Annotated in this window: 33 protein-coding genes (1 of these 33 running past the window's edge); 26 read left to right on the top strand and 7 right to left on the bottom strand. The window is 72.5% G+C overall.

All coding sequences use genetic code 11. From position 1 onward, the window contains the following. A partial coding sequence (locus ACH4S9_RS22260; protein ID WP_398373646.1) for an SDR family NAD(P)-dependent oxidoreductase occupies positions 1 to 7,197 on the bottom strand: 7,197 nt, incomplete at its 3' end. Between the two features lie 58 nt (positions 7,198 to 7,255). Further along, positions 7,256 to 10,024: a LuxR C-terminal-related transcriptional regulator gene (locus ACH4S9_RS22255; RefSeq protein WP_398373645.1), complete on the bottom strand. Its 2,769-nt coding sequence runs from the start codon at positions 10,022 to 10,024 to the stop codon at positions 7,256 to 7,258. Positions 10,025 to 10,265: 241 nt separating this feature from the next. Between ACH4S9_RS22255 and ACH4S9_RS22250 the strand changes: the two genes are divergently transcribed. The 14 genes from ACH4S9_RS22250 to ACH4S9_RS22185 all read left to right on the top strand — a co-directional run bounded on the left by ACH4S9_RS22250 (position 10,266) and on the right by ACH4S9_RS22185 (position 37,999). Continuing rightward, positions 10,266 to 20,453 (top strand): SDR family NAD(P)-dependent oxidoreductase, encoded by a 10,188-nt coding sequence (locus ACH4S9_RS22250; RefSeq protein ID WP_398373644.1) that lies wholly within the window; start codon positions 10,266 to 10,268, stop codon positions 20,451 to 20,453. Between the two features lie 68 nt (positions 20,454 to 20,521). Continuing rightward, positions 20,522 to 21,859 (top strand): cytochrome P450, encoded by a 1,338-nt coding sequence (locus tag ACH4S9_RS22245; protein ID WP_398373643.1) that lies wholly within the window; start codon positions 20,522 to 20,524, stop codon positions 21,857 to 21,859. A gap of 4 nt (positions 21,860 to 21,863) precedes the next feature. Beyond that, on the top strand, positions 21,864 to 23,234 hold the full coding sequence (locus ACH4S9_RS22240) for a cytochrome P450 (protein ID WP_398373642.1): 1,371 nt from the start codon (positions 21,864 to 21,866) through the stop codon (positions 23,232 to 23,234). Positions 23,235 to 23,335: 101 nt separating this feature from the next. Next, positions 23,336 to 25,825, top strand: a complete 2,490-nt coding sequence (locus ACH4S9_RS22235) for a SpoIIE family protein phosphatase (protein ID WP_398373641.1) — start codon at positions 23,336 to 23,338, stop codon at positions 25,823 to 25,825. 264 nt (positions 25,826 to 26,089) lie between these two features. Next, entirely contained in the window at positions 26,090 to 27,577 is a 1,488-nt protein-coding gene (locus ACH4S9_RS22230) for an aldehyde dehydrogenase (RefSeq protein WP_361185639.1), read from the top strand. Between the two features lie 77 nt (positions 27,578 to 27,654). Beyond that, positions 27,655 to 29,058, top strand: coding sequence for an MFS transporter (locus tag ACH4S9_RS22225; RefSeq protein ID WP_398373640.1), 1,404 nt, complete (start codon positions 27,655 to 27,657; stop codon positions 29,056 to 29,058). After that, positions 29,055 to 30,245 carry an FAD-dependent monooxygenase gene (locus ACH4S9_RS22220; protein WP_385346008.1) on the top strand — a complete coding sequence of 397 codons (1,191 nt, stop codon included), beginning with the start codon at positions 29,055 to 29,057 and terminating at the stop codon, positions 30,243 to 30,245. Before ACH4S9_RS22225 ends, ACH4S9_RS22220 begins: the two co-directional genes overlap by 4 nt. Positions 30,246 to 30,292: 47 nt before the next feature. Then, positions 30,293 to 30,763: a hypothetical protein gene (locus tag ACH4S9_RS22215; protein ID WP_398373639.1), complete on the top strand. Its 471-nt coding sequence runs from the start codon at positions 30,293 to 30,295 to the stop codon at positions 30,761 to 30,763. Further along, entirely contained in the window at positions 30,760 to 31,734 is a 975-nt protein-coding gene (locus ACH4S9_RS22210) for an amidohydrolase family protein (RefSeq protein ID WP_385346004.1), read from the top strand. The genes ACH4S9_RS22215 and ACH4S9_RS22210 overlap by 4 nt, the downstream gene beginning before the upstream one ends. A gap of 40 nt (positions 31,735 to 31,774) precedes the next feature. Next, positions 31,775 to 33,136 (top strand): MFS transporter, encoded by a 1,362-nt coding sequence (locus ACH4S9_RS22205; RefSeq protein ID WP_385346002.1) that lies wholly within the window; start codon positions 31,775 to 31,777, stop codon positions 33,134 to 33,136. 13 nt (positions 33,137 to 33,149) lie between these two features. Then, on the top strand, positions 33,150 to 33,854 hold the full coding sequence (locus ACH4S9_RS22200; protein ID WP_398373638.1) for a VOC family protein: 705 nt from the start codon (positions 33,150 to 33,152) through the stop codon (positions 33,852 to 33,854). A 141-nt stretch (positions 33,855 to 33,995) separates the two neighbouring features. Next, positions 33,996 to 34,841 carry an SAM-dependent methyltransferase gene (locus ACH4S9_RS22195; RefSeq protein ID WP_398373637.1) on the top strand — a complete coding sequence of 282 codons (846 nt, stop codon included), beginning with the start codon at positions 33,996 to 33,998 and terminating at the stop codon, positions 34,839 to 34,841. Positions 34,842 to 35,012: 171 nt separating this feature from the next. Beyond that, positions 35,013 to 36,656 (top strand): hypothetical protein, encoded by a 1,644-nt coding sequence (locus tag ACH4S9_RS22190; RefSeq protein ID WP_398373636.1) that lies wholly within the window; start codon positions 35,013 to 35,015, stop codon positions 36,654 to 36,656. Between the two features lie 182 nt (positions 36,657 to 36,838). Then, positions 36,839 to 37,999 (top strand): alkaline phosphatase PhoX, encoded by a 1,161-nt coding sequence (locus ACH4S9_RS22185; protein WP_398373635.1) that lies wholly within the window; start codon positions 36,839 to 36,841, stop codon positions 37,997 to 37,999. Here ACH4S9_RS22185 and ACH4S9_RS22180 read toward each other — a convergent pair. Continuing rightward, positions 37,965 to 40,583: a cation-translocating P-type ATPase gene (locus ACH4S9_RS22180; RefSeq protein WP_398373634.1), complete on the bottom strand. Its 2,619-nt coding sequence runs from the start codon at positions 40,581 to 40,583 to the stop codon at positions 37,965 to 37,967. The two genes, ACH4S9_RS22185 and ACH4S9_RS22180, sit on opposite strands and share 35 nt — an antisense overlap. A gap of 211 nt (positions 40,584 to 40,794) precedes the next feature. Between ACH4S9_RS22180 and ACH4S9_RS22175 the strand changes: the two genes are divergently transcribed. Continuing rightward, the gene (locus ACH4S9_RS22175) at positions 40,795 to 43,212 is read left to right on the top strand and encodes a glycoside hydrolase family 65 protein (protein ID WP_398373633.1); all 2,418 of its coding nucleotides are present in this window, start codon (positions 40,795 to 40,797) and stop codon (positions 43,210 to 43,212) included. A gap of 307 nt (positions 43,213 to 43,519) precedes the next feature. After that, positions 43,520 to 44,512 (top strand): helix-turn-helix domain-containing protein, encoded by a 993-nt coding sequence (locus ACH4S9_RS22170; protein WP_398373632.1) that lies wholly within the window; start codon positions 43,520 to 43,522, stop codon positions 44,510 to 44,512. 20 nt (positions 44,513 to 44,532) lie between these two features. On the opposite strand, the gene ACH4S9_RS22165 is transcribed toward ACH4S9_RS22170, so the two are convergent. Next, positions 44,533 to 45,330 carry a helix-turn-helix domain-containing protein gene (locus ACH4S9_RS22165; protein WP_385345986.1) on the bottom strand — a complete coding sequence of 266 codons (798 nt, stop codon included), beginning with the start codon at positions 45,328 to 45,330 and terminating at the stop codon, positions 44,533 to 44,535. Positions 45,331 to 45,400: 70 nt separating this feature from the next. Between ACH4S9_RS22165 and ACH4S9_RS22160 the strand changes: the two genes are divergently transcribed. From ACH4S9_RS22160 to ACH4S9_RS22145, 4 genes are all read left to right on the top strand, one after another. Continuing rightward, positions 45,401 to 46,213, top strand: coding sequence for a phytanoyl-CoA dioxygenase family protein (locus ACH4S9_RS22160; RefSeq protein WP_398373631.1), 813 nt, complete (start codon positions 45,401 to 45,403; stop codon positions 46,211 to 46,213). A 56-nt stretch (positions 46,214 to 46,269) separates the two neighbouring features. After that, positions 46,270 to 46,530: a hypothetical protein gene (locus tag ACH4S9_RS22155; RefSeq protein WP_398373659.1), complete on the top strand. Its 261-nt coding sequence runs from the start codon at positions 46,270 to 46,272 to the stop codon at positions 46,528 to 46,530. Between the two features lie 97 nt (positions 46,531 to 46,627). Continuing rightward, positions 46,628 to 46,975, top strand: coding sequence for a DUF1330 domain-containing protein (locus ACH4S9_RS22150; protein ID WP_385345982.1), 348 nt, complete (start codon positions 46,628 to 46,630; stop codon positions 46,973 to 46,975). Between the two features lie 88 nt (positions 46,976 to 47,063). Then, the gene (locus ACH4S9_RS22145; protein ID WP_398373630.1) at positions 47,064 to 48,035 is read left to right on the top strand and encodes a phosphotransferase family protein; all 972 of its coding nucleotides are present in this window, start codon (positions 47,064 to 47,066) and stop codon (positions 48,033 to 48,035) included. A 16-nt stretch (positions 48,036 to 48,051) separates the two neighbouring features. Here ACH4S9_RS22145 and ACH4S9_RS22140 read toward each other — a convergent pair whose 3' ends face one another. Beyond that, entirely contained in the window at positions 48,052 to 48,999 is a 948-nt protein-coding gene (locus ACH4S9_RS22140) for a helix-turn-helix domain-containing protein (protein ID WP_311728659.1), read from the bottom strand. Positions 49,000 to 49,275: 276 nt separating this feature from the next. Between ACH4S9_RS22140 and ACH4S9_RS22135 the strand changes: the two genes are divergently transcribed. After that, positions 49,276 to 49,686, top strand: coding sequence for a DUF6010 family protein (locus tag ACH4S9_RS22135; protein ID WP_311728660.1), 411 nt, complete (start codon positions 49,276 to 49,278; stop codon positions 49,684 to 49,686). A 27-nt stretch (positions 49,687 to 49,713) separates the two neighbouring features. Beyond that, positions 49,714 to 50,037, top strand: coding sequence for a hypothetical protein (locus ACH4S9_RS22130; protein WP_361185604.1), 324 nt, complete (start codon positions 49,714 to 49,716; stop codon positions 50,035 to 50,037). 47 nt (positions 50,038 to 50,084) lie between these two features. Here ACH4S9_RS22130 and ACH4S9_RS22125 read toward each other — a convergent pair whose 3' ends face one another. Together ACH4S9_RS22125 and ACH4S9_RS22120 are read right to left on the bottom strand one after the other, a co-directional pair. Beyond that, a complete protein-coding gene (locus tag ACH4S9_RS22125; RefSeq protein WP_361185601.1) occupies positions 50,085 to 51,203 on the bottom strand; it encodes a mechanosensitive ion channel family protein in 1,119 nt (372 codons plus the stop codon). A 269-nt stretch (positions 51,204 to 51,472) separates the two neighbouring features. Further along, complete coding sequence (locus tag ACH4S9_RS22120; RefSeq protein ID WP_311728663.1) at positions 51,473 to 52,249, bottom strand: CDP-alcohol phosphatidyltransferase family protein; 777 nt, start codon at positions 52,247 to 52,249, stop codon at positions 51,473 to 51,475. 133 nt (positions 52,250 to 52,382) lie between these two features. Between ACH4S9_RS22120 and ACH4S9_RS22115 the strand changes: the two genes are divergently transcribed. From ACH4S9_RS22115 to ACH4S9_RS22100, 4 genes are all read left to right on the top strand, one after another. After that, a complete protein-coding gene (locus tag ACH4S9_RS22115) occupies positions 52,383 to 53,384 on the top strand; it encodes a zinc-binding alcohol dehydrogenase (protein ID WP_398373629.1) in 1,002 nt (333 codons plus the stop codon). A gap of 81 nt (positions 53,385 to 53,465) precedes the next feature. Continuing rightward, complete coding sequence (locus tag ACH4S9_RS22110; protein ID WP_311728665.1) at positions 53,466 to 53,864, top strand: 6-carboxytetrahydropterin synthase; 399 nt, start codon at positions 53,466 to 53,468, stop codon at positions 53,862 to 53,864. A gap of 11 nt (positions 53,865 to 53,875) precedes the next feature. Beyond that, complete coding sequence (locus ACH4S9_RS22105) at positions 53,876 to 54,997, top strand: glycosyltransferase family 4 protein (protein WP_311728666.1); 1,122 nt, start codon at positions 53,876 to 53,878, stop codon at positions 54,995 to 54,997. Continuing rightward, positions 54,994 to 55,581 carry the 5' portion of a class I SAM-dependent methyltransferase gene (locus ACH4S9_RS22100; protein WP_398373628.1) on the top strand. It continues 267 nt past the right edge of the window, so the window shows 588 of its 855 coding nt (coding positions 1–588); it begins with the start codon at positions 54,994 to 54,996; its stop codon lies off the right edge, out of view. Before ACH4S9_RS22105 ends, ACH4S9_RS22100 begins: the two co-directional genes overlap by 4 nt.

The raw sequence follows: 55,581 nt of genomic DNA, 5'->3' as shown, positions 1-55,581 counted from the left end.
CCCCACACCCTCAGCCCACCCCGTACCATCCGCCCCAGCCCCATACGCCTTGCACCGCCCATCCACCGACAACCCACGCTGCCGCGCGAACTCCACGAAGGCTCCGGGTGTCGCCATCACGGTGACCCCACCCGCCAGCGCCATGGAGCATTCCCCCGCCCGCAGCGCCTGGCAGGCCAGGTGCAGGGCCACCAGAGACGACGAACACGCCGTGTCCACCGACACCGCGGGTCCTTCCAGGCCGAAGGTGTACGCGACGCGCCCTGACGCGACGCTGCCGGAGTTTCCGGTGAGGACATAGCCCTCGACCTCGGCCACCGTGTCGTGTAGCCGGGGGCCGTAGTCCGTCGGCATCACACCGGCGAACACTCCGGTCCGGCTCCGCCGCACCGACGTGGGGTCGATTCCGGCGTGCTCGAAAGTTTCCCAGGAAGCCTCCAGCAGCAGCCGCTGCTGCGGGTCCATCGCCAGCGCCTCACGCGGGCCGATCCCGAAGAATCCGGCGTCGAACTTCCCTGCGTCGTGGAGGAAACCCCCGTGTCGGGTGTATGTGGTGCCCGGCCGGCTCTGGTCGTAGGGGGCGTAGAGGCGGTCCAGGTCCCAGCCGCGGTCGGTGGGGAATCCGCTCATGGCGTCGGTGCCGGAGGCGACGAGGTCCCAGAGTTGCTCGGGGGTGCGGACGCCGCCCGGGTAGCGACAGGCCATACCGATGATGGCGATGGGCTCATCCGCCCCAGTCGCCACCCCCGCTCCCGCCCCGGCCCCGGACGCGGTGGGGGTGGGCGACAGGGTGACCGTATCGGCGGCGCCCAGGAGGCCCTCCCCCAGGTGCTGGGCGAGGGCAGCAGGCGTGGGGTGATCGAAGACGAGGGTGGCGGGGAGCCGCAGTCCGGTCGCGTCCTTGAGGCGGTTGCGGAGTTCCACGGCGGTGAGGGAGTCGAAGCCGACGTCGCGGAAGGTCGCGTCGGGGGCGATGGCGTCGGGGCTCGGGTGGCCGAGGACCGTGGCGGCGTGGCCGCGGACGAGGGTGATCAGCACCTCGTTCTGTCCGGCAGGGTCGAGCCCGGAGAGCCGGGCTCGCAGGGAGGAGCTGCCGTCGGGAGTGGCGGGGCCCGGCCGGTGGCCGGTGGGCCGTACCAGGCTCCGGAACAGGGGCGGCGGAGTGGTGCCGCGTAGCGCCCTGGTGTCGATCCGGGCCGGGAGGAGCAGCGGTGGGCCACCGGCGAGAGCGGTGTCGAACAGCGCCAGGGCCTCGTCCGTGGCCAGTGGCCGGAGGCCGGAGCGGGCCATGCGGGTGTGGTCGGTCCGGTCGAGGTGGCCGGTCATTCCGCTGGCCTCCTCCCACAGCCCCCAGGCCAGGGACACCGCCGGGAGCCCCGCCGCCCGCCGCTGGTGGGCGAGCGCATCGAGAAAGGCGTTGGCCGCCGCGTAGTTGCCCTGCCCCGGCGAACCCAGAACTCCCGCGGCGGACGAGAAGAGCACGAACGCTGCCAGGTCCAGATGACGCGTCAGCTCGTGCAGATGCCGGGCGGCATCGACCTTGGCGGCCAGAACGGTGTCGAGGTGGCGAGGGGTGAGGGAGCCGATGGTGGCATCGTCGAGTGTGCCCGCGGCATGGATGACGGCGGTCAACGGGTGCTCGGCGGGCAGCTGCCCGAGCAGTTCGGCGAGCGCGGCTCGGTCGGCCGCGTCGCAGGCGGCGACGGTCGCCTGTGCGCCCAACTCCTCAAGTTCTGCGATGAGTTCTGACACGCCCGGCGCGTCGAGGCCGCGGCGGCTGATCAGCAGCAGATTCCGGGCCCGGCCGGTGGCGGCCAGGTGGCGGGCGAGTGCGGCGCCGAGGGTGCCGGTGCCTCCGGTGATGAGGACGGTGCCGTCAGGATCGGCGGTGCGAGGCAGGGTGAGCACGTTCTTTCCGATGGCGCGCCCCTGCTGGAGATGGCGGAAGGCGTCCCTGGCCTGCCGGATGTCCCAGCAGGTGAGCGGCAGTGGGGTCAGCACGCCCTCGTCGAACAGCCGCAGCACGGTCCGCAGGATCTCCCCGACGCGCTCGGTCCCGGCCTCCATCAGGTCGTACGCCCGGTAGGTGACGCCGGGGTGCGCCCGCGCCACTTCCTCCGGGTCGCGGATGTCGGTCTTGCCCATCTCCAGGAACCGGCCGCCGTCGTCGGTCAGCAGACGCAGCGAGGCGTCGACGTACTCCTGGGCCAGGGAGTTGAGGACGACGTCGAAACTCCGCTCGCCGAACCGGTCGGCGAACTGGTCCGCGAAGTCCAGGGTGCGGGACGAGGCGATGCGTTCTCGGGGAATGCCCTGGGTGTGAAGGGTGTCCCATTTGCCGGGGCTCGCCGTGGCGTACACCTCGGCGCCCAGATGGCGGGCCAGTTGGACGGCGGCCATTCCCACCCCGCCCGCCGCGGCGTGTACCAGCACCGACTCCCCCGGGCGCAGTTGCGCCAGGTCCACCAGCCCGTAGTAGGCGGTGGCGAAGACGACGGGGACGGCGGCGGCCTGCGCGAAGGACCAGTGGTCGGGGAAGCGGGTCACGGTGGCCCGTTCGGCGACCGCGATCGGGCCGAACGCGTCGGCGAACACACCCATCACCCGGTCTCCGGGCGCGAGGTCGGCCACCTCAGGACCGACCTCGAGCACCACCCCCGCGCCTTCGCTGCCCAGCCCCCGCTGTCCGGGGACCATTCCCAGGGCCACCAGGACGTCGCGGAAGTTCAGCCCGGCGGCGCGTACCGCGATCCGTAGCTGGCGCGGGCCCAGCGGGGCGGTGTCTGCGGAGGACGCCACCGGCACCAGCCCTTGGAGCGTGCCGGTCTCGGCGCAGTCCAGGCGCCAGCCGCCGCTCTGTGGCGGCACGAGGAGAGCGTCCGTCTGGGTGTCGGCTCGCACCAGCCGGGCCACGTGCAGGCGGCCGGCCCGGATGGCCACCTGTGGTTCGCCCAACGCTGCCGCGCGCGGCAGCGCGGCCCACGATTCCTCAGCCGGGTCCAGGTCCATCAGGAGGATGCGGTCGGGTTCCTCGGCCTGGGCGGATCGCACCAGTCCGCAGACCGCAGCGGCGGCGGGGTCGTCGACACGGTCTGTCTGCGGTGCGGTGGCCACCGCACCGCAGGTGACGAGGGCCAGTCGAGTGTCGGCCAGCCGCGCTTCGCCGAGTCGGCCCTGGAGCAGTTCGAGCGCTTGTCGGGTGCGGGTGTGAACGTCGGCGATCGTCGTGTCGTCGGGCCCGGCAGCCGCCGGGGGGCAGCTCACGAACACCAGGTCCGGCGGCGGGTCGCCCGCGTCCAGGGCCGCCGTCAGTGCGGCGAGGTCCGGGTATCGCCGCACGGGCCCGTCGGCCGCCGCCTCCAGCGCGACCGCCCATCCGGGGGTGGTGTCGCCCAGCACGGCGCATCGTCCGAGGGCCACCGTGGACGGCTCGGGCGCGACGGGCCATTCCAGGATGTGGAGAGCGTCGCGCAGCCGGCCGCCGAGGGCCCGTAGGTTCTCCGGCGCCACCGGCCGGAGAACCAGCGACTCGGCCGAGGCCACCGGGGCGCCCGTCTCGTCGGCCACGTCGACTGCCACCTCGTCCGGCCCCAGCGGCCGCAGCCGTACGCGCAGCGCTGAGGTGCCCGCGGTGTGTACGCGGACCCCGCGCCAGGCGAACGGCAGCCGACCCTGGTCGGATGCGTCGTCCTCCCGTTCCCGGCCGCCGTCGAGGGCCGGTCGGCCGCCGTCGAGGGCCAGGGCGTGCAGCGCTGCGTCGAACAGGGCGGGGTGGAGGCCGAAACGGGGCGCGTCGGCGACATGGTCGGGGAGCCGTACCTCGGCGTAGGTCTCCTCGCCGTGCCGCCAGGCGGCGCGCAGCCCCTGGAAGGCCGGGCCGTAGGCGAAGTCGGCGGCGGCCATCCGGTCGTACAGGCCGTCGAGGTCCAGGGGTTGGGCGCCCGGCGGGGGCCAGGCCGCCGGAATGGGGTCGGCGCCGTTGTCTTCCCCGTCCACGGCGAGTGTGCCGGTGGCGTGCCGTGTCCACGCGACCTCGCCGGCCGTGTGCTGTGCGGGGTCGTCGTCGCGCTGTGCGTAGACGCTCAGTTCGCGGCGGCCGGTGTCGTCCGCCGCGCCGACGGCCACTTGGAATGCCACGCCGCCGCTCTCGGGGAGGATGAGCGGGGTGTGCAGGGTGAGCTCCTCCAGTCTGGGGCAGCCGAGGCGTTCGCCGACGTGCGTGGCCAGCTCCACGAACGCGGTGCCCGGGAGGAGGACGGCGCCGGCGACGGCGTGGTCGGCGAGCCAGGGGTGGGTGTGCGGGGAGAGCCGTCCGGTGAGCAGATGTCCGTCGCCCTCGGCGAGCCCGACCGCCGCGCCGAGCAGTGGGTGTCCGGCCGGGGACAGCCCCGCGGCCGTGACGTCCCCGGCCGTCGTGGGGGCGTCCAGCCAGTAGCGGCGGCGCTGGAAGGCGTAGGTGGGCAACTCGACCTGGTGTGGCGCGGCGGCCTGTGCCCGGTAGTGGCGGTCCCAGGCGACGGGCAGGCCGTGGGTGTGGGCGAGGGCCAGCGAGGTCAGGATGCGGCGGGCGTCGTCCTCGCCGCGGCGCAGGGATCCTACGACGGTGGCCGGGGCGCCGCCGGCCTCGGTGGTGTCCTGGATGGCTGGGGTGAGGGTGGGGTGCGGGCCGGCCTCGATGTAGGTGCGGTACTCGGCGGCGCCGAGGGCCTGGACCGCTTCGGCGAACCGTACGGGCCGGCGCAGATTGCGGTACCAGTACCGGGCGTCGAGGCCGCTGGTGTCGGCCCACTGGTTGTCGACGGTGGAGTAGAAGGGGATGTCGGCGGCCCGGGGGGTGATCCCCCCAAGGGCGCTCAGCAGTTCCTTCTCCACGGCTTCGACGTGCGGGCAGTGGGAGGCGTAGTCGACCGGGATCCGCTTCGCGTCGACTCCCTGGTCCCGGTAGTGTTCCAGCGCCTCCGCCAGGGTTTCCGCGTCGCCGGAGATCACGGTGGCGGTGGGGGCGTTCACGGCGGCAACCCACAGCCGGTCCGGCCACGCCGTCCGCAGCACCTCGCCGACCTGGTCCGGTGGCAGTGGTACGGAGGCCATGCCGCCTTTGCCGCGCAGGGTCTGCAGGGCCCGGCTGCGCAGGGCGACGACCTTGGCCGCGTCGTCCAGGGTCAGCGCGCCGCAGACGTGGGCGGCGGCGATCTCGCCCTGGGAGTGGCCGAGTACGGCGTCCGGTTCGATGCCGTACGAGCGCCACAGCCCGGCCAGCGACACCATCACGGAGAACAGCACCGGCTGAACGACATCGGCCCGCTCCCACACCGGGTCCTCGGGGTCCCGGCGCAGGACGTCCAGCGGCGAACATTCGGCATAGGGTGCCAGCGCCGCCTCGCACGCCGCCATCCGGTCGGCGAAGACGGTCGAGGTTTCCAGCAGTCGCAGCCCCATGCCGGCCCACTGGCCGCCCTGTCCCGGGAAGACGAACACCACGCCCGCGCCGGTCGCGGCCGCGGCCACGCCCCGCACGGTCGCGCTGTCGTCCGGCTCGCCCCCGGCCAGGGCGTCCAGCCCGCGCAGCAGGGTTTCCCGGTCGGCGCCGAGGACGACGGCGCGATGTGCGAGGTCGGACCGGCCGGACACCAGGGTGTGTCCGACGTCGGCGAGGTTCAGCCGCTCGTCGGCCGCCACGAAGCGGCGCAGTTCGGCCGCTTGGGCGCGCAGCGCCTCGGCCGTGGCGCCCGACACGGGCCAGGGCAGCGGCCCCGTCACGGCATGGCCGGGCGCGTCGGGCGGCTCGGGTCCGTCGCCGGTTTCCGGGTGGGGCGCCGCTTCGAGGATGATGTGGGCGTTGGTGCCGCTCACCCCGAAGGAGGACACTCCGGTGCGGCGGGGCCGGTCGTGGTCCGGCCAGGCGATGGGCTCCTTCAGCAGCCGCACCGCGCCCGAGTCCCAGTCGATGTGCGGCGACGGCTCGTCCGCGTGCAGCGTGCGCGGCAGCGTCCCGCGCCGCATGGCCATCACCATCTTGATGACCCCGCCCACGCCGGCGGCCGCCTGTGCGTGGCCGAGGTTGGACTTCATCGAGCCGAGCCACAGCGGCCGGTCCCCGGGCCGCCCCTGGCCGTAGGTCGCCAGCAGGGCCTGCGCCTCGATCGGATCGCCGAGCCTGGTGCCCGTGCCGTGTCCCTCGACCGCGTCGATCTCGGACGCGGACAGCCCGGCGCTCGCCAGCGCCTGCCGGATGACGCGCTGCTGTGCGGGGCCGTTGGGGGCGGTGAGGCCGTTGCTCGCGCCGTCCTGGTTGACGGCGCTGCCCCGTACCACCGCAAGTACCCGGTGGCCGAGCCGCCTGGCGTCGGAGAGCCGCTCCACCAGGAGCATCCCGGCGCCTTCGGCCCAGCCGGTGCCGTCCGCCCCGGCCCCGTACGCCTTGCAGCGGCCGTCGGCCGCCAGGGCGCGCTGCCGGGAGTACTCGACGAACAGGCTGGGGGTGGACATCACCGTCACGCCGCCCGCCAGGGCGAGGGTGCACTCGCCCGCCCGCAGCGCCTGGCAGGCCAGGTGCAGGGCGACCAGTGAGGAGGAGCAGGCGGTGTCCACGGTGACGGCCGGGCCTTCGAGTCCGAGGGTGTAGGCGACCCGGCCCGACGCCACGCCGCCGCCGCTGCCGTTGCCGACGTAGCCCTCGAACCCTTCGGGGACGGTGTGCAGCCGGGAGCCGTAGTCGTGGTACATCACGCCCGCGAAAACCCCGGTCCGGCTGCCGCGCGCCGAAGCCGGGTCGATCCCGGCCCGCTCGAACGCCTCCCAGGAGATCTCCAGCAGCAGCCGCTGCTGGGGGTCCATCGCCAGCGCCTCGCGCGGGCTGATGCCGAAGAAGCCCGGGTCGAACTCGCCCGCGTGGTAAAGGAAACCGCCGTGTCGGGTGTAGGAGGTGCCGGCCCGGTCGGGGTCGGGGTCGTAGAGCCGCTCCACGTCCCAGCCGCGGTCGTCGGGGAAGGTGCCGATGGCATCCCGGCCGTCGGCCACCAGCCCCCACAGGTCCTCCGCCGAGGCCACCCCGCCGGGATAGCGGCAGGCCATGCCGATGATGGCGATGGGCTCCCGCGCGGCCGTGGTGAGTCTGTGGATCTGTTCCTTCAGCCGCTCATTGGCTTTGAGAGAGGCCCGGAGCGCCTCGATCACCTTGTCGGGGGCAGCGGCCATCGGCATCTCCAACCTGCGGACTTCCGTGGATTCACGGACGGTGTGTTCGAACGGCTCGTCAGAACGAGGACAGCTCTTTGTGGTTTGTCGCCCGTGTCCCCACCGGGCCGATCAGGCTCTTCGGCAGTTGCTGGCGACGGCTGATGCGCAGCTTGCGGTAAACACGCGTCAGATGCTGCTCGACCGTGCTCATCGTCACGCACAGCCGTAGTGCGATCTCGCGGTTCGAGTTGCCGTTCGCGGCGAGGATGGCCACGCGCATCTCCGACTCGCTGAGTCCCGCTCCCTGGTCGCGGCCGGGCGGGTCCGGCCGGTCCCCGCCGCACATCGCCTGCCGGGGCAGAATGCTGTCGCACAGCGCCTTGGCACCGCACTCCTCGGCCATCCGCCACGCCCTGCGCCTCACGTTGTTGGCCCGGACCGACTCGCCGACACTCTGGTAGGCGGCACCCAGGTCGGCGAGCGCCCGGGCGAGTTCGAGCCGGTCCCCGCACTGCTGGAGCACCTCGACGGCCTGGGTGAGCAGGTGCGGGCGCTCCGGCGCGGCGGCGACCCGGGCCCGGAGCCGCAGCGAGACGCCCCGGGTGTGCGGGTCGCTCCACAGGCGGGCGCAGGACAGCTGTTCCGTGATCATCCGCGCCGCCCCGGGGCGCTCGCCGAGCCGCAGGAACGCCTGGGCGGCGTCGGTGCGCCAGGGCAGCAGGGCGGGGTGGTCCAGGCCCCAGCACTGTGCCATACGGCCGACGGCCAGGAAGTCGCGGAGCGCGGCGCGGGTGTGGTCGGTGGCCAGATGGTAGTGGCCGCGGGCGCGGAGGTACGCCAGGCCGTACACGCTCTGGAACAGCGCGGCCGGCACCGGGTGGTGCAGCACGCGGGCCGCGTCGTGGTAACGGCCCATGGCGGTGTACGCGTGGAGCCGGGAGGCGAGCGGACCTCCGACGAGGACGCTGCCGCCGCGGCCGGGCAGGCAGGCCAGGGCCTGCCGGGCGCGCTCCTCGGCGTCCGGCAGGGCCCCCTTGCGCAGGGCGATCTCGGCGAGGATGGCGAGGAACTCCGCCTCCCAGCCCGGCGAGCGCCGGGTCGTGGCCTCCTTCAGCAGCCGGTGGCACCACTCGTCGGCCTCGGCCGTCCGGCCGGCCCGCAGCAGGGTCCGTACGGCGTTGGCCACCACCGCCAGCGTGCCGTCCAGCAGCGGGCAGGCGCGCAGCCGCCGTTCGGCCTCGTCGGCGGCGGCCTCGCTGGTGCCGGGGCCGGGGATGCCCCAGATGGCGGCGGCCGTGCCGGCGCCGGGGGTCTCGTCCCAGGGCTCGCGGGGGGCGGCCGCGTCGGGCGCGGGCTGCGGCCGGTTCTCCTCGGGCTCGACGGGCCAGGGGCAGGGGTGCACCACCGACGGCCGCGCCGGGTCGGGATCCGGCCCTGGACCGCTGTGCGGGTGGCCGGCCGCCTCCAGCCGGGCCCGCGCCCGGCTCGCCTCCTCCAGTCGGCCGAAACCGATCAGCAGCCGTACGAGCGGGGCCGTGTCGCCGTCCGCCAGTGCGCCGGTGTGCAGGTCGGCGAGCGTCTCGCCGACGTGGTGCTCGGCGGCGGAGGGGTTGACCCGCCAGAGGGCGGCGGCGAGTGCGATCCGGGTCGCGGCCCGCTGGGGCGGTTCCTGGCAGGCGCGGCAGGCGAGATCCAGATAGCGGATCGCCGCGGGCGCGTCGTCGTCCACCAGGGCCTCGGCGGCGGCGTCGCGCAGTACGGCGACCGCCCAGGCGGGGGCCGTGGGTTGGGCGGCGAGCAGATGCTCGCCGACCTCGGTGGCCCGGGCACCCTGGTCGTGCAGCAACAGGGCGCTGCGCTCGTGCAGCAGCCGCCGGTCGTCGGCGTCCAGGTGGTCGAGTGCGGCCGCGGTGACGACCGGGTGCCGGTAGCGGTGTCCGTCCGTCAACCCGCTCAGTTCCAGGACCTGGAGGGCGCGGGCCACCGCGGCCGTGTCCAGTCCCGGCAACCGGCTCAGCAGGGCGGGGGTGGCGGAGGGGCCGAGCACGGCGAGCGCCCCGGCGACGTCCCGGGTGGGCGTGCCGGTGCGGGCCAGACAGGCCGCCACCGCCTGGTGGAACGGTCCCCCGGCGGTGGGCCGCGGGCCCCGGCCGCCGGTGTCCGGCGCCGCCCACCGGTCCTGGAGCAGGGCCCGCAGCAACAGCGGATTGCCGCCGGTCATGGCGTAGCACTCGGCGCCGCGGCGGCCATCCGCCTGCTGGTCGCCGAGGGTGCCGAGGGTCCCGACCAGCCTGGTCACGCCTTCGGGGCTGAGCGGGTCCAGCGTGATGCGCCGGAAGCCGGGGTGGCGCAGCAGTTCGGTGCCGAGCAGCGGGTCGCCGCCCCGGTCGTACGGGCCCTCCGTGCCGATCAGCAGGATCCTGGCCGAGCGGGCGTGGTGTGCGAGATGCAGCAGCTGCCGCAGCGATGGCTGGTCCGCGTGGTGCAGATCGTCGACCGCGATCACCACCGGCGCGGATATGGAGAGCGCACGCAGCGGCTCCGTGGCGTCGGCCGCGTCCTGTGCCGTTGCGAGCCGCAGCCGTTCGCGGGTCCGGTCCGGCAGCGCCGGGTGCCCGGCCAGCCGCCGTACGAGCCCGAGAGGAGTGGCGCGGTCGTCGGGCAGACCGGGGACGTCGAGGACAACGGCACCGGATTCGGCCGCGATCCCGAGGAATCGCTTCAGGAATTCGCTCTTGCCGCACCCTGGCCCGCCCTCGGCGATCAACAGCCGGAATGCGCCTGCCGCACACTCATGAAGCGTCGCCTCTGCCAGGGCTGTGTGCGCGCTCCGTTCAATGAGCATGGCCCTCCAGGACTCATGTCACATCTCATGACTACTTCCGGACCGCAGTGTGTTCCGGCGCGCTCGAGTCTCGGCGGAGTCACCCTCGCGCGGCGGCGGAGCCCCGCCCGCCGCGCTCCGACGGCCTCGCGGGCAGCGCCCGGCCTTCCCGGCCAGGGGCGGTTAGGGGGTTCTACGGCGCCGTGGGCCTCCTTAAGGTCCCAGTGCCCGCTCACCTCGTCCTCGCCTCCCAGGGAGTTCTATGACCGGCGGACATCCCGGCAGCCAGGAAGGCGAGCCGATCGCGATCGTGGGGTACGCGTGCCGACTGCCGAAGTCGCCCGATCCCGAGAGCTTCTGGCGACTGCTCCGCGACGGCGAGGACGCCGTCACATGGCTGCCGTGCGATCGTCGGACCCTCTTCGCGGAACCCGGAGAACAGCAGTCGAGGGCTCCCCGCCGGGGTGCCTTCCTTCACGGCATCGACCACTTCGACTCATCCTTCTTCGGAATGGCCCCGCAGGACGCCGCGGCCATGGATCCTCAGCGGCGCCTGGCGCTGGAGCTGGGCTGGGAGGCCCTGGAAGACGCCGGGGTGGTGATCGACCGCGTCAAGAACGGCGAGACCGGAGTGTTCCTCGGCGCGGCGCGCGAGGACTACGCCGACGTACTGCGCGCGCAGGGCGTGGAACCGCCTTCCGAGACGGTTCGTGACACCATCGCCGACACGGTCGCCGCCTTCCTCGGCACCACCGGCCCGAGCCTCGCGGTCGACGCCGCCCAGGTGTCCGCGCTCGCCGCCGTCCACGCGGCCGGGGAGAGTCTGCGCCGGGGGGAGTGCGTGCTCGCCCTCGCCGGTGGCGTGCGGCTGCGCATCGGGTGGGATGAAGACCGGCCCGGCCACCTGACGGAGGAAGCTCCGGTCCCTGGCGAGGGTGGCTGCCTGTTCGCCCTGAAACGGCTCTCCCTTGCCCTCGCCGACGGCGACCGGGTCCGGTGCGTGATCCTGGGCGGAGCGGTCCACAACGGCCGCGGCGAGGAGCCGGCCATCCCGCAAGGTGTCACACAGGCCCAGGTGTTGCGGGACGCGTGTGCGCGAGCCGGTGTCGCTCCCGGCCGCGTCTCCTATCTCGCGGTCGACGGCGGCGGAGCCTCGGCCGAGGACGGCATCGGGGCGGCCACGCGGGCGCTGCTCCAATCCGGCAGGGCGCACGGCTCCGGGGCGGCGACGGATTCGGCCGATACCGGCATCGGTCGGCTGGGCAGCGTCGCGGGGGTGGCGGGACTTCTCAAGAGTGTGCTGTCGATCGAACACCGTTGCCTGCCGCCTGACCCCGGTGACATCCGCCGCATGCCGCGCCCGTGGCCCGGGGCGGAGGGCGTGCCGCTGTTGGCCGGTGTGCTGGCGTCCGGGGCGGATGGCACGCACTGCCACCTCGTACTCGGCGAAGCCCCGCCGGCCACCCCCGACACGCCCGCCGCCCCGGCCCGGTCCCGGCGGGCGACAGGGCGCGGCGGCGCTCGGCCGGCCACGCTCGTCCCCTGGGTGCTGTCCGGCCGGACCCCCGCCGCGCTGCGGGCGCAGGCGCGGCGGCTGCTCGACCATGTGGCAGGGCGCCCACAGCCGGCGCCGGAGGATGTCGGGTACTCGCTGGCGACTACCCGGGCGTCCTTCGAACACCGGGCGGTGGTCCTCGGCGCCGGTGCTGAGGACCTCATGGACGGCCTGGAGGCGGTGGCCGCGGGGCGGGACGACCCGCGCCTCGTCATGGGCCGGACGGTCCCCGACACCGGGCCGGTGTTCGTCTTCCCCGGTCAGGGCCCGCAGTGGCCGGGGATGGCGCGGGAGCTGCTGCGGACTTCCGCGGTTTTCCGGGAGGGCGTGGAGGCCTGCGCCGCGGCGTTCGAGCCGTTCCTCGACTGGTCGTTGCTCAGCTTGCTGAGCCGCGAGGAGCCCGACGCGGCTGCCTGGAATCGGGCTGACGTGGTGCAACCCGCCCTGTTCACCACGATGATGTCGCTGGTCGGCCTCTGGCGTTCCCACGGCGTCGAACCGGCCGCCGTGGTCGGGCACTGTGTCGGCGAGGTCGTGGCCGCCTGTGCCGCCGGCGGGCTGTCGCCGGCGGACGGGGCTCGTGTCGTGGCGCTGTGGAGCAGGGCCCAGGCGAGGCTCTCCGGGCGCGGGGCGATGGCCTCGGTGCTGCTGCCCGAGGAACAGGTGCGCTCACAGCTACGATCCTGGGGGGAGCGCTTGGCCGTCGCCGCGGTCAACGGGCCCAATTCCACGGTGGTTTCCGGTGACGGCGACGCCGTCCGCCAGTTCGTGACGGAGGTCTCCGCCCTGGGGGTTCGCGCCCGCCCGGTCGCGATCGATCTCGCCACGCACTCCCCGCAGACGGACGAGCTGATGGACGAGATCCGGAGTGCGTTGGCGCCCATCAGGCCCCGGTCGTCGCCCATCCCCTTCTATTCCACGGTCGTCGGCAGTCGATTGGACACCAAGGAGCTGGATGCCGACTACTGGTGCCGGAATCTGCGCCGGACCGTCCGCTTCGAGCAGGCGGCCCGGCTGGCGCTCAGCCACGGGCACCGGCTGTTCGTCGAGCTGAGCCCGCATCCGGCGCTGGCCATGGGGTTGCGGGACACCTTCGAGGATGCCGCTCCAGAGGCCGTGGTCGTGGGCACGCTGCGCCGCGGCCGGGGCGGCATGGAGCAGTTTCTCCACTCCCTGGCGCGCGCTCACGTCCACGGTGTCCAGGTGGACTGGGCGCCGGTGTTCTCCGCGCCCGGCGTCCGGCGGGTGGACCTGCCCACGTACGCGTTCCAGCGGCAGCCCTGCCGACCGCGAACCCCCGGCGACGTGTCCGCCGCGACCGGCTCACCTCGCCCGGCGGGCCGGTTCTCCGGTCTGCCCGAAGCGGAGCGGCGCCGCCGCCTGCTGGCGCTCGTACGAAGCCAGGTGGCCGAGGTGTTGCGGCTGCCCGGAGCCGGCGCGGTGGATCCGGAGCGCAGTTTCGAGGAGATCGGCCTCGACTCCGCGGCCGCGCTCGAGCTGCGCGACGGCCTCGGTTCCGCCACCGGATTGCGGCTGCCGGCCATCGTGGCCTTCAACCACCCCACCGCGGGGGCACTGGCCGGCCATCTGGGCGCCCTGCTGGGCGACACGCAACCCTCGGCCGGCCCGCCGCCGGTGAGGGGCCAGGCCGATTCCGCCGGTGAGCCGATCGCGATCGTCGGGATGGCCTGCCGGTTCGCGGGGGATGTGCGCTCTCCCGAAGACCTCTGGCAACTGGTCGCCTCCGGCAGCGAGATCACGCCGGGCTTCCCCGACGACCGGGGATGGGATCTGGACGCCCTCTACGACCCGGATCCGGACCGGGCGGGCACCACATACGCGCGCGGTGGCAGGTTCCTGGCCGACGCCGCGGACTTCGACGCGGGCTTCTTCAGAATCAGTCCGCGCGAGGCCCTGGCGATGGATCCGCATCAGCGGCTGATGCTGGAGGCCTCCTGGGAGGTGTTCGAACGGGCCGGGATCGACCCGGCCACCCTGCGCGGCAGCCGGACCGCCGTGTTCGCCGGAGCGTACGACCAGGGCTATGTGCCGAGACCGTACCGGGCGCCGGAGGAGGTTGAGGGGTATCTGCTGACCGGTGGCATGGGCGGTGTCGTCTCGGGACGGATCGCGTACGCCTTCGGTCTGCGGGGCCCGGCGGTCACCGTGGACACGGCGTGCTCGTCGTCGCTGGTGGCCGTGCACCTGGCCGGCCGGGCGCTGCGCTCGGGCGAGTGCGGACTGGCGCTGGCCGGCGGGGTCTCGGTCGTCGCGGATCCCGGGCTCCTCGTGGAGTTCTCCCGGCAGAAAGCCCTGTCTGCGGACGGGCGGTGCAAGGCGTACTCCTCCGACGGGGACGGCTTCGGCATCGCCGAGGGGGTGGGCGTACTGCTCCTCGAGCGGCTGTCGGACGCGCGGCGCGCCGGACATCCGGTGCTCGCGGTGATCCGGGGCAGTGCGATCAACCAGGACGGCGCGAGCAATGGGCTGACGGCGCCGAACGGGCTGGCCCAGGAGCAGGTGATCCACGCGGCCCTCGCGGACGCCCGTCTGTGCGCCGCGGACGTCGACGCCGTCGAGGGGCACGGCACGGGCACCGGGCTCGGTGATCCGATCGAGGCGCATGCGCTGCTGGGCACCTATGGTCGGGGACGCCCGGCGGAACGGCCGCTGTGGCTGGGGTCGCTGAAGTCCAACATCGGGCACACCCAGGCCGCGGCCGGAGTCGCCGGCGTGATCAAGACGGTGCTGGCGCTGCGGCACCGGACGCTCCCGGCCACGCTGCACGCGACGGAGCCCTCGCCGCATGTGGACTGGGCGGACGGCGCCGTCCGGCTGGTGACCGAGGCGACGCCCTGGCCCCGCGGCGGAGGGCCGGGGCGGGCCGGGGTCTCCTCGTTCGGCATCAGCGGCACCAACGCCCATCTGATCCTGGAAGAAGCCCCCGAACAGGAACGAGATCCCGCCGCCGAGGACAGTGGCGCGGAGCACCCCTCCACGGTGCTGCCCGTCGTGCCGTGGGCGTTGTCGGCCAGAAGCACTCGGGCGCTGCGGGACCAGGCGCGCAGGCTGCGGAGTTTTGTGGCGGACGAACGGGGCGCCGGGCCACTCGACGTCGGGTATGCCCTGGCCACCACCCGATCGATGCTCGAGCACCGTGCGGTGGTTCTCGCCGCGGACCACGACGGTTTCCTGCGCGGTCTGGAAGCGCTGGCGCACGGGGAACCGGCGCCGGAGGTCGTCGAAGGCCGGGGGCCGGCCCCTGCCGTAGCCGCCCCCGCCGTGGTCTTCGTCTTCCCCGGCCAGGGTGTGCAGTGGGCGGGAATGGCCACCGAACTGCTGGCTTCGTCGGCGGTGTTCGCCGAGCGGATGGCGGCGTGTGCCGAGGCCCTGGCCCCGTACGTCGGCTGGTCGCTGCCCGAGGTGCTGCGCGGGGCGGCGGGCGCGCCACCACTGGACCGCGTCGATGTGATCCAGCCCGTGCTGTTCTCGGTCAATGTCTCCCTTGCCGCGCTGTGGCGGTCCTGCGGCGTAGAGCCGGACGCGGTCGTCGGCCACTCCCAGGGGGAGATCGCCGCGGCGCATGTCGCGGGTGCCCTGTCCCTGGAGGACGCGGCGCGGGTGGTGGCTCTGCGCAGCCGGGCGGTCGGCGCCCTGGCCGGTCGTGGGGGCATGGTGTCGGTGCCCCGGCCGGCCGAGGAGGTCACCGCGTCCCCGCAGTGGGAGGACTTGAAGGACCGGTTGGCGGTGGCGGCGGTCAACGGCCCCGGTACCACCGTGGTCTCCGGTGACGCCGAGGCCGTGGCGGAACTGATGGCCGCGTACCAGGCCGAGGGGGTGGACGCCCGGCGGATCGCCGTGGATTACGCCTCGCACTGCCCGCAGGTCGAGGCCGTCGAGCACCGTCTGGTCGACGCGCTCTGCGGCATCGCCCCGCGCCCCGCCCGGATTCCCTTCTACTCCGCCGTAGCGGCCGGCCCGATCGCCACCGCCGAGCTCACCGCGGAGTACTGGTACCGCAATCTGCGGCACACCGTACGTTTCCAGCAGGCCGCCGAGGCCCTGGCGACGGCGGGTCACCGGGTGTTCGTCGAGGTCAGCCCCCACCCGGCGCTGGCGGCGGGACTACAGGAAACCCTGGATCGCAGCGGTGTCGACGACGCTGTCGTGGTGGGGTCGCTGCGCCGTGGCCAGGGCGGGATGCCGCGCTTCCTGACGTCGCTGGCGCAGGTCCACACGGCCGGTGTCGGAGTGGACTGGCCGAAGGTCTTCGCCACGGCGCTGGCGGGCCGGCCGGCGCCCAGGAGGGTGGAGCTGCCGACTTACGCCTTCCAGCGGGAGCGCTACTGGCTGGAGCCGCCCGCCCCGCCCGGGGACACGGCGGCCTTGGGCGTGGACGCGGCCGATCACCCTCTGCTGGGCGCCGTCGTCGAACTGGCCGACGGCCGCGAGACGGTGTTCACCAGCCGGATCTCACTGCGGACGCATCCCTGGCTGGCCGACCACGCGGTGGCCGGTGTGGTGCTGCTGCCGGGCACGGCACTTGTCGAGCTGGCGCTCCGGGCCGGGGATCAGGTCGGCTGTGACCGGGTGGAGGAGCTGGCCCTGGAGACCCCCGTCGCCATCCCGGAAGGTGGCTCGGTGGTGGTGCGGCTCCAGGTCAAGGCTCCCGACGCGGCCGGGCGGCGGGCGCTGGCCGTGTACGCCCGGATCGACGACGGCTCGGCCGCCGCACCCGCGCGCGGAGAGTGGACCCCGCACGCCACCGGTGTGCTGGCCGAGTCGGACACCGAGGCCGGCCCGGCCTCGGTGCGGGCGGTGTGCGACGCAGACGGAATGTGGCCGCCGACCGGAGCGGTCCCGATCGGCCTCGATGACGTCTACGAACGGCTGGCCGCTCTCGGCTACCAGTACGGACCCGAGTTCCAAGGGCTGCGGGCGGCTTGGCGGCACGGCGGGGACATCGTGGCCGAGGTGTGCCTTCCGGGCGCGCAGGCCGCCGAGTCCGACCGGTTCGCGGTGCATCCCGCCCTGTGGGACGCCGCCTTGCACCCGCTCGCGCTCGGCCTGGCGGAGGGGCGGGAGACGCGGCGGATCCGGCTGCCGTTCGTCTGGAGCGGGCTGACCCTGCACTCCCGCGGTGCCTCGGCGCTGCGTGTGCGGCTGTCGCCACTGCGGCCGGACGAGGTCGCCATGGCCGTGACCGACGACCGCGGCCGGCCGGTGGCCACCGTACGGTCGCTGGTGCTGCGCCCGGTCTCCGACGAGCAGCTCCAGGCCGCCCGCACCGGCCGGGCCGCCGGGATCTTTCAGCTGGAGTGGAACCCAGCCGTGGTCCCCGAGACATCCGCCTCGGCCGGGGGCCGCTGGGCGGTCCTGGGCCCGGACCCGCTCGGTGTCGCCGAGGCTCTGGGCGACGCCGGTAGCCCGGTGGACGGGTACACGGATCCGGCCCGGCTGGGTGAGGCCGTCGCCACGGGCGCTCCGCTCCCGGACACGGTGATCGTCCCCGTCCTGGCGGACGGAGCGCAGGCCTTCCTCGCCGATGGCGCACCCGGGCCGGGGACCTGGACGGACCGCGGTGCGGCCGGGGCGGTGCACACCGCGGTGTACCGGGTCCTGGATCTGCTGCGGTCCTGGCTTGCCGAGGAGCGGTTCACCGCCGTCCGGCTGGTGGTGCTCACGCGCGGCGCCGTCGCGGTGGCTCCCGGAGAGGGAGTACGGGACCTGGCACACGCTCCGGTCTGGGGGTTGGTTCGCTCGGCGCAGGCGGAACACCCCGGCCGGTTCATGCTCGCCGATGTCGACGGGCAGGCCGCTTCGCTCGCTGCGCTCCCGTCTGCACTGACCATCGGGGAGCCGCGGATCGCCGTACGGGCCGGCGCCGTCCACCTTCCGGCTCTGGCCCGCGCGGGCCGCGACGACGCCCTGCCGTCTCCGGCCCGGGCACGGTCCTGGCGGCTGGAGCTGCCTCCCGCGGGCACGGTGGGGAGCCTGGCCCTGCGGCCGTGCTCCACGGCGGTGGCCCCGCTGGAGCCGGGGCAGGTGCGGATCGCCGTACGGGCCGCCGGCCTGAACTTCCGCGACGTCGCCGTCGCGCATGGTCTGGTGACCGGTCAGGAAGGCCTGGGCCTCGAAGGTGCCGGGGTCGTCACCGAGGTGGGGCCGCGGGTCCGCGGACTTGCCGTGGGCGACCGGGTCATGGGCGTCTTCACCAGGGCTTTCGGCCCGGTGGCGATCGCCGATCGGCGGCTGCTCGCCCGTATCCCGGCCGGCTGGTCGTTCGCCCGGGCCGCGTCGGTCCCGGTCGTGTTCCTCACCGCCTACCACGCGCTCGTCGACCTCGCGGAGCTGCGGCCGGGCGAATCCCTGCTGGTGCACGCCGCGGCCGGCGGGGTGGGCATGGCCGCCGTACAACTCGCCCGCCACCTCGGCGCGGAGGTGTTCGCCACCGCCGCGCCCGGCAAATGGGACGTCCTGCGGTCCATGGGAATCGGCGACGGCCGGATCGCCTCCTCCCGCACCGTGGACTTCGAACAGCGGATCATGGCCGCCACGCAGGAGCGCGGCGTGGACGTGGTCCTGAACTGCCTGACGCGGGAGTTCGTGGACGCGTCGCTGCGCCTGCTGCCACGCGGCGGCCACTTCCTCGAGATGGGCAAGACGGACGTCCGCGATCCCCGTGACGTGGCGGCGGGCCACCGTGGCATCGCGTACCGGGCCTTCGACCTGCTGACGGTCGCGCCCGAGCGGATCGAGCGGATGCTGACCGAACTGCTGGCCCTGTTCGAGCGCGGTGTGCTCCGTCCGCTGCCGGTCACCGCCTGGGACGTGCGGCAGGCCCCGGAAGCGTTCCGGTTCCTCGGCCGGGGCCGGCACGTGGGCAAGAATGTGCTCACCGTGCCTCGCCCGCTCGACCCCGACGGGACGGTGCTCATCACCGGCGGCACAGGGGTGCTGGGCGGGCTGGTGGCCCGGCACCTGGTGGCGGCTCACGCGGTACGGCGCCTGATCCTGGCCGGCCGGCGGGGCGTCGGGGCCGAGGGCGTGGCCCGACTCGCCGCGGATCTGGAGGAGTCGGGCGCCGAGGTGTCGGTGGTGGCATGTGACGCGGCCGACCGTGACGCGCTCGACCGCCTCCTCGCCACCGTCCCGGACCGGCATCCGCTGACGGCCGTCATCCACGCGGCCGGTGTCCTGGACGACGGCGTGCTCACCTCGCTCACCCCCGAACGGTGCGAAGCCGTTCTGCGAGCCAAGGTGGATGCCGCACTGAACCTTCACGCGCTCACCCAGGACGCCGATCTGGCGGCCTTCGTCCTGTTCTCCTCGACCGCGGGCGTACTGGGCCATCCCGGCCAGAGCAACTACGCGGCAGCCAACGCGTTCCTCGACGCCCTCGCCGAACACCGCCGCGGGCAGGGGCTCCCCGCCGTCTCGCTGGCCTGGGGCCTGTGGGCCCAGAGCACCGGCATGACCGGTCGCATGAGCGACACCGACCGAGCCCGCATGGCGCGCGAGGGCGTGACCCCCATGACCGTGCAGGAGGGCTTGTCCCTGTTCGACACCGGACGGGCCTCGCACCGCCCCTGCCTCATCGCCGCCCGGCTGAACACCCCGGCGCTCATCGCCCCGGCCGCGGCAGGGCCACGACGGCCGTCGCACGGCTCGGCACACGGCCGCGCCGGCCGGAACGCGGATGCCCCGGCGGGGACCCGTGACCGTCTGTTCCGGCTTCCTCCGGAGGGGCAGGACCAGGCTCTTCTGGAACTGGTCCAAACCCACGCCGCCACCGTCCTCGGCCACACCGGGACCGGCACGATCGAGGCGAAGCGCGAATTCCGCGCCATGGGGTTCGACTCCCTGACGGTGATCGAGCTGCGTAACCGGCTGGTACACGCGACCGGTTGCCGACTGCCCGCCACGGTCGTCTTCGACCACCCCACGCCCATGGCCCTGGCACAGGATCTGCTGACGCGGCTGACGGCGGGGAAGCCTGGTGCCGCGAGCGGTGTCGCCAAGGACAGCGGAGGGGGCGGGGCGGCATCTGTTGAGGACACACCCGACACCGTCGCTTCGATGTTCCTCGATTCCTGCACGTCCGGCCGGGCCGGCGCCGGCATCGAACTGATCAAAGCCGCCTCCCGGCTCCGTCCCACCTTCGACCGCCCCGGTGGCGAATGCCTGCTGCCGGAGGCCACTCGGCTCGCGCGGGGTGACAAACAGCCTCTCCTGGTGTGCTTTCCCACGATCGCGGGCCCGCCCGATCACCGCCATTACGCCGGCTTCGCCTCGGCTCTGGAGAACAGCCACGACGTATGGCATGTGCCGCTGCCGGGTTTCGCCGCGGGCGAGCGCCTTCCCGCGACCGTGGACGCGGTCGCCGAGTTGCTTTCCGACACCGCGCGGAAATGCGCCGACGGGGCTCCGTTCGCGCTCGTCGGACAGTGCGCGGGGGGCTGGTTCGCGCATGAGGTGGCCCACCGTCTGGAGAGCCTCGGGATGGCCCCGGCGGGTGTGGTGCTCATGGACACCTACCCGCCCGACGACTCGGCCCTGGTCTTCGAGACGGCGATGAACAACGGTATGTGGGAACGGGTGCGGTCCCTGGTCCGGGTGGACCACGCGATGGTCAGCGCGATGGGCGGATATCTTCGGGTCTTCGCCGACTGGACACCGGCCGAGATCGCCACCCCGACCCTCCTGCTGCGCGCGCGGGATCCCTTTCCCGGAAGGACGGGAGAGCCGCTGGAGGGCTTCGACGTCCGCCCCTCCTGGACACTTCCGCACACCGTCGTCGATGTGCCGGGCAATCACCTCAACATGCTGGCCGACCACGCCGGTTCAACGGCCCGGTGCGTCCATGCGTGGCTCATGACGGTGGGCGGGGGCTGAGCCGCGGGTTTCCGGCCGGATGACCACTCCGCGCCCGACTCCGAGAACAGAAAGAGCAGAGAACGACCATGTCGAAGACCTTCACCTCCGGCCTCGCGCCCGGAGCGCTTCCTCTGCTGGGCCACGCGCGACAGCTGCGGCGGCGCCCCCTTCGTTTCCTGGAGTCGCTGCCGGGCATCGGCGACCTGGTCGAGATCAGACTCGGCCGCGAGCGGGTCTATGTGCCCTGCCACCCCGAGCTGGTGCGACAGGTCCTGACGGACGACCGCACCTTCGACCGTGGCGGCGCGCTTCAGGATCAGTTCTTCGAACTCTTCGGAGAGTGCGTGGCCACGGCCACGCACCACGGTCATCGCAGACAACGCCGCCTCATCCAGCCCGCGTTCCACCACGACCGGCTCGATGGGTACGCCCCGGTGGTGGAGGCCGACGCCGCGGCACTGCCGGACTCATGGCGCGAGGGGCAGACCTTCGACCTCTTTCCCGTGCTGTACACCTTCACCCTGCGATCCGTGATCGGCATGTTGTTCTCCGACCGGGTGGACGAAGCGACGAAGGACGAGGTGCACCGCCTGTTCCTCGCGATGACCGGCGGAGTCGCACCGCGCCATGGGGTGGCACGGCTGATCAGGCGGCCCGGCCCGGCTGAAGGACGCCGGCGATGGGCCGCCCATCAGCTCCGCGGCACCGTGGACCGAATCGTCGCGGACTATCGGCGGGCCGGTGAAACAGGGAAGGACATGCTGTCGGCGCTGCTCGCCGCCCGGGACGAGGACGGTGAGCGGCTGGACGACACCGAGGTCCGCAACCAGGCCATCATCATGCTGGCGGCCGGCAGTCACAGCCCGGCCACCGTGCTGACCTCCGTCTTCTATCTGCTGGCCGAGCACCGGGCGGCCGAGCACCGGCTCCACCGCGAAGTCGACGCCGTGCTGGGCGGGCGCCCGGCTCGCTGGACGGACCTTCCCGACCTGGCCTTCACCGGCCGAGTGATCACCGAGACACTGCGCCTGTACGCGCCCGCGTGGACTATCTTCCGCAAGACCACCAGGGAAGTCCGGCTGGCCGGACGGGACCTGCCGGCCGGAGCCACCGTTCTCGTCGTCCCCCTCATCCCGCACCGCCGCGACGACCTCTTCGAACACCCCAGGGCCTTCGATCCCGACCGCTGGCGCCCGGAGTGCGATTCGGCCGCCCAGCGCGGCGCCTTCAAGGCGTTCGGCGGTGGCGCGCGCAAGTGCGTCGGAGACGTCCTCGGCATGGCCCAGCTCAAGCTCGTCGTGGCCACGATCGCGAGCCGGTGGCGCCTGGAGTGCCTCCCCGACGCGCGCGTCCGCCCCCACGCGGGGGCGGTCGCCCCGCCCCCGCGCTACCTTCCGGTACGGCTGGTCGAGCGGCGGCGGTGACGTCATGACCGACAACAGCCGACACCGGCCGAGTTCGGAACCGCCGGTCGTGGATTTCTCGGTGGCGTCCGCGCGGGGCGGGGTTCCGCTGCTGGGACATGCCGCGCAACTGCTGTTCAAGCCGCTGGACTTCTTGGCTTCCCTTCCGGACCAAGGGGACCTGGTGAAGATCAGGATGGGGCCGTGGCCGGTCCATGTGGTCTGCCACCCCGAACTCGTCCACCGCCTCCTGGCCTCCGACCGATGCTTCGACAAGGGCGGGCCTCTGTACGACAGGCTGCGCGACCTGATCGGCGACGGTCTCGCCTCGTGTCCGTACGCCATCCACCGCCGTCGGCGCAGGCTGGTGCAGCCGGCGTTCCATCACACCCGGCTCCCTCTGTACGCCACGGTGATGACCCAGCAGATCGAGGAGACGACGCGGTCCTGGGCCGACGGTCAGATCCTGGATCTGCGCAACGAGTTGACGGGGCTCGCCACCAGAGTGCTGAGCAGGACGATCTTCACCGCGGACTTCAGCGGCCCGGCGATCGCGGCGCTCATCCCCTACGCCGAGCTGATCACCTCCAAGCTGAGCTGGCGGCTCCTGTGGGACGCGGCGCTCAAGGGGGTACCGACCCCCGGCAAGCGCCACTTCGCCCGCACCACCGAAGAACTCCGTTCCGCCGTGTACACCATGGCCCGGCGATACCGTGCCAGTGACACCGACCACGGCGATCTGATGTCCATGCTGCTGTCCGCACGCGACGACGACGGCAGCGGGCTCACCGACGCGGAGATCTTCGCCGAGGTCGTGACGATGGTTCTCGCCGGCACCGGTACCGTCCCCAACACCCTCAGCTGGGCATTCCACAACCTGGCGCAACACCCCGACATCGAAAAACGCCTCCACTCCGAGGTGGACGAGGTGCTCGGCGGCCGATGCGCCACCTGGGACGATCTGCCTGCCCTGCCCCTGACCGGGAGGATCTTCACGGAGGCGATGCGCCACTTCCCGTCGGATTGGCTCGTCACCCGGGTGGCCACGGAGGACACCGAAGTCGCCGGGCTCCGTCTGGCCGCCGGGAGCGTCGTCGCCTACTCGGGTCAGGTCGTCCACCGACGCCCCGACGTCTATCCGCAGCCGGATCTCTTCCTCCCCGACCGATGGCTGGACACTGGCCGGAAGCCTCCCCGGGGCGCGTTCCTCTCCTTCGGTGGCGGGGCACGCAAATGCATCGGCGACAAGTTCGGCACGATCGAGGGCGTTCTCGCCCTCTCCACCATCGCGGCACGCTGGCGTCTGGAGCCGGCCCGACCCGGCCGGGCCCGCTCCATCTCACCGTCCAGGAGATCGGCACCACCCCCGGCCATGCGCCTGGTCGCCCGCGGATGACGCCGGTCCGTGCCCGCGGCACGCCCCCTTGCCGCCATATATTGCAAAAATAAGAACTATCGAGAACAACTACCTCCCTCGCTCCCGGCGGAGGTGAGCGAATGTCCAAGCGGGCCCGCGTGGACGCGGCCGCTGCCAGACTGCGCGTGATCACCACAGCGGGCGACCATCTGACCGGCACCGACCTGCTGGGCTTCACCCTCGACCACGCGGTGACCGAGTCCGGTGGCCTTGGCGGCATGGTCCATCTACGCGACCCCGGCGGCCGTGGGCTGCTGCTGGCGGCAGTGCACGGGCTGCTCCGCACGGCCGCCCGGCAGTGGAGGGAGATCGACGAGACGGGCCCCACCGCCCCGGCCCGCGCCGTGGCCCGCGGGGTGCCGGTCTGGGAGCCCTCCCGCGCCGTCGAGGAACGCACCGGTGTGGCGCTGCCCGGTGGCGGTGGGCTGCTGGCCGTTCCCCTGATCGCTCCCGAGGGGACGGCGGGCGCACTGTCCGTGCTGACGGCCACCGCCGAGGGGCTCACGCCGCGGCAGCGCGCGGCCGTCGAAGCGCTCGCCGCGTGGCTCGCGCCGCGTGGCGGCGGACTGACCCCCGCCGCGCCGGACTCGGTGAGCCGGGCGCTGTGGCACATGGGCGACGCGTTTTTCGCGTTGGACAGGGCGTGGCGCATCACGTTCGTCAACGCGGAGGCGGAGCGGCTGCTGGGCGCCTCGCGCTCGCTGCTCGGCCGCACCCTGTGGGACGCCTTCGCGGATCTGCGCGTCGATCTCGCCGAGCCGGGCCTCCAGACCCGCTGCCGACAGGCCGTCGACAGCGGCGTCCCGGCCAACTTCAAGATGCGCTGGCCCACCAACCAGCGCTGGTACCAGATGCGGCTGGTCCCGGTGCCGGACGGGCTGACGGTCTACGCCGCCGACGTCACCGAAAGCCAGGTCCGGGAGGCGGAACGCGCCGCGGCCGAACGGTCCGCGGCCGCGCGCACCGCCCGGATCACCGAGCTGACCACCGCCCTCGCACAGGCCCTGACCATGCGCGATGTGGTGGCGGCCATCGCGGAGCGGCTGCTGCCGCCGTTCGGCGCCTCGGGTCTGGTCATCCAGCTCATCGAGGGCCAGGCGATACGCATCGCCGGGGCCGTCGGATACCCCCAGGCGTTTCTCGACCGGCTCGACGGATCCCCCGTCGCCGCCATTTCCCCGGTCGCGGAGGTGTACCACAGCGGGAAACCCGCGTTCATCGGCTCGGTCGAGGAGTACATCGCCCGCTATCCCCTGATGTCCCGGCTCCCCGCCGCGGCCGGCAAGGCCTCCTGGGCCTTTCTGCCACTGATCGTCTCCGGCCGCTGCATCGGCTGCTGCGTCATCTCCTTCGCCGAGCGGCGCCACCTCAACGGAGAGGAACGGGGTCTGCTCACCACGCTCAGCGGGCTGCTGGGACAGGCCATCGAGCGCGCCCGGCTGTACGACACCGAGCACAACCGCGCCAAGGAGCTCCAGCGGGGACTGCTGCCGCGGGCGCTCCCCTCACTGCGCTCCGTGGAGACCGCCGCGCGCTATCTGCCCGCCAGTGAGGGCATCGACGTCGGCGGCGACTGGTACGACGTGATCCCCCTGTCCGGGGCCCGGGTGGCGCTGGTCATCGGGGATGTGATGGGGCACGGCCTGCCGGAGGCGGCCACCATGGGGCGGCTGCGCACCGCCGTGCACACGCTGGCCGATCTGGAGTTCCCGCCCGCCGAACTGCTCACCCGCCTCAACGACCTCGTCAGCGACCTCGGGGAGAGCTTCTACGCCACCTGCCTGTATGCCGTGTACGACCCCGCGCCCGCCACCTGCACCTTCGCCTGCGCCGGACATCCGCCACCGGCCGTCGTGCCCCCGGGACAGCCCGTGCGGTTTCCGGACTACTCCCCCGACCCACCGCTGGGCGCCGCCCGGCCACCGTTCGAGACCAGCGAGATCAGCCTCCCGGAGGGGAGCCTGCTGGTGCTGTACACCGACGGTCTGGTGGAGGCCGGCACCCGCGATATCGACCACGGGATGAGCCATCTGGCGAGGGCGCTGTCCGGAGCGGTGTCCAGGTCCGGCCTCGGGCCGGGCGGACAGAACGAATCGCTGGAGCATCTGTGCGACGACGTGCTCGCCGAGCTGCTGCCGGACAAACAGCTCACGGACGACGACGCCGCGCTGCTGATCGCCCGCACCCATGCGATCACCTCCGAGGACATCACGACCTGGCTGCTGCCCGAGGGGCCGATCGCCGCGCGCGAGGCCCGCGACCACGTCCGGGACCAGCTGGCCCGCTGGGATCTCGACGCGCTCACCACAATCGCCGAGCTGCTGGTCAGTGAGCTGGTCGGAAACGCCATCCGGCATGCGAAGGGGCCCATCGGGCTGCGTCTGCTGCGGAGCGAGAAGCTGATCTGCGAGGTCTCCGACGCCAGTCTGACCACCCCCCGGATCCGCCACGCCTCGGACACCGACGAGGGCGGGCGCGGACTCCAGCTGGTGGCCGCCCTCTCCCAGCGCTGGGGCACCCGCTACACCTCCGCCGGGAAATGCATCTGGACCGAGCAGCAGATGCCCTGATCGCGGGGTTCACCGGGGCTCCGGGGGCCGCATGGCGGGGGAATGTTTCAGCCGACATAGAAATGCGCTGACTATGTCCGACCGAACATAGAAATGCGTTTTGCCTCGGCCAATACTCGATCGCAGTTCGGTGAACAGCAGCACCGGCCCCGGTTACGCACCCCTACTCCGCGCGTCGCGCGGCTGCCCTGCCATGCCCGCCGCACCGGACGAACCAGCAGTCCCGCTTCGTTCGAAGCCCGCACCTCGAAGGAGACGAGCAGCTTGCTCTCCCATACCTCTGCCTCGACGCCGAGCGCCGCCGCTCCCCGGCGCGACCGAGCCATCGTCAACCCGGCCACCGGCCAGGTGATCCGCACCGTCGCGGACAACACGGCGGCGGAGGTGGACGAGGCGGTGAGGGCGGCCAAGGCCGCCTTCGAGTCCGGCCCGTGGCCACGCCTGCCGCGCAGCGAACGAGCCAGGCACCTGCTGCGGTGCGCCGACGCGATCGAGGCGAACAGCGAGGTGTTGTTCCAGACGGAGACGCGGAACAACGGCCGTCCCATCAGCGAGACCAGGGCCCAGCTCTCGCGTGTTCCGGAGTGGTTCCGCTACAACGCGGGGCTGCTGGCCGCCCAGCGGGACGCGGTGCTGCCGGGAGACGGCCCGTACCTCACCTACCAGCGTCGTTCACCGCTCGGCGTGTGCGGCATCATCACCCCGTTCAACCACCCGCTCCTGATTCTGGCCCGCAGTCTGTCCGCTGCGCTGGCCACCGGGAACACGGTGGTGGTCAAGCCCTCCGAGCTGACTCCGCTGACCACGCTCGCGCTGGTCGACATCCTGCGGGACGCCGGGCTGCCGGAGGGGGTCGTCACCGTGGTGACCGGCGGGCGGGAGGTGGGTGAGCGGCTGACCGGGCATCCGGACATCGCCAAGATCACCCTGACCGGGGGGACCGAGGCGGGACGAGCGGCCGCGGTGGCCACCGCGGCCCGGTTCGCCCGCGTCACGGCCGAGCTCGGCGGCAAGACCCCGATCGTCGTCTTCGACGACATCGATCCGCGGGTGGCCGCCGAGGGAGCGGCGTTCGCGGCCTTTGTGGCGGCCGGGCAGTCCTGTGTCGCCGGCTCGCGTTTCCTGGTCCAGCGGGGCATCTACGACGCGTTCGTCGAGGCGCTCAGCGCCCGGGCCGCCGCGATCCGGATCGGGGATCCCGCGCAGCCGGGTACCCAGCTCGGCCCGCTGATCAGCGAGGTCCAGCGCGAGAAGGTGCTGCGGCTGATCGCCACCGGTGTCGAGGAAGGCGTCCGCGTCACCGCCGGCGGGGGTGTTCCCGAGCTGCCCGCCGAGCTCGCCGGCGGCTACTACCTGCGGCCCACCGTCCTGGCTGACGCCACCATGTCGATGACCGTCGCGAAGGAGGAGATCTTCGGCCCCGTCGCGGTCGTCGTGCCCTTCGACGACGAGGACGAGGCGGTCGCGATGGCCAACGACAACCGGTTCGGTCTCGGCGCCGGCGTCTGGACCCGGGACATCGCGCGCGGCCACCGGGTCGCGGACCGGGTCGTCGCCGGAATGGTGTGGGTGAACGACCACCACCGGCTGGAGCCGTCCCTTCCGTGGGGTGGGGTCAAGGAGTCCGGCACCGGCCGGGACGCCGGCCAGGAGTCCTTCGACGACTTCACCTGGGTCAAGACCGTTGTGGTGCGCACCGCCGCCGACGACGTCGACTGGTACGGGAGCGCCGAGCCCGGCCGCCTCAACTGACCACCGCGCACATGGCCTCACCCCCCACTGGTTCTGACACACCACCTCTTCCGCCACGTACAGCGAAGGACCCGCACATGTCGAAATCAGTGACCGACGGCAGCCCCGACCAGGGCCGGCGTACGGAGATCACCCGGATGCAATGGCTCGTCCTGCTGGGGACGACGCTGGGCTGGGCCCTGGACGGCTTCTCCGGAAGCCTCTACGCCCTGGTCCTCGGCCCGGCCATGACCGAGTTGCTCCCGAACAGCGGCATCCAGGCCGACGCGAGCGGGATCGGGCTGTACGGCGGACTGACGGTGGCCCTGTTCCTCACCGGCTGGGCGGTCGGCGGGATCCTGTTCGGCGTTCTGGCCGACTACTTCGGACGGGTCCGGGTGCTGTCCGTCGGCGTGGTCACCTACGCGGTGTTCACCGCGCTGGCGGCGTTGACCGACACCTGGTGGCAGCTCGGCGTGCTGCGGTTCATCGCCGGGCTCGGCTCGGGTGTCGAGGCGCCCGTGGGGGCCGCGCTGGTGGCCGAGGTGTGGAACAACCGCTACCGGGCGCGCGCCTGCGGTGTGATGATGTCCGGCTACGCCGCCGGGTTCTTCATCGCCGCGCTCGCGTACGAGCTGCTCGGCGACCACGGCTGGCGTCCCATGCTGGGCATCGCCGTGGTCCCCGCCCTCCTGGTCTGGTTCATCCGCCGGTACGTCCCCGACCCCCCGGAGATCAAGGATGTCATCGCGGCCCGCAGGACACGGAAGGCTCAGGGCCACACCGCCCCGGAGGACCGGTTCGTGCTGCGCCGGCTGCTCGCCCCGCCCTTCCTGAGCCGGACACTCGTCGGCACGGCGCTGGCCACCGGCTCGCTGGTTTCCTTCTGGAGCGTGTCGACCTGGTACCCCCAGATCATCCGTCAAATCGCCGTCGCCGACGAACTGTCCCCGGGGACCGCCAACAGCCATGTCGCGGTCGCGTCGATGCTGTTCAACGCGGGCGGCGTCGTCGGCTACGCCTCATGGGGGTTCCTCGCCGACGCGGTCGGACGGCGCAAGGCGTTCGCCGTCAGCTTCGCGGTGTCCACCCTGGGCGTCGCCTACCTCTTCCCCTTCCAGCACGGCTACGGCGAGTTCCTGGCCGCCCTTCCCGTCGTCGGATTCGGCCTGTTCGGGGCGTTGTCCGGGACGTTCGTCTATGGCCCCGAGCTCTTCCCGCCCAGTGTGCGGGCAACCGGTATGGCGCTGTGCAACAGCGTCGGCCGCCTGATCACCGCGGCGGGCCCGCTCGTGGCCGGGGTCATCGCGACCTCCTGGTTCGGCGGGGATCTGGGGCTGGCCACCACCTGTGTCGCGGCGGTCGGCCTGATATCGGCCGTGGGGCTGGTCTACGCGCCCGAGACCCGCGGGGCGGACCTGCCACGCGACCCCGTCCACCCCGGTCCGGAGCAGGCGCAGGCGCCTGCCGGACCGGCCACAGTCAAGGAGATGCATTCATGAACGCCTACGACGGCGCCACCGCGGCGGTCATCGGCGGGTCGATCGGCGGGCTGACCACCGCGCTGCTGCTGCGCGACCTCGGCTTCTCGGTCGATGTCTTCGAGCGGACCCCCAACGCCCTCGACGGCCGCGGCAGTGGCATCGTGCTCCAGCCGGACACCCTGCGCTGGTTCACCGAGCGCAGCGAGCAGCACCCCGAGGACCTGAGCACCAGCACCGACTGGGTTCAGTACCTGGACACCGACAACTCGGTCGTCCACCGCGAGCGGACGCGGTGGAGCTATACGTCCTGGGGCACGTTCTACCGGGCCCTGCTCGGCGACTTCGGGACGGACCACTACCACCTGGGCGAGTTCGCCTGTGGCTTCGACCAGGACGAACGCCGGGTCACCGTCCGCTTTGTGAGCGGCCGCGAGGTGTCCGCGGACCTGGTGGTCTTCGCCGACGGGATCACCTCGGTGGGCCGCGAGCGCCTCGATCCGGCCGCGGCTCTGCGGTACTCGGGCTACATCGGATGGCGCGGCACGGTGCCGGAGCGGGAGCTGTCCGAGGACACTCGTGAGCTGCTGCGGAACTCCATCAGCTACACCGTGGTGCCGCACTCGCACATCACGCTCTACCCGATCCCCGGCGACGGCGGGACCGGCCCGCAGGACCGGCTCATGAACTACGTCTGGTACAGAAATGTGCCCGAGGGCCCGGACCTGTCCGAGCTGCGGATCGACAAGCGGGGCATCCCCGGCACGGTGTCGGTGCATCCGGACCAGGTCCAGGACCGTTACGTCGACGAGATGCGGCAGGCCGCGCGCCGGATGCTGTCCCCCGCGGCGGCCGAGGTGGTGACGTCGACGGCCACTCCGTACGTCCAGGTCGTCACCGATGTACGCGCGTCCCGGATGGCCGAGGGCCGGGTGGCCCTGATCGGGGACGCGGCCTGCGCCGCGCGACCGCACGCGGCGGCGGGCACCGCGAAGGCGGCGGCCGACGCCTGGGCGCTGAGCGCCGCGCTCGAAAAGGCGGCGGGTGACATCGGCGCCGCCCTGCGCGCCTGGGAGCCGGCCCAGCTGGAACTCAGCGCCCGACTGCTCGACCGGGTGGTCGCCATGGGGAATCGGTCCCAGTTCGCCAACACCTGGACACCCGGCGACCCCAGCCTGCGGTTCGGCCTCTACGGCCCCGGGCTCTGACACCACCCGACGTACACCGAGACCCCCTGATGAAAGACGGAGGAACGATGACCGACAACCGTTTTCTCACCGACCTGCCCCTGGCGGGCAAGCTCGTCGCCACCGGGTTCGACGGATGGTCACCGGCCCTGCGGGACGAGTTCGAGACCCACTCCCACGACGGCCGGGTCGGCTCCCGGCTGCTGAGCGAGACAGCACGGGTGCGCGTGTGGGAGATCCGGCTCGCCCCCGGCGAGCGCTGGCACGCCCACCGGCATGTCCTCGACTACTTCTGGACCGCGGTGAACGCGGGAAGCAGCCGCCAGCACACCCACGACGGAACCGTCCGTGAGGTCTCCTACTCCGCCGGGGAGACCCGCCACTTCACCTTCGGCCCGGGCGAATACCTGCTGCACGACATCGAGAACATCGGCGAGGGCGAGCTGGTTTTCACCACCGTCGAACACCTCGACAGCGCCAACCCGCCCCTGGACATCCACGGCGACGGCTCGGACCGGCGGCAGGAGGGCCAGGCATGATCAGCGCTCCGCTCGCCGATGGAGTGATCGACGTCCACTCCCACTGGCTGCCCGCCGAACTGTTCGACCTTCCCCCGGGCGCCCCGTACGGGCCGATGCGGGACCGCGACGGCGAGCTCTGTCTCGGGGACATCCCGCTGTCCATCCCGACGCGGGCGATGAGCGACATACCCGCGATCCTCGCGGACATGCGCGCCGCGGGCGTGGGCGTGCGGGTCCTGTCCGCGCCGCCGTTCGCCTTCCCGGTCCAGGGCACGGCCGGGGCGGCCTCATATGTGGCGGCGTTCAACGACGCCCTCTCCGCCGTGGTCTCCGAGGCCGGCGGCAGGCTGGTGGGGCTCGGGCTGGTCAGCCTCGACGACCCCGAGCGGGCCCGCGCCCAGCTCGAGCGGCTGGCGCGGACCGACGGCATGGCCGGAGTCGCGATACCGCCCCTGCTCGGCGGCCGGTCCCTGGACCAGGACCCGCTGCGCCGCATCCTGACCGACGCCGAGGACCTCGGCCTCGCCGTGCTCGTCCACCCGATGCAGCTGCCACGGCCCGAGTGGACGGACCACTACCTGTCCAACCTCATCGGCAACCCGGTCGAGAGCGCCACCGCTGTCGCCTCACTGATCCTGGGGGGCGTCAAGGAGCGGCTGCCACGGCTGAGGATCTGCTTCGTCCACGGCGGGGGATGCGCGCCGGGGCTGCTCGGCCGCTGGACGCACGGCTGGCACACCCGGGCCGATGTGCGTCGCCACTCGACCCGGCCGCCGGACGAGGTGTTCGGCGAGCTCTTCTTCGACACCGTCACCCACGATCCCGAGCTCCTGCGGCTGTTGACCGCGCACGCCTCCAAGGCCGGGGTCGTCTGCGGCAGCGACTATCCCTTCGACATGGCCCAGCGGGACCCGGTCCGCTTCGCCACCACCCACGGACCGGACGCCGGAGCACTCATCTCCAACGCCCGTGCGTTCCTCGGACTGTGACGGCGCCTCGACACACCTGCGCAACCGAAAGAGATCCACAGTGAAAGACTCCTCCGTGATCGAGCGCCAGGCCGTCAGAAAGGCCGCCAAGCGGCTGGCCCCGCTGATCCTCCTCCTGTACACAGCGGGCTATCTGGACCGGGTCAACCTCGGAACCGCCGCGCTCACGATGAACTCGGACCTCGGCATCAGCTCCGCCTCCTTCGGCTTCGCCACCGGGATCTTCTCCGCGGGCTACATCGCCCTCCAGATCCCCAGCAATCTGGCGCTCAACAGGCTGGGCCCGCGGCGCTGGCTCGGTCTCCTCACGATGTCCTGGGGGATCGTCGCCATGCTGACGAGCCTGGTCCAGGGCGAGACGGGCCTGATCGTCGTCCGGATCGTCCTGGGCGCCGTCGAGGCGGGGATGCTCCCCGGAATGTTCATGTACCTGACGATCTGGTTTCCGCCGCGGATGCGCGGACGGATCACCGCGCTGGTGTGTCTGCCGTTCTACGCGATTCTCGGCACCCCGCTGTCCGCGTTCATCATGCAGTACGCCGACGGCCTGGCCGACCTGGCCGGATGGCGGTGGATGTTCCTTCTGGAGGGAGCCCCCACGGTCGTCATCGGCCTGGTGCTGCTGAAGTTCCTCACCGACTCCCCCGCGACCGCGACCTGGCTGTCGGAGGAGGAGCGGGCAGCCCTGCTCCGGGTCACCTCGGCGGAGAAGTCCACGGAGAAGCCGAAGATCCGCGCGCGTGACATCCTCCACCATGTCCGCGACGCGCGCCTGGTCACCCTCGCCCTGGGCGTCAGCCTCCTGTGGGTCGGCTTCGTCGCCATCACCTCGTTCCTGCCGCTGATCGTCGCGGGCTTCGCCGAGCACGCCGGCTCGAAGCTGAGCCTGATCCAGACGGGGCTGCTGTCGGGCTTCGTCTACGTCCCGGCGACACTCGTCGCCCTGGTGTGGGTCTCCAGCTCGGACCGGCGCAACGAGCGGGTGTGGCACGTGGCCTCGGGGGCGCTGCTGGCGGCGGTCGGCACCGTGGTGGCCGTCACCACCTCCGGTCTGTGGCCGACCCTGCTCGGCACGATCCTGCTCACCTCCGGCATCTACGCCGCCCTCTTCCTGATCTGGCAGATTCCGGTCGCGCACCTGTCGGGCCCGGTCGCCATGTCGGTCGGCATCGCCCTGACCACGATGCTCGGCAACGTCGGCAGCTTCATGGCGCCGTACATCGTGGGCTGGCTGCGCGACGCGACCGGAAACTTCGACACTGGCCTGTACTTCATCGCGGTGTCGCTCATCGCCTGCGCGGTCGTCACCGTGGCCGGCAACCGCATCCGGCCGAGGCCCTCGGACCACGGCCGGTCCACCGCCACCCACCACGACGGCGCCGAAGAGATCGCCGCTCACTGATCACCCATCGAGGATGGACACCATGCTTCACATCGACCATATCTCCCTCGGCGCCCGCAACATCTACGAGGGAACCGAACGACTCTGCGAGGAGACCGGGTTCGGACAGTACGAGGGCGGCTGGTTCCCCCATCTCGGCATCGCCAACCGCATCGTGCCGCTGGGCCCGGCCCAGTACATCGAGGTGGAGAGCGTCATCGACGCGTACTCCCCGCAGACCAACCCCAACGCCCGCTGGTTCTACGACCAGATAGAAGGCGGGGACGTCTTCATCGGCTGGTGTCTGCGCGTCGACACCCGCGACGAATTGCTGCAGATGGCGATCCACTTCGGCACCGACGTCATCGACAAGCCCCTGCGCAAGCGGACGGACGGCATCCAGCGCAACGCGATCCGCGTCCCCGAGACGATCCCCTGCTGGCAGCGGGGGCTGCCCAATGTCTTCCTCATCGAGGACCTCGCCGACCACCCGGCCGCACTGCCGCGGTCCGAGGAGAAGACCACTCCCCGGGGCATCACCTGGATGGAGGTCGGCGGCACCGAGGAGGACATGCGCTCCTGGCTGGGCGACGGCGCCGCCGACCTTCCGCTGAAGTACAACGGCGAGCGTCCCGGTCTGTACGCCGTGGCCGTCGCCACGGACCGGGGCGAGGTGGTCATCCGCCGCACGGCCGTCACCCGGACCGGGGTGCCGCGCGACGGAGCCGCATCTCGATGACATCGAACCCGTACCGGCGGCGGGGCTGAACAACTGGAGTCACTAGGGGGGTCTCCGGCCGCTCCGGAATCCCTAGGGTGGTCGCGTCACGGCGGCAGCGGCCGCCCGCACGGGCGCCCCTGACCTGGAGGGATTCGCACCATGACCACCGCATCGCAGGAAATTTCCCCCGACCATGTGGCGGACTACTACAACCGCCTCACCGACCTGTTCGGTGAGGCGGCGGGTGGAAACCTCCACTTCGGCTACTGGCCGCACCCGCACGACGGGAGCCCGCTCGGGGTCGCCGCCGACCGGCTGACCGACCATCTCATCGGCAAGCTCGGCGACATCGCCGGCCGCCGGGTCCTGGACGTCGGCTGCGGCTCCGGCAAGCCGGCCGTACGGCTGGCGCTCAGCGCGCCCGTCGAGGTCGTCGGCGTCACCGTCAGCCCCGTGCAGGTCGAGCGGGCGACGGCGCTCGCCGAGCGGGAAGGGGTCGCCGACCGGGTGCGTTTCGTCTGCGCCGACGCCATGACACTGCCGTTCCCCGACGCCTCGTTCGATGCTGTGTGGGCGCTGGAGTGCATGTTCCACATGCCGAGCCCGGCGCAGGTGCTGGGGGAGATCGCGCGGGTGCTCCGCCCCGGCGGGCGGCTCGCCGTCATGGACGTCGTGCTGCGGGAGCCGGTCGCGGCGCGGGATCACGACGCCGTCCAGCGCGGCCGTTCGATGTTCGCGGTCCCGGCCCATATCGAACTGGCGGAGTACCCCCGGCTGATCCTCGGCGCGGGCCTGCGCCTGGAGGAGCTGGCCGACCTGGGAGACGACATCGTCCGCCCGTCCATGGAAGCCCTGGGCCATGCCGTCTCCGCCAAGCCCGCGGACTTCGCGGCGGCGTTCGGCGTCGAAGCCGAGCGGTTCGACACGGTCGTGGCGGAGTGGGCACAGATCACCGCGGCGATGGAACTCGGCTATGCGATCCTGACCGCCAAGCGCCCCGAGTGAGCGCGTACAAGCGCATTCCAACGCGCGAGGGTTGACGCACACCGCGAGCGGGTCGTCGGGATGCTACGGTGCGAACTCCGCGCGATCTTTTGAATTCACGCCCGGCCACCGCAACAGGCGTCGCCCGCATCGAACGCGAAGGCGACGACGAGTTCCCGAACGGCACAGCTGATGGACTATTTCGACCTGGGGACCTTCTCCCGGCCCGTCTCGACACGTTCACCCGAAGCGCAGCTCTGGTTCGACCGCGGCATGGTGTGGACGTATGCGTTCAACCACGAGGAGGCCGTGGTCTGCTTCGAGGCCGCCGCGGCCGCGGACCCTGACTGCGCCATGGCTCACTGGGGTGTCGCGTACGCGCTGGGGCCCAATTACAACAAGCCCTGGGATTTCTTCGACGAGGCGGATCTGGAGCGGACGGTCCGCAGGACGCACGCCGCGGCGGAGCGGGCCCACGCGACGTCAGCAGGAGCGACGGCCACCGAGCGGGCGCTGGTCGAAGCCCTGCGCGCCCGTTATCCGCAGTCGCACGCGGTGGAGGACTGCTCGATCTGGAACGCGTCGTACGCCGACGCCATGCGCGCGGTGTACGGACTGGCGTCCGATGACCTCGATGTCGCCACCCTCTATGCCGACGCGCTGATGAACCTCACTCCGTGGAAGTTGTGGGACCTGCGCACCGGGAAGCCCGCCGCGGAGGCGCGGACGGTCGAGGCCGAGACCGTGCTCAACCGGGCGCTGGTGAGCGAGGCCGGCGCCCGCCATCCCGGCGTTCTCCATATGTATATCCATCTGATGGAGATGTCGCCGACTCCCGAAAAGGCGCTCGTGGTCGCCGACCAATTGCGCGGGCTGGTTCCCGACGCGGGCCATCTGCATCACATGCCGTCACATCTCGATGTACTCTGCGGCGATTACCGGCACGTCGTGGAGGTCAACACGGACGCCATCGCGGCCGACGAGAAATATCTGCGGCATGCGGGCGCGATGAACTTCTACACGCTTTACCGCTGCCACAACTATCACTTCAAGATCTACGGTGCGATGTTTCTCGGGCGGTACAGGACAGCGCTCGACACCGCGGCCCGGCTGGAGGCGTCGATCCCCGAGGAGCTGCTGCGGGTCGAAAGCCCGCCCATGGCCGACTGGCTCGAGGGCTTCCTCGCCATGCGGGTACACGTGCTGATCCGTTTCGGCCGTTGGGAGGACATCCTCGCGCTGCCGTCGCCGACCGATCGTCAGCTCTACTGCGTCACGGCCGCGATGCTGCACTATGCCCGGGGCGTGGCGTACTCGGCCACGGGGATGGTCCGGCAGGCCGAAGCCGAACGTGAGTCCTTCGTGGCCGCGGTCGAGCATGTTCCGGAGCGCCGGATGCTGTTCAACAACACCTGCCGGGACATTCTCGCGATCGCGTCGGCGATGCTCGACGGCGAGCTCCACTACCGAAAGGGCGAGTACGACGCGGCCTTCGCGTCGCTCGCCCGTTCGATCGGCCTCGACGACAACCTCCCCTACGACGAGCCTTGGGGCTGGATGCAACCGACCCGTCACGCATATGGCGCGCTGCTTCTCGAGCGTGGGCGGGTCGAGGAGGCGGAGGCCGTGTACCGGGCGGATCTCGGGCTCGACGACACGCTCCCGAGAGCCTCTCAACACCCCGGGAACGTATGGTCGCTGCGTGGGTACCACGCATGCCTGGTGCGGCTCGGCAAGGTGGCGGAGGCGGGGATCGTGGCCCAGCAACTGACCGTCGCCGCCGCGCTCGCCGACGTTCCGATCGCCACGTCCTGCTTCTGCGCCGGCGGTAGCTGAGCGGCACCGACGCGAACGATCTGCACCGGCGCTGTCGGCTGGGGCGATCGCTTTCAGCCGTTGTGTCGCACCTCACGACCCCTTCATCGGTCGTCTATTGACAGTCAATCTCTTCTCCCTAGGGTCCCTGAGCGCGGCCCGCCGCCGACCGGCGGCGGGTGAACACACCCCCGGGAGTGAGTGTGGAACGTCGTACCTTCCTGCGCGGAGCCGTCATCGGCACCTCGGCCGCGGCCTTCGGCGGCACCCTGATGCGCGGCGCCGCCTACGCGGCCCCGGCCCAGAACGGCCCCAGCCCCTACGGAGCGCTGGGCGCGGCCGACGCGAACGGCATCCTGCTGCCGGGCGGCTTCACCAGCAGAGTCATCGCCCGTTCCGGAAAGGCCGTCTCCGGCACCTCCTACGCCTGGCACAACGCCCCTGACGGCGGCGCCTGCTTCGCGGACGGCACGGGCTGGATCTACGTCTCGAACTCGGAGATCAGCACCGGTGGCGGCGCGAGCGCCGTCAAGTTCGACTCCTCCGGAGCCATCACCGGCGCCTACCGCATCCTGTCCAACACGCGGAACAACTGCGCGGGCGGCGCCACCCCCTGGCAGACCTGGCTGTCCTGTGAGGAGGTCAGCCGCGGCTATGTCTACGAGACGGACCCGTGGGGTGTGAACGCCGCCACTCGGCGCGCCGCCATGGGCCAGTTCAAGCACGAGGCGGCGGCCGCGGACCCGGTGCGCAAGGTGGTCTACATGACCGAGGACGAGACGGACGGCTGCTTCTACCGGTTCATACCGACCACCTGGGGCAATCTCTCCTCGGGCACCCTTCAGGTGCTGGTCGCGGGCAGCGGCGCCGCCGGGTCGTTCAGCTGGACGAATGTGCCCGACCCCGACGGCTCTCCCACGTACACCCGTGACCAGGTCTCGGGCGCCAAGATCTTCAACGGCGGCGAGGGCTGCCACTACGCCAATGACACCGTCTGGTTCACCACCAAGGGCGACAACCGCGTCTGGCGGCTCAACCTGACCGACAGCACCTACGAGCTGGCCTACGACGACTCCCTGGTCAACCCCGGCTCCGCCCCGCTGACCGGCGTGGACAATGTCACCGGCTCGTCCTCCGGCGACCTGTTCGTCGCCGAGGACGGCGGCAACATGGAGATCTGCATGATCACGCCGGACGAGATCGTCGCGCCGTTCCTGCGCGTCAACGGCCAGTCCGGCTCGGAGATCACCGGCCCGGCCTTCTCCCCCGACGGCACCCGGCTGTACTTCTCCAGCCAGCGCGGCACGAGCGGCAGTTCCGCGGACGGCATCACGTACGAGGTGACCGGGCCCTTCCGTCGCTGACGCGGCGCTGTCGGGCCGGGGCTGACGCGGGACCCGCGCGTGGCGGGCGCTCGGGGAAGAGACTCCGCTGTGCCCGCATGACGACGTGTCCCAGGCCGGAGAGCGCGCAGGCGATCACGAGGTCGAGGGGCGGCAGTGGTTCGGTGCCCAACAGGGCGCGCAGGGGCGGCAGATAGACGCCCGCCATCTGGAGGGCCAGTGCCGCACCCACGGCGACCAGCAGGAACGGGTTGGAGAGACTGCCCGGACGGGCGCGGGAGCCCGCGGCGACACCGAGTTGGGTGGCGCCGAGCACCAGGAACATCAGGGACTGCCACGGTCGGCCGGTCTCCCGCGCCCACACCCCCGCAACCAGGGTCACACCGGCGACGAAGGCCCCCATGGCGAGGAGGCGGGGCCAGAGCCCGGCGCCCAGCACACTCTCCTCGGGCGGCCTGGGCGGGTGGCGCATGACGCCCGGGGCCACGGGTTCCGCTCCGAGCGCCACCCCGGGGAGGCCGTGGGTGAGCAGGTTGATCCACAGGATCTGGGCGGGGAGCAGGGGCAGGGGCATCCCGAGGAAGGGGCCGAGGAGCATGACCAGGATCTCCGCGGTGCCTCCGGCGAGGGCGTACAGCAGAAACCGCCGCACATTGGCGTAGACGCGACGGCCCTCCTCGACAGCGGCGACGACGGTGGCCAGGTTGTCGTCGGCGAGCACGAGGTCGGCCGCTTGGCGGGCGACCTCGGTGCCGCGCTCTCCCATGGCCACGCCGATGTCCGCCCGGCGCAGGGCGGGCCCGTCGTTGACGCCGTCGCCGGTCATCGCCACCACATGGCCCGACGTGCGCCACGCCTGGACGATGTCCAGCTTCTGCTCCGGCGTGGTCCGGGCGTAGACGCGCAGCGAGGTGGGCTCGCCCGCGGTGCCCCGGCGGAGGCGTTCGCCCGTGGTGACCTCGTCCGCCCGGGCCACGATGCCCGAGCGCGCCGCCACCGCCCGTGCGGTGAGCGGGTGGTCGCCGGTGATCAGGACGGGGGTGATCCCGGCGTTTTCGCAGGCGGCGATGGTCGTCCGCGAGGTGTCGCGGGGCGGGTCGAGGATGCCGACGAGCCCGAGCAGCGACAGGCCCGTCTCCCAGGTCTCGGGGCTCCGGGCGCGTGCTTCGTCGTGGTCGGACGAGGCCACGGCGAGGACCCGGTATCCGCCGCGGGCCAGCTCCTCGGCTTGGGCTGCGGCCCGGGAGAGAGTGTCCGGAGGGTCGGCGAGGACCGCGGGGCCGAGCATGGCCTCGGGCGCTCCCTTGCACACGACGCGCAGTCCGCCACCTGGCGTGCGGTGCACCGTCGTCATGCGCTTGCGCGCGCTGTCGAAGGGGATCTCGTCGACCCGTGGGAGCCCGCGATCCAGCGCGCCGCGGTCCACTCCCAGTCTGGCTCCGGCCGTGAGCAGCGCGGCCTCGGTGGGGTCGCCCATCGCGCGCCACGGCGTGTCGCCGTCCGGCGGTGGTTCCAGCGCGGCGTCGTTGCACAGCATCGAGGCGCACAGGAGGGCGGCCAGGTCGGGGGCGTCGTCCGCGGTCACGGTCCGCCCGCCGCGCGTGACGCGGCCTTCGGGGTCGTAGCCGACGCCCGTGACCGTGGCCTCGCCCTGTGGCGTCCACAGCTTCTCGGCGGCCATCCGCCCCTCGGTCAGGGTGCCGGTCTTGTCGGTGGCGAGCACCGTGACCGATCCCAGGGTCTCCACCGCGGGCAGCCGGCGGACGATGGCGTGCCGGTCCGCCATCCGCCGGGCTCCCAGCGCGAGGGCGAGGGTGACCACGGCGGGCAGCGACTCGGGTACGGCCGCCACGGCGAGGCTGATCGCGGCCACCACCATCAGCTCCACCGGCTGTCCGCGCGCCAGCCCCAGGGCGAGCACCACCGCGCACAGCGCGACGATGACGGCCGCCAGCACCCGGCCGAACCGGGCCAGCCTGCGCTGGAGCGGGGTCAGGCCGGACGCGGTTCCCATCAGTGCGGCGATCCGGCCGAGCGCGCTGTGCGGCCCGGTGCCGGTGATCCGGACGCGTCCGCGGCCGCGCACGACCACCGTGCCCGCCGACACCGTACGGAGCGACTGGTCCTCGCCGGCCGCCTTCTCCACCGGGACCGACTCGCCCGTCAGCGCCGACTCGTCCACCAGGAGCCGCGCCGCGTCGCACACCTCGCCGTCCGCGGGCACGATGTCGCCCTCGGCCAGCAGGACCAGGTCCCCCGGCACCACATCGGCGGCCGGTACGGAACACTCCGCGCCGCCGCGTACCACGCGGGCGACGGGGGCGCTCAGCGCCGAGAGGGCCGCCACGGCCCGCTCCGCCCGTACCTCCTGGACGACGCCGACCACGGTGTTCACCGTGATCACGAGCAGGATCACCGCGGCGTCGGGGAGGTCTCCGGTGGCGAGGGTCAGCACGGCGGCCACGAGGAGCACCACGATCAGGGGGTCGCGCAGCTGCTGGAGCACACGGCGCCACACGGGGGTGCGCTGTTCCTGGGCGACGACGTTGGCCCCGTACTCCGCCAGCCGTCGTGCCGCCTCCTCCCGCGACAGCCCCTCCGTCACCCGGGGGCCTCGAAGCGGTCGGCGGGGCGAGGGGCGGTCATGCCTTCATCGTGGTGTCGGTGGAGCCCGGCCGCATCCGCTGCGTCGCTCCCCGGCGCTCGGCGTGTGTGCCGCCGCGCCCCGGGCTGACACCGCGCGGTGGCGGGGGCAGGGTGGAAAGACGGAGCCCACGGGAAGGGCGGTGGTCGTCATGGAGCCGCGGGGGTGATCCATGGGTGCGACGCCGCCCGCGTGGACCTGGGTGTACGAGGGCTACGACCCGGCCGAGGAGCGGCTGAGGGAGTCCCTGTGCGCCCTCGGCAACGGCTACTTCGCGACCCGGGGCGCCGTCCCGGAGTGCGCCGCGGACACCGTGCACAGCCCCGGCACCTATGTCGCGGGCTGCTACAACCGGCTGGAGTCGGAGGTGGCGGGCCGGCGCGTGCAGAACGAGGACCTGGTCAACCTGCCCAACTGGCTGCCCCTGCGCTTCCGGATCAGGGACGGGGACACCGCCGACGAGTCCACGGCGCCGTGGTTCTCACCGGACACCCACCCGCCGCTCGACCACCGGCTGGCCCTCGATCTGCGCGCCGGTGTCCTGGAGCGCACCGCGCGGTACGTGGACGGCACCGGCCGGCACCTGGCGGTGCGGCAGCTGCGCCTCATCCACATGGGCGACCCGCATCTGGCGGCGCTGCGGACCGAGTTCACCGCGGAGGACTGGTCGGGTCGGCTCGAGGTGGAATCGGCGCTGGACGGCACGGTGGCCAACACCGGTGTGGCCCGGTACCAGCAGCTGGCCGGCCGGCATCTGACCCATGTGCACACGGGCACCGCACCCGGCGGTGACGTGGTCTGGCTGCGCTGCCGCACCAGCACTTCCGACATCCGCGTCGGCATGGCCGCCCGGACCACCGCCGACGGCGACACGGGCACGGCCACCGCCCATGCGCCGGGACGCGCCCGCCTCCTGCTGCGGCCCGCTCTGGAGCCGGGCCGGACGGTGACCGTCGACAAGTGTGTCGCCCTGCACACCTCACGCGACCCGGCGATCAGCGATCCGCTGCACGCCGCCGTGGACCGCGTGTCCCGCGCGCCGGGCTTCACGGCGCTGGCCGCCGCCCACCGTGCGGCCTGGGAGCAGCTGTGGCGGGCGTGCGAGCTGGACGTGCCGGGGGAGGCGGGGCGGATTCTGCGGCTGCATCTGTTCCATCTGCTCCAGACGCTCTCCCCGCACACCGCGGACCTGGACGTCGGGGTGCCCGCGCGCGGGCTGCACGGCGAGGCGTACCGGGGCCATGTGTTCTGGGACGAGCTGTTCGTGCTGCCCTATCTGAACCTGCACCTCCCCGAGGTCTCCCGGGCACTGCTGGCCTACCGCCATCGCAGGCTGGAGCAGGCCTGTTTCGCGGCCCGTGACGCCGGGCGGGCCGGCGCGATGTACCCGTGGCAGAGCGGCAGCGACGGCCGCGAGGAGACCCAGCGGCTGCACCTCAACCCGCGCTCGGGGCGCTGGCTGCCCGACCACTCCCGGCTCCAGCACCACGTCGGCTCGGCGATCGCGTACAACGTGTGGCAGTACGGCGAGGCCACCGGCGACGCGGAGTTCATGCACACCAAAGGCGCCGAGATGCTGCTTCAGATCGCCCGGTTCTGGGCCGACGCGGCCACCTGGGACAGCGCCCGGGGACGGTATCGGATCCTCGGCGTGGTCGGCCCCGACGAGTATCACGACGCCTACCCCGACGCCTCCCGCCCCGGCATCGACGACAACACGTACACCAACGTCACCGCGGCGTGGGTGCTCGCCCGCGCCCTCGACCTGCTGCATTCCCTGCCCGAGCCGCGCCGCCGGGACCTGTTCGAACGCACCGGGCTCGCCGACGCGGAGCTGGATCTCTGGCAGGACGTCTCCCGGCGGCTGCTGGTCCCCTGGCACCACGGGATCATCAGCCAGTTCGACGGCTTCGGCGAGCTCGCCGAGCTCGCGTGGGACCGCTATCGCGAGGCCTACGGCGACATCCGGCGCCTGGACCGGATCCTGGAGGCCGAGGGCGACACGGTCAACCGCTACCAGGCGTCCAAACAGGCCGACGTGCTGATGCTCGGCTACCTCTTCGCGCCCGCCGAGCTGCGCCGCCTCTTCGGCAGGCTCGGCTACGAGCTGGACGACACCACCTGGCGGCGGACCGTCGACTACTACCTGCGCCGCACCAGCCACGGCTCCACCCTCAGCAGCGTCGTCCACGCCTGGGTCCTGCCCCGGGTGCGGCGGGCGGAGGCGTGGCGGTTCTGCCAGGAGGCGCTCGCCGGCGACATCGCCGACCTCCAGGGCGGCACCACCGGGGAGGGCATCCACCTCGGCGCCATGGCCGGCACCCTCGACCTCGTACAGCGCGGCCTGACCGGACTGGAGCCCCGGGGCGGGGCGCTGCGGCTGGACCCCGTGCCATTGCCCGAGCTGTCCCGGTTCGGGCTGTCGATCCGCTACCGGGGCCACTGGGGGGTGCGGCTGGCGCTGAGCACCGAGCGGCTGCGGATCGCCGTGCCGTCCTCCGACCGCGAACCGATCCACGTGGTGCTGGGCGGCCGCACGGTGTCCGTGGCCCCGGGCGAGAGCTGTCTGCTGCCCCTGTGCCGCGGGTGACGAGGCGCCACCGTCCGTCACAACACGGGGCGCCGAGGGCTGCCCACTTCTCGCGGGCCCTGATTGCACGGTGCGCGGCCTGAACCGCTTCTCCGTGTCTCTTGTCGCCCTCGGTGCCACTTCCATAACACCACCATGCGGCCCGGAGCGACAGTGCTGACCGGCCCCTGTACGCATCGTGCCGCGGCTCGGTCGCCGCCCGCCACGCCCCGGCCAGCCATTTCAAGGTGCCGCCAAGGTTCCGGCAAGACCGGCCGCACATGGTGAGTCCGTGCCTCGAAGACTGGTCGGCCACACGGGGGGATCAATGATCGAGACGGTTTTCGACAGCGAGAGGTTACCCGCCGGAGAGCGCTTCGCGAGCTGGTACGAGATGACCCGCCACGCGCTCATCTCGACCCGGGTGCGCAGTGAGGACGCGGCCGACTTCCGCGCCTCGGCCCGGGTGATCGGCACGAACACCTTTCAGGTGTCCACCGAAGTGGTGCGGTCGCCGTTGCGCGCGGACCGCACCGCCAAGCACATCCGCCAGTCGGATCCGGAGCAATACCTGCTCGGAGTCATCCGGACCGGCACCCATGGCTTCAGCCAACGAGGCCGCGAGGCAACCGTCGGGGTGGGCGATCTGGTGCTCTTCGACTCCTCGCAGCCGTTCCGCGCGTGCTACGAGGGCGGCGCGCACCAGATGTTCTTCCTGCCCAAAGCCGTGCTGCCGCTGCCCGCCACAGAAGTGGCCATCCTCCTGGCCACACCGCTCTCGGGCCGCGACGGCATCGGCGGCATCCTGTCCCAGTGCCTGCGCGAAATCCTCAGGGAGCCCGCCCCGTACCGAGCCGCCGAGATCATCCGTCTGTTCGACATCGCTCTGGAACTGCTGACCACGCTCCTGGCCCATGAACTCCACGCGCTGCGCACTCTGCCACCGGAGAGCCATCGGCAGGCTCTGCTCGCCCGGGTTCACACGTTCATCCACCAGAATCTCGGGGACCCGGACCTCTCCCCGCAGACGGTGGCCGAGGCTCACCATGTCTCCCTGCGCCATCTGCAACAGCTGCTCGCCACCGCCGACACGACTCCCGCGTCCATGATCCGGCGGAAACGCCTGGAGCAGTGCCGCCGCGCCCTGATGGATCCCCGCCAGAGCCGACGCGCCATTCACGCCATCGCCGCACGCTGGGGTTTCACGGACGCCGCCCACTTCAGCAGGCTCTTCCGCGCCACCTACGGCGCATCGCCCAGCGAGTTCCGAGTCGCCCACGAGTCCCTGGTGGGCGGGGCGACAGGCGGGCCGCGCGAATAACGGCGACCCGCGGCGCACGGTCAGCGATCTGCCGCGCTCGACCATGCGGCGTCGCGCACCGCGCGCGGCGAGGCCCCGAGCTCCTTGCGGCACGCCTTGTTGAACGCCTGGAGGTCCGGGATCCCGACCGTCGCCGCGACGGCCGGGATCGCCAGGGTCGAGGCCCGCAGCAGGTGCCGGGCCCGTTCCATGCGACGCCGTCTGATGTAACCGACGACCGTGGCCCCGGTGCCCTCGCGGAACAGCCGGGTCAGATGGGTGTGCGAGACACCGGCGGCACGGGCGATCTCCGGAACGCTCACGGGGCCGGCCAGGCGCTCCTCGATATGGGCCAGGGCCGTCCGGAGGGCGGGGTGTGGGGCGCCCGGGCGGCTCTCGGCGGCACCGGTCAGGCCGGTCGTGCGCCACAGCACCGTCCACAGCTCGGCCGATGCCCGCGCCTGGGACTGGGCGGTCGCCGCGACCGTCTGCCGCAGCGCCTCTCGCAGCGCCGCCGCCTCCGCGCCGGCGTCCTGCATCACCGGCACCTTCCGGCGCTCCCCGCCGCCGGGCAGGCGGAAGTGCGCGTACAGGTGCTCACAGCGTCGCGCGCCGTAGTGGAAGCGCACCTCCGCGTCCGGCGGTACGAGGCTCACATACCGGGGCCGGATCGGATGCGCGGACCCGCCCAGCTCCAACGTCCCGGAGTAGCCGTACAGATGGAGCTGCCACAGGTGAGGAAGCCGGAACACCTCGGGCCCGGCCGAGCCGTGCACCCCCACGCCCGCGTTGACGACCTGCGGCGGCAGGTCGAGGGCCAGTTCCACGCGCTCGGTCATGGTGAAAAATTACCAGTCGATGCTGATTACGACCCACGACTGGCCGAGTGGGGCTTCCTATGGTTGTCGCATGTCAACCACACGACACCTTTTGACGTCCGCTCAGGTGGCGCGGTTCGTGGCGCACGGCTTCCTGAGGCTCGACGGGGCCGTCCCCCAGGAGATGAACGACGAGGCGTTCGGCGTGTTCGAGGCCGGGCTGCCCTCGGTGCCGTACGGTACGCCGGTCCCCGAGGCGTTTCCCGAGGGCTCCTTCGCCCGACGGCTCGTCGAGCTCCCCTTCGTGGCCGGGGCGTTGGAGAGTCTGGTGGGGCCGGACCCGACCGTCGACCACCACTTCGTGCACACCCGGGAGCCGCACCAGGGCAGCGCCCAGCCGCTGCACGCCGACGCCCTCATCGACCTGCGGACCGACGCGTTCGACGTACAGCTCATGTACTACCCGCAGGAAGTCACCGCCGCGATGGGCGGCACACTCATCGTCCCGGGCAGCCATCTGCGCCGTACCAACGAGTCCGACACCGGCCGCTACCAGAACCTGCGCGGCCAGACCCGGCTGACCTGTCCGGCCGGCACCGTCATCCTGCTGCACCACGGCATCTGGCACGGCGGACGCCGCAACGACAGCGGCCGTGTCCGCCACATGTACAAGATCCGCTTCAATCCGACCGTGCCGCAGGTCCGCCTGTGGGACACCACAGCCCCCGACAGCCCCGACAGCCCGGCGGTCCGCGAGGAGTTGCGGCGGAGCTTCCCCTGGTACGAGAAGGCCACCGGCCGGCTGGAGATCCACAACCGCATCAAGCTGTGGCGGGCCATGACCGCCGACCCCGGCTACGACATCGACTACTGGGCCACTCGCGTCGCCAACCGGCCCGCGTGAAGGAGCACCGCGTGACCACCGAGAACACCGAGAGCGCCAGGATTCCGGAGAGCGCCGTGAAGCAGCAGGTCCTCGTCCTGTACCTGACCACCTCCGCCCTCGACTCCGACGTCGTAGGCTGGGCCCGCTATGACGGCACCGGCCGCACCCGCCCCACGACCGGCGACAGCGACGAGCCCCCGTACGAGACGGGTGTCGCGGCGCTGGAGGACGGCTGGCGGCTGTTCCAGGCCGCCCAGCTCATCCCGCCGTACCCCGGGGCCGAGCACGAGACATCGTTCCTCAAGCACGAGTTCTTCTTCGAGAAGCTCGCCTGAACGGCCTCACGCACGGCCGCTTACCTGTGAGGTCATCGACCCGGCCATGGCCACCTGCCACGATCGTCGGCATACGGAGACCGACCGGAGGGACACCATGACCGCCTACGTCATAGCCCATCTCCAGGAAGCCGCCCCGAACGCGGAGATCGCCGAGTACATTGAGCGCATCACCGCCACCTTCGAGCCGTACGGCGGCCGCTTCCTCGTGCACGCCACGCGCCACGAGGTGCTGGAGGGCAGCTGGCCCGGGTATGCCGTGGTCATCGGCTTCCCCGGGACCGCCGAGGCGCGGGCCTGGTGGGACTCCCCCGCGTACCAGGAGATCGCCCCTCTGCGCTCGAAGCACATCGGGAGCGACATCATCCTGGTCGGAGGCCTCCCCGACGGCTACGACGCGGCTTCCACCGCGCAGTCGATGCGGGAGGCCCTGCCCGCCGGGTAGCCCTGCGAACGGCGCGGCCCGGCACGGCCGAGTGGCGGATGGAATCTCACGCGGCCACATCCACGCCGATCGACAGGGGAAAACCACGATGACACGCGATCCCGGCGAAGAGCTCGCCGCGGTGGCCCTGGCCCTGCCCGAGGCCACCGGCAGCCGGAGGGTGGCCTGGGCGGCGCTGCCGCGTGAGGTGACGACCCGGATCGAGCGGCTGCTCGGCAGCCCGGTGGTCACCGCGATCAGCCAGCCGGGCGGGTTCTCGGAGGGCCTGGCCGCGCGAGTGCTGCTGGCGGACGGCAGCCGGGCGTTCGTCAAGGCGGCCGGCTCGTCGACGGCGCCCGCGGTGGCGGACTTCCACCGCCGGGAGATCGCGGTCTCGCGGCGGCTTCCCGGTCGGGCGCCGGTGCCGCGGCTGCTCGACGCCTACGACGACGGCACCTGGGTGGCGCTGGTCTTCGAGGAGATCCCGGGGCGTCTGCCGGCCCAGCCGTGGCGGCCGGAGGAACTCGACAGGGTGCTCTCGGCGGTCACCGAGATGGCGAACGTCCTGACGCCGTCGCCCGTCGAGGCAGCGGTGCTGGGCAGACCGCGCCTCGGCGGATGGTCGGCCCTGGCCGAAGACACCGCCGCCTGGGCGAAGGTGGCGGAGCTGTCGCCGTGGGCGGCCCGCCGCATCGACCGGCTCGTCGGCCTGGAGGAGAACGCCTCGCTCGACGGCCGCACGCTCCTGCACGGAGACCTCTACCCGTTCAACATCATGCTGACCGCGGACCGTGTCTTCGTCGTCGACTGGCCGCACGCCTGGGTCGGGCCCCGGCACTGCGATGTCGTCACGCTGCTGTCGAGCGCGTCGCTCAGCGGTGTGGATCCACAGCCGATCGCCGAGAGCCACCCGCTGACGCGCGACCTCGACCGCGGCCGGCTCGACGAGGTGCTGGCACTGCACGCCGGTTTTCTGCTGCGCGCCGCCACCTCGGCCGGGCCGGCCGCGGACCGCAACCTCGTGGCCATGATGACCGCGTTGGGCCTCTCCTCGCTGCGCTGGCTGAGCCGGCGGCTTTGAGCGGGACCGGACACCCTCACTGCCGACCGCCGAAGGTGCGGCGGTAGGTGTGCGGACTGACGCCCGCGGTGCGTTTGAAGCGGTCACGGAAGGCGGTGGGTGAGCCGAAGCCGACCTGGGCGCCGATGCGTTCGACGGAGTGCTGGGTGGTCTCCAGCAGGTGCTGGGCCTGGCGGATGCGAGCGCGGTGGAGCCACTGGAGCGGAGTGGTGCCGGTCTGGTCCCGGAAGCGGCGGATGAGCGTACGGGTGCTGATCCCGGCGTGTGCGGCGATCTGGTCGAGGGTGAGGGGGCCGGCGAGGTTGTCCCGGATCCAGGCCAGCACCGGCTCGAGCGCCGAGCCCGCCGGAGCGGGTGTGTGGTCGTGGACGATGAACTGCGCCTGCCCGCCTTCGCGTTCGAGCGGCATCACGGACAGACGGGCGGCGTCGGCGGCCACCGCGGCGCCGTAGTCGCGGCGGATCAGGTACAGGCACAGGTCCAGCCCGGCGGCCGCGCCGGCGGAGGTGAGGATCTGTCCGTTGTCGACGTAGAGCACATTCGCGTCGACCTCGATGTCCGGGTAGGCGGCGGCCAGCTTGTCCGCGGCGAGCCAGTGGGTGGTGGCGCGCAGGCCGTTCAGCAGCCCGCTGGCGGCCAGCGGAAAGGTGCCGGTGCAGATGGAGGCGATGCGGGTGCCGTCGGCGGCGGCCCGGCGCAAGGCGGTGCGCACGGCGGGGGCGAGTGGGGCGGCGGGGTCGGCGATGCCCGGCACGACGACGGTGTCCGCGGCCGCGAGCCCCTCCAGGCCCCAGGGCGCGCGGAGGGTGAACACACCGGTGTCGATCTCCGGCTGCTCCGCGCAGACGCGCACCCGGTAGCCGGGGCGCCCGTCGGGCAGCCGGGCGCGGGTGAAGACCTCGATCGGGGTGGAGAGGTCGAACGGAATCACCTGGCTGAGCGCGAGGACGGCCACCGTGTGCATGTCCGGAACCTACCGGCCCGCCACGCCGACCCCGCGGGCGCCCCGGCGCCGATCTTGCCTTTCCGAGGAGGTCGGCGCACATCTCACGGCAGTGGCGGTATCCCGTTGGAATCCGTCATTAACGCCACTGGGAGGAGCCGGGCCCCGTCGATAGCGTCGAGATCGACTCCGCGGCCCGGTCCGCGTCCGCCCCCGTACCCAGAGGTCTCGCAGCCCGGGCGCGCGCCACCGAGCCGGCGGCAGGACGCACCGTCACGCTCCCGGAAGGGCACACCCATGCAATACGTCATGCCGATCGTCATCGGCGTCCTCTACGCGCTGCTGATGTCCCTCATCCGGGAACCGCACCGACGCCGCTTCAACGCGATCATGGTCGCCGGGGCGGGCGCCGCCTACCTCAGCAACGGCGCCGGTCTGGGCGGCTGGGAGTTCGCGTTCGCCGCGCTCGCCACCTACGTGGCCTACCGCGGCCTGGACTCATGGACGTTCATCGGCATCGGCTGGCTGCTGCACACCGCGTGGGACATCGTCCACCACCTCAAGGGCAGCCCCCTGATCCCGTTCTTCCACGACTCGTCGCTGGGCTGCGCGATCTGCGACCCGGTCATCGCGCTGTGGTGCCTGCGCGGGGGCCCGTCGCCGCGTGAGCTCCTCACCTCGGCGCGTGTCGTACGCCAGAACCCGTGACCGGTCGGGCCGGGGCAGAATCTGCCTGTGGGAACAGACATCAGAGGGTTCGTGGAGTGCCGCACCTGGGGCCCCGGGCTCGAGATCGGGGAGACGGCCTGGTACGCGGCCATCGAGCTGTCGATGCTCGGAGTGGACACCTTGACGGTCGGCGCCGACCGGATCGGCGAGCTGTGGGACGAGGGCACGGAGTGGGAGGTGGGCACCACGGTGTTCCGCGCCGAGCGCGCCCGGCGTCGCGATGCCGTGCCGGCCGACGGCATCTGGCGGCCGGTGTGGACCGTGATGCGCGCGCTCGCCGATGTCCACGGCGAACACCATGTCCGCCTGGTGGTCTGGTTCGAGGAGTAGGCCGCGGCGGCAGCGCGCGGGCGCTGCCGCCGCGTGCGGCGCGTCGCTCAGTGGCCGGCCTTCGACATCCGCACCGGCGACTTCGGGCCCAGGGCGGGGTCGCCCTCCGGGGTCCGGGGGCCGGGGAGCGGTACCTGGCCCGGCTGTTGCAGCACGACCGTGCGCATCGGCAGGGGGATGTCGATGGCCTCGGTCCGGTAGCGCTGGTGGAGCCGCTTCAGGAATTCGTGCTTGATCAGGTATTGGTCGCTGAACTCCTGGACGCGCAGGATGACCGAGAAGTCGATGCCGGCCTCCCCGAAGGTGTGGAATCGGACGACCGGTTCGTGGTCCGGGACACCGCCGGACACCTCGGCCATCACCTCCGTGGCCACCTCGATGCTCACCCGCTCCACGTGGTCGAGGTCGCTGTCGTAGTCGACCCTCGCCTGGATCATGATGGACATCTGCTCTTCCGGCTGGTGGTAGTTGATCGTGATGGCGCCGGCGAGCTTGGCGTTCGGGATGATCACGAGGTTGTCCGGCAGCTGGCGCACGGTGGTGTTACGCCAGTTGATGTCGACGACATAGCCTTCCTCGCCGCTGCCGAGCCGGATGTAGTGGCCGGGCTGCACCGTCTTGGAGGCGAGGATGTGGACGCCCGCGAAGAGATTGGCCAGCGTGTCCTGGAGCGCCAGGGCGACCGCGAGGCCGCCCACGCCGAGCGCGGTGAGCAGCGGGGCGATCGAGATGCCGAGCGTCTCCAGCAGGATGAGGACGCCCATCGCCAGCACCGCGATGCGGGTGATGTTGACGAAGATGGTGGCGCTGCCCGCCACTCCGGACCGGGACAGCGCCTGGGCGCGCACCAGGTCGGCGATCACGCGGGCCACGGCGACGGTGGTGACCAGGATGAGCACGGCGGTCAGCACCTGATTGACGCTGTGGTCGACCGTGGCGGTCAGTGGCAGAGCCGCGGCCGCCCCGGACACACCGGCGGCGCCGCAGGCCCAGGGGGCGATGGTGCGCAGCGCGTCGACGATGATGTCGTCGCCTCGCCACCGGGTTCTGCTCGCCCGCTCGCCCAGCCAGCGCAGCGCCATGCGGGACAGCAGGCCCATCGCCACGCTCGCCGCCAGCGCGGCGCAGACGACGATGAGGTCGTGCAGGGTGAGCGCGCGGTTCACCGGCCGCTCCCCGCGCCTCGGACGGTGCGCCGCGAGGGGCGAGGCGACCTGTGGCGGGCCGGGCCGTACGGGGCGGCGGGCCGTGGTCCGGGTGCGCCCTCGCGGCGGCGTCTGCCGGGGTGTTCGGAGTGCTGTCTTGTCACCGTGTCACCTGCTCGTGCCTGGGATGTCGGGCCGCGCCCGGGCGTGCTGCGGGGCCCTGACGCGGTCTGCCATCCTGCCTCATGCCTTCCCGGCGGGCGGCGCCAACCAGCCACCGCCGCAGGACATCAGGCGTCCGCGTGGGTCATGTGCCGGACGGCGGTGGCGGACTGGGGCAGGGCGGTGTGGCGGGTCCTGTGGTGCCACAGCCAGATGATGTCGCGGGCGAAGGACCAGACGAGCAGCGCCAGCGCCACCAGGACCACCGCGAGCGCCGCCGGGCGCGGGAGGAGCGCGGACGCGGCCACCAGGAGGGCGATCCCCTGGAGCGCGGCGACCGTCTTGCGTGCGGTGCTCACGGGCAGTGGCCCGTTCAGCCACGGCAGCGCGCGGGCCGCCACGACGAAGGCGTAGCGCATGGCACCGATGGCCAGGACCCACGGGCCCATCGAGGTGGCGACGTAGACGCTGAGCACCAGGATGAGGAAGGCGTCGACCTCCATGTCGAAGCGTGCCCCCAGGGGGGACGCCGTTCCGGTGCGCCGGGCGACCTTGCCGTCGACCCCGTCGAGGATCAGCGCCACCGTGGTGAGCGCGACCAGGACCGGGACGCGCGGCGGGCTCTCGAAGGAGTCGGCGACCAGCGCGGTCACGCCTCCGACGAGCGTGGCGCGGGCCAGGGTGACGCGGTTGGCCGCCCCGAAGGTCCTGAGCCAGGAGCGGCACACGGCGCGGGTGAGCACGGCCCAGGTGGCGAACGCGAAGACCAGGCCCGTCAGCCATCCCGCGGGTCCCAGGCCGAGCGCCGTGCCGAGGAGCGTCAGCAGGAGTATCTGTGCGACCGCTCCGACGGCGGTCTCCTGCCGCAACAGCGTCGTGTCGTATGTGTTGTTCAGGGCAGCCACCGTGCACCCTCCGGCTGTGTGGCGGAGTTGTTGAGTGCCGCGTACCGTGTTCGCGGCTTGATGATGGTCAGTACGTGCGTCACGGGCCGAGTGTTCAGCACCTGGTTCGACCCGATCTTTCTGGAGGACGTCGATGGAGCGCGTCGCCCGCGCCTTCTGGCTCCGCTCACCCGGCCACGGCGAGATACGGGAGGCCCCGCTGCCGGAGCCCGGCGACGGCGACGTCGTGGTGCGCGCCCTGTTCTCCGGGGTGAGCCGGGGCACCGAGACCCTGGTCTTCCGCGGTGGGGTGCCGCGGAGCCAGTACGCCGCGATGCGGGCCCCGTTTCAGGAGGGCGAGTTCCCGGGTCCGGTCAAGTACGGCTATCTCAGCGTAGGCCTGGTGGAGCAGGGGCCGCCCGCCCTGCTGGGCCGTACGGTCTTCAGCCTGTATCCGCACCAGACGCGGTATGTCGTCCCGGCGAGCGCCGTGACCCCGGTGCCGGACACGGTGCCGGCCGCGCGGGCGGTGCTGGCCGGGACGGTGGAGACGGCGGTGAACGCCCTGTGGGACGCGGCACCGCTGGTCGGTGACCGGATCGCGGTGGTCGGGGCCGGGATGGTCGGCGCGTGTGTGGCGGCCGTCCTCGCCCGCTACCCGGGCGTGCGGGTCCAGCTGGTCGACGCGGAGCCCGCGCGCGCCGCGCTCGCCGAGGCCCTCGGGGTGGACTTCGCGCTCCCCCAGGACGCCGCGGGCGACCGCGATCTCGTCGTCCACGCCAGCGCCACCGAGGCCGGGCTCGCGCGCTCTCTCGAACTCCTGGCCCCGGAGGGGACCGTTCTGGAGCTGAGCTGGTACGGCGACCGGAAGGTGAGTCTGCCGCTGGGCGAGGCCTTCCACTCCCGCCGCCTGGTGATGCGCAGCAGCCAGGTGGGGACGGTGTCCCCGGCCCGGCGCTCGCGCACCTTCGCCGACCGGCTGGCGCTGGCGCTTGATCTGCTCGCCGACCCCGTCTTCGACGCGCTGCTGACCGGGGAGTGCGCCTTCGAGGAGCTGCCCGCGGTGCTGCCCCGCCTCGCGTCCGGGGAGCTGCCCGCGCTGTGTCACCTGGTCCGGTACGCGCCCGCCGGGGATCCGGATTCGCCGCGGCTCTGAACAAGGGGAACGGGTAGGCCGTACTACATGACGCGGCCCGGCCGAGGGCCGCCGGATGTGCCGCACCTGGAGGGTCGTACGTTGTTCAGCATCACCGTCCGTGACCACCTGATGATCGCTCACAGCTTCCGCGGCGAGGTCTTCGGGCCCGCGCAGCGCCTGCACGGGGCGACGTTCCTGGTGGACGCCACCTTCCGCCGTGCCGAGCTGGACGCCGACAACATCGTGGTCGACATCGGCCTCGCCACCCAGCAGCTGAACGCCGTGGTCGGCGAGTTGAACTACCGCAATCTGGACGAGGAGCCCGCCTTCGCGGGCACCAACACCAGTACGGAGTTCCTGGCGAAGGTCATCGCCGACCGGCTCGCCGACCGGGTACAGGACGGCGCACTGGGCGAGGGCGCCCGCGGTCTGTCCAGCCTGACGGTCACGCTGCACGAGTCGCACATCGCCTGGGCGAGTTACGAGCGGGATCTGTGAGGGCGCGCCCGATGAGCCGCGCCGACGCCACCGCGACGGACCCGCGCTCCGTGCACGTCGTCATGCCCGGCGGCGTGGCCGACCCGGCCGCGCCGAGCGGCGGGAACACCTATGACCTGAGGGTGTGCCGGGACCTGCCCGGCGTCGGCTGGCAGGTCCACGAGCACGCCGTCGCGGGCGCCTGGCCACAGCCTTCGGCCGAGGCGCGCGCGGAGCTGGCCCGTGTCCTGGCCGAGCGGGCGGACGGCAGCGTCGTCCTCATCGACGGGCTGGTGGCCTGCGCCGTGCCGTACCTCGTGGTCCCCGAGGCCGAGCGGCTGCGCCTGGCGGTGCTGGTGCATCTGCCGCTGGGCGACGAGACGGGGCTCGCCCCCGGCCGCGCCGCGGACCTGGACGCGCTGGAGCGCAGGACGCTGCGCGCCGTCCCGGCGGTGGTGGCGACCAGCGACTGGGCGGCCCGCAGGCTGGTGGCCCACCACGGGCTCGCCCCGGGCCGGGTCCATGTCGCCGCGCCCGGCGCGGACCTCGCGCCCCCGGCGCCCGGCACCGACGGCGCCTCGCGGCTGCTGTGCGTCGCCGCGGTGACCCCGCGCAAGGGCCAGCATCAGCTGGTCGAGGCCCTGGCCGAGGTCGCCGACCTGCCCTGGAGCCTGCTGTGTGTCGGCGGCCTCGGCCAGGACCCCGGCTATGTCACCCGGCTGCGTGAACTGATCGGCCGGCACGGCCTCGGCGACCGGGTGCGGATCGCCGGCCCGCGCGCCGGTGCCGATCTGGACGCGAGCTACGCCGCGGCCGACCTTCTGGTGCTCGCCTCGTACGCCGAGACGTACGGCATGGCGGTGACCGAGGCGCTGGCGCGGGGCATTCCGGTGCTGGCCACCGCCGTGGGCGGGGTCCCGGAGGCGATGGGGCGGGCCCCCGACGGCGGGCTGCCCGGCGTTCTGGTGCCCCCGCGGGACCCGGCCGCGCTCTCAGCGGCGCTGCGGCGCTGGCTCGGCGAGCCGGGAGTACGGGGGCGGTTGAAGGCCGCGGCCCGGGGGCGGCGCGCCGCTCTTGACGGGTGGGAGACGACGGCGCGGCGCCTGGCCGAGGTGCTGGAACAGCTTCGATATGAACCCCGGAGGGCCGCATGAGCACCACGGATGTGCCGCTGTACCAGCCGGAGTGGCTGGAGTTGCGGGAGGACGCCGACGCAGCCGCCCGCGCCCCTGAACTCCTCGATCCACTGCGCGCGTGGCTTGCCGGCCCCGGACTGCGGCCCGGCGGGCTGACGGTCCATGACCTCGGCTGCGGCACCGGCTCGATGGGCCGCTGGCTCGCGCCCCGGCTGCCCGGCCCGCAGCACTGGGTGCTGTACGACCGCGATCCGGCGCTGCTGGGCCGGGCCGCCGCGCAGACGCCCTCGGCGACCGCCGACGGCAGCGGCGTCACGGTCCTGACCCGGCGCGCCGACCTCGGCCGGCTGATCGCGGACGACCTGGCCGGGGCCTCGCTGGTGACGGCCTCCGCGCTGCTGGACGTGCTGACCCGGGACGAGGTGAACGCGCTGGTCGCCGCGTGCGCCGGGGCCGAGTGCCCGGTGCTGCTCGCGCTGTCGGTGGCGGGGCGGGTCGAGCTCGCCCCGGCCGACCCGTTGGACGCCGAGATCGCGGAGGCGTTCAACGCCCATCAGCGCCGCGGTGGCCTGCTGGGGCCGGACGCGGTCACCGCGGCCTCG

Source organism: Streptomyces sp. NPDC021225 (assembly GCF_044332865.1).
Lineage (GTDB): Bacteria > Actinomycetota > Actinomycetes > Streptomycetales > Streptomycetaceae > Streptomyces.
The sequence above is the reverse complement of the archived record's forward strand: the minus strand, read 5'-3'. Positions and strand labels throughout refer to the sequence as shown.

Excerpts from the sequence above, each read along its gene's own strand:
- ACH4S9_RS22255 (WP_398373645.1), bottom strand. The coding sequence starts at position 10,024 with ATGCTCATTGAACGGAGCGCGCACACAGCCCTGGCAGAGGCGACGCTT.
- ACH4S9_RS22250 (WP_398373644.1), top strand. The coding sequence starts at position 10,266 with ATGACCGGCGGACATCCCGGCAGCCAGGAAGGCGAGCCGATCGCGATC.
- ACH4S9_RS22245 (WP_398373643.1), top strand. The coding sequence starts at position 20,522 with ATGTCGAAGACCTTCACCTCCGGCCTCGCGCCCGGAGCGCTTCCTCTG.
- ACH4S9_RS22240 (WP_398373642.1), top strand. The coding sequence starts at position 21,864 with ATGACCGACAACAGCCGACACCGGCCGAGTTCGGAACCGCCGGTCGTG.
- ACH4S9_RS22235 (WP_398373641.1), top strand. The coding sequence starts at position 23,336 with ATGTCCAAGCGGGCCCGCGTGGACGCGGCCGCTGCCAGACTGCGCGTG.
- ACH4S9_RS22225 (WP_398373640.1), top strand. The coding sequence starts at position 27,655 with ATGTCGAAATCAGTGACCGACGGCAGCCCCGACCAGGGCCGGCGTACG.
- ACH4S9_RS22220 (WP_385346008.1), top strand. The coding sequence starts at position 29,055 with ATGAACGCCTACGACGGCGCCACCGCGGCGGTCATCGGCGGGTCGATC.
- ACH4S9_RS22215 (WP_398373639.1), top strand. The coding sequence starts at position 30,293 with ATGACCGACAACCGTTTTCTCACCGACCTGCCCCTGGCGGGCAAGCTC.
- ACH4S9_RS22210 (WP_385346004.1), top strand. The coding sequence starts at position 30,760 with ATGATCAGCGCTCCGCTCGCCGATGGAGTGATCGACGTCCACTCCCAC.
- ACH4S9_RS22200 (WP_398373638.1), top strand. The coding sequence starts at position 33,150 with ATGGACACCATGCTTCACATCGACCATATCTCCCTCGGCGCCCGCAAC.
- ACH4S9_RS22195 (WP_398373637.1), top strand. The coding sequence starts at position 33,996 with ATGACCACCGCATCGCAGGAAATTTCCCCCGACCATGTGGCGGACTAC.
- ACH4S9_RS22190 (WP_398373636.1), top strand. The coding sequence starts at position 35,013 with ATGGACTATTTCGACCTGGGGACCTTCTCCCGGCCCGTCTCGACACGT.
- ACH4S9_RS22175 (WP_398373633.1), top strand. The coding sequence starts at position 40,795 with ATGGGTGCGACGCCGCCCGCGTGGACCTGGGTGTACGAGGGCTACGAC.
- ACH4S9_RS22170 (WP_398373632.1), top strand. The coding sequence starts at position 43,520 with ATGATCGAGACGGTTTTCGACAGCGAGAGGTTACCCGCCGGAGAGCGC.
- ACH4S9_RS22165 (WP_385345986.1), bottom strand. The coding sequence starts at position 45,330 with ATGACCGAGCGCGTGGAACTGGCCCTCGACCTGCCGCCGCAGGTCGTC.
- ACH4S9_RS22160 (WP_398373631.1), top strand. The coding sequence starts at position 45,401 with ATGTCAACCACACGACACCTTTTGACGTCCGCTCAGGTGGCGCGGTTC.
- ACH4S9_RS22150 (WP_385345982.1), top strand. The coding sequence starts at position 46,628 with ATGACCGCCTACGTCATAGCCCATCTCCAGGAAGCCGCCCCGAACGCG.
- ACH4S9_RS22145 (WP_398373630.1), top strand. The coding sequence starts at position 47,064 with ATGACACGCGATCCCGGCGAAGAGCTCGCCGCGGTGGCCCTGGCCCTG.
- ACH4S9_RS22140 (WP_311728659.1), bottom strand. The coding sequence starts at position 48,999 with ATGCACACGGTGGCCGTCCTCGCGCTCAGCCAGGTGATTCCGTTCGAC.
- ACH4S9_RS22135 (WP_311728660.1), top strand. The coding sequence starts at position 49,276 with ATGCAATACGTCATGCCGATCGTCATCGGCGTCCTCTACGCGCTGCTG.
- ACH4S9_RS22115 (WP_398373629.1), top strand. The coding sequence starts at position 52,383 with ATGGAGCGCGTCGCCCGCGCCTTCTGGCTCCGCTCACCCGGCCACGGC.
- ACH4S9_RS22105 (WP_311728666.1), top strand. The coding sequence starts at position 53,876 with ATGAGCCGCGCCGACGCCACCGCGACGGACCCGCGCTCCGTGCACGTC.